Source organism: Ruegeria sp. BHSA118 (assembly GCF_059613405.1).
Window position 1 is genome coordinate 1 of the sequence record NZ_JBXWSM010000011.1, and the last position, 57671, is coordinate 57671.

50 protein-coding genes and 1 tRNA gene (1 of these 51 running past the window's edge) are annotated in these 57671 nt (G+C 56.2%); 22 read left to right on the top strand and 29 right to left on the bottom strand.

Annotated elements, in window-relative coordinates; all coding sequences use genetic code 11:
- From AC2FNN_RS05085 to AC2FNN_RS05120, 8 genes are all read right to left on the bottom strand, one after another.
- Positions 1-1504 (bottom strand): M10 family metallopeptidase C-terminal domain-containing protein (locus AC2FNN_RS05085; RefSeq protein WP_496757027.1); only part of this gene is annotated, 1504 nt, incomplete at its 3' end.
- Between the two features lie 468 nt (positions 1505-1972).
- Entirely contained in the window at positions 1973-3478 is a 1506-nt protein-coding gene (locus tag AC2FNN_RS05090; RefSeq protein WP_496757029.1) for a mannitol dehydrogenase family protein, read from the bottom strand.
- On the bottom strand, positions 3478-4251 hold the full coding sequence (locus AC2FNN_RS05095) for an L-iditol 2-dehydrogenase (RefSeq protein ID WP_496757031.1): 774 nt from the start codon (positions 4249-4251) through the stop codon (positions 3478-3480). Before AC2FNN_RS05095 ends, AC2FNN_RS05090 begins: the two co-directional genes overlap by 1 nt.
- Complete coding sequence (locus AC2FNN_RS05100; protein ID WP_496757033.1) at positions 4248-5252, bottom strand: ABC transporter ATP-binding protein; 1005 nt, start codon at positions 5250-5252, stop codon at positions 4248-4250. The genes AC2FNN_RS05095 and AC2FNN_RS05100 overlap by 4 nt, the downstream gene beginning before the upstream one ends.
- A 12-nt stretch (positions 5253-5264) precedes the next feature.
- Positions 5265-6095, bottom strand: a complete 831-nt coding sequence (locus AC2FNN_RS05105; RefSeq protein WP_496757034.1) for a carbohydrate ABC transporter permease — start codon at positions 6093-6095, stop codon at positions 5265-5267.
- Positions 6096-6107: 12 nt separating this feature from the next.
- Positions 6108-6974: a carbohydrate ABC transporter permease gene (locus tag AC2FNN_RS05110; RefSeq protein ID WP_496757035.1), complete on the bottom strand. Its 867-nt coding sequence runs from the start codon at positions 6972-6974 to the stop codon at positions 6108-6110.
- Between the two features lie 107 nt (positions 6975-7081).
- Positions 7082-8383 (bottom strand): ABC transporter substrate-binding protein, encoded by a 1302-nt coding sequence (locus AC2FNN_RS05115; protein ID WP_496757036.1) that lies wholly within the window; start codon positions 8381-8383, stop codon positions 7082-7084.
- 95 nt (positions 8384-8478) lie between these two features.
- Entirely contained in the window at positions 8479-9504 is a 1026-nt protein-coding gene (locus tag AC2FNN_RS05120; RefSeq protein WP_496757129.1) for a LacI family DNA-binding transcriptional regulator, read from the bottom strand.
- A 340-nt stretch (positions 9505-9844) separates the two neighbouring features.
- Here AC2FNN_RS05120 and AC2FNN_RS05125 point away from each other — a divergent pair, with 340 nt between their 5' ends.
- Together AC2FNN_RS05125 and AC2FNN_RS05130 are read left to right on the top strand one after the other, a co-directional pair.
- On the top strand, positions 9845-11065 hold the full coding sequence (locus AC2FNN_RS05125; protein ID WP_496757038.1) for an adenylate/guanylate cyclase domain-containing protein: 1221 nt from the start codon (positions 9845-9847) through the stop codon (positions 11063-11065).
- A gap of 351 nt (positions 11066-11416) precedes the next feature.
- Positions 11417-12448 (top strand): IS110 family RNA-guided transposase, encoded by a 1032-nt coding sequence (locus AC2FNN_RS05130; RefSeq protein WP_496757040.1) that lies wholly within the window; start codon positions 11417-11419, stop codon positions 12446-12448.
- A gap of 136 nt (positions 12449-12584) precedes the next feature.
- Here AC2FNN_RS05130 and AC2FNN_RS05135 read toward each other — a convergent pair whose 3' ends face one another.
- The 3 genes from AC2FNN_RS05135 to AC2FNN_RS05145 form a co-directional block, all read right to left on the bottom strand.
- On the bottom strand, positions 12585-13565 hold the full coding sequence (locus AC2FNN_RS05135) for a PhzF family phenazine biosynthesis protein (RefSeq protein ID WP_496757041.1): 981 nt from the start codon (positions 13563-13565) through the stop codon (positions 12585-12587).
- A gap of 55 nt (positions 13566-13620) precedes the next feature.
- Positions 13621-14601, bottom strand: coding sequence for an alpha/beta fold hydrolase (locus tag AC2FNN_RS05140; RefSeq protein ID WP_496757042.1), 981 nt, complete (start codon positions 14599-14601; stop codon positions 13621-13623).
- A gap of 67 nt (positions 14602-14668) precedes the next feature.
- Entirely contained in the window at positions 14669-15286 is a 618-nt protein-coding gene (locus tag AC2FNN_RS05145) for a pyridoxamine 5'-phosphate oxidase family protein (protein ID WP_496757043.1), read from the bottom strand.
- A gap of 117 nt (positions 15287-15403) precedes the next feature.
- Between AC2FNN_RS05145 and AC2FNN_RS05150 the strand changes: the two genes are divergently transcribed.
- On the top strand, positions 15404-16327 hold the full coding sequence (locus tag AC2FNN_RS05150; RefSeq protein ID WP_496757045.1) for a LysR family transcriptional regulator: 924 nt from the start codon (positions 15404-15406) through the stop codon (positions 16325-16327).
- A gap of 250 nt (positions 16328-16577) precedes the next feature.
- On the opposite strand, the gene AC2FNN_RS05155 is transcribed toward AC2FNN_RS05150, so the two are convergent.
- The 3 genes from AC2FNN_RS05155 to AC2FNN_RS05165 all read right to left on the bottom strand — a co-directional run bounded on the left by AC2FNN_RS05155 (position 16578) and on the right by AC2FNN_RS05165 (position 19722).
- Entirely contained in the window at positions 16578-17225 is a 648-nt protein-coding gene (locus AC2FNN_RS05155) for a response regulator (protein WP_496757047.1), read from the bottom strand.
- Positions 17222-18364 carry a sensor histidine kinase gene (locus AC2FNN_RS05160; protein WP_496757049.1) on the bottom strand — a complete coding sequence of 381 codons (1143 nt, stop codon included), beginning with the start codon at positions 18362-18364 and terminating at the stop codon, positions 17222-17224. The genes AC2FNN_RS05155 and AC2FNN_RS05160 overlap by 4 nt, the downstream gene beginning before the upstream one ends.
- Before the next feature lie 512 nt (positions 18365-18876).
- Complete coding sequence (locus AC2FNN_RS05165) at positions 18877-19722, bottom strand: LysR family transcriptional regulator (protein WP_496757051.1); 846 nt, start codon at positions 19720-19722, stop codon at positions 18877-18879.
- Positions 19723-19808: 86 nt separating this feature from the next.
- Here AC2FNN_RS05165 and AC2FNN_RS05170 point away from each other — a divergent pair, with 86 nt between their 5' ends.
- The 4 genes from AC2FNN_RS05170 to AC2FNN_RS05185 all read left to right on the top strand — a co-directional run bounded on the left by AC2FNN_RS05170 (position 19809) and on the right by AC2FNN_RS05185 (position 23240).
- On the top strand, positions 19809-20276 hold the full coding sequence (locus AC2FNN_RS05170; protein ID WP_496757053.1) for a c-type cytochrome: 468 nt from the start codon (positions 19809-19811) through the stop codon (positions 20274-20276).
- Positions 20277-20289: 13 nt separating this feature from the next.
- Positions 20290-21198, top strand: a complete 909-nt coding sequence (locus AC2FNN_RS05175) for a c-type cytochrome (protein ID WP_496757054.1) — start codon at positions 20290-20292, stop codon at positions 21196-21198.
- A 164-nt stretch (positions 21199-21362) separates the two neighbouring features.
- On the top strand, positions 21363-22235 hold the full coding sequence (locus AC2FNN_RS05180; RefSeq protein ID WP_496757055.1) for a cation diffusion facilitator family transporter: 873 nt from the start codon (positions 21363-21365) through the stop codon (positions 22233-22235).
- Between the two features lie 174 nt (positions 22236-22409).
- Positions 22410-23240 carry a hypothetical protein gene (locus tag AC2FNN_RS05185; RefSeq protein WP_496757056.1) on the top strand — a complete coding sequence of 277 codons (831 nt, stop codon included), beginning with the start codon at positions 22410-22412 and terminating at the stop codon, positions 23238-23240.
- Between the two features lie 255 nt (positions 23241-23495).
- On the opposite strand, the gene AC2FNN_RS05190 is transcribed toward AC2FNN_RS05185, so the two are convergent.
- The 6 genes from AC2FNN_RS05190 to AC2FNN_RS05215 are packed head-to-tail and all read right to left on the bottom strand — an operon-like array spanning position 23496 to position 30683.
- On the bottom strand, positions 23496-24437 hold the full coding sequence (locus tag AC2FNN_RS05190; protein WP_496757057.1) for an ABC transporter permease: 942 nt from the start codon (positions 24435-24437) through the stop codon (positions 23496-23498).
- On the bottom strand, positions 24434-25477 hold the full coding sequence (locus AC2FNN_RS05195; RefSeq protein ID WP_496757058.1) for an ABC transporter permease: 1044 nt from the start codon (positions 25475-25477) through the stop codon (positions 24434-24436). Before AC2FNN_RS05195 ends, AC2FNN_RS05190 begins: the two co-directional genes overlap by 4 nt.
- Positions 25467-26987, bottom strand: a complete 1521-nt coding sequence (locus AC2FNN_RS05200; RefSeq protein WP_496757059.1) for an ABC transporter ATP-binding protein — start codon at positions 26985-26987, stop codon at positions 25467-25469. Before AC2FNN_RS05200 ends, AC2FNN_RS05195 begins: the two co-directional genes overlap by 11 nt.
- Positions 26984-28342, bottom strand: a complete 1359-nt coding sequence (locus tag AC2FNN_RS05205) for an amidase (protein ID WP_496757060.1) — start codon at positions 28340-28342, stop codon at positions 26984-26986. Before AC2FNN_RS05205 ends, AC2FNN_RS05200 begins: the two co-directional genes overlap by 4 nt.
- A 16-nt stretch (positions 28343-28358) precedes the next feature.
- Positions 28359-29342: a BMP family protein gene (locus tag AC2FNN_RS05210; RefSeq protein ID WP_496757062.1), complete on the bottom strand. Its 984-nt coding sequence runs from the start codon at positions 29340-29342 to the stop codon at positions 28359-28361.
- Positions 29343-29369: 27 nt separating this feature from the next.
- Positions 29370-30683, bottom strand: coding sequence for an amidohydrolase family protein (locus AC2FNN_RS05215; RefSeq protein WP_496757064.1), 1314 nt, complete (start codon positions 30681-30683; stop codon positions 29370-29372).
- A 397-nt stretch (positions 30684-31080) separates the two neighbouring features.
- Between AC2FNN_RS05215 and AC2FNN_RS05220 the strand changes: the two genes are divergently transcribed.
- Positions 31081-32100 carry an AraC family transcriptional regulator gene (locus tag AC2FNN_RS05220; protein WP_496757131.1) on the top strand — a complete coding sequence of 340 codons (1020 nt, stop codon included), beginning with the start codon at positions 31081-31083 and terminating at the stop codon, positions 32098-32100.
- 193 nt (positions 32101-32293) lie between these two features.
- The gene (locus tag AC2FNN_RS05225; protein WP_496757066.1) at positions 32294-33472 is read left to right on the top strand and encodes an acyl-CoA dehydrogenase family protein; all 1179 of its coding nucleotides are present in this window, start codon (positions 32294-32296) and stop codon (positions 33470-33472) included.
- A gap of 404 nt (positions 33473-33876) precedes the next feature.
- Here the strand turns inward: AC2FNN_RS05225 and AC2FNN_RS05230 are convergent, their stop codons facing one another.
- The 6 genes from AC2FNN_RS05230 to AC2FNN_RS05255 are packed head-to-tail and all read right to left on the bottom strand — an operon-like array spanning position 33877 to position 39103.
- A complete protein-coding gene (locus AC2FNN_RS05230) occupies positions 33877-34815 on the bottom strand; it encodes an HAD-IIA family hydrolase (protein WP_496757067.1) in 939 nt (312 codons plus the stop codon).
- Positions 34779-35594 carry a phosphonate ABC transporter, permease protein PhnE gene (gene phnE, locus AC2FNN_RS05235; protein ID WP_496757069.1) on the bottom strand — a complete coding sequence of 272 codons (816 nt, stop codon included), beginning with the start codon at positions 35592-35594 and terminating at the stop codon, positions 34779-34781. Before phnE (AC2FNN_RS05235) ends, AC2FNN_RS05230 begins: the two co-directional genes overlap by 37 nt.
- Complete coding sequence (gene phnE, locus AC2FNN_RS05240) at positions 35594-36409, bottom strand: phosphonate ABC transporter, permease protein PhnE (protein ID WP_496757071.1); 816 nt, start codon at positions 36407-36409, stop codon at positions 35594-35596. Before phnE (AC2FNN_RS05240) ends, phnE (AC2FNN_RS05235) begins: the two co-directional genes overlap by 1 nt.
- Entirely contained in the window at positions 36406-37200 is a 795-nt protein-coding gene (gene phnC, locus AC2FNN_RS05245; protein ID WP_496757073.1) for a phosphonate ABC transporter ATP-binding protein, read from the bottom strand. Before phnC ends, phnE (AC2FNN_RS05240) begins: the two co-directional genes overlap by 4 nt.
- Before the next feature lie 60 nt (positions 37201-37260).
- The gene (phnD, locus tag AC2FNN_RS05250) at positions 37261-38235 is read right to left on the bottom strand and encodes a phosphate/phosphite/phosphonate ABC transporter substrate-binding protein (protein WP_496757075.1); all 975 of its coding nucleotides are present in this window, start codon (positions 38233-38235) and stop codon (positions 37261-37263) included.
- A gap of 58 nt (positions 38236-38293) precedes the next feature.
- Positions 38294-39103: a DeoR/GlpR family DNA-binding transcription regulator gene (locus AC2FNN_RS05255; RefSeq protein WP_496757076.1), complete on the bottom strand. Its 810-nt coding sequence runs from the start codon at positions 39101-39103 to the stop codon at positions 38294-38296.
- A gap of 244 nt (positions 39104-39347) precedes the next feature.
- Here AC2FNN_RS05255 and AC2FNN_RS05260 point away from each other — a divergent pair, with 244 nt between their 5' ends.
- From AC2FNN_RS05260 to AC2FNN_RS05280, 5 genes are read left to right on the top strand one after another with little or no spacing between them, the layout of a single operon-like run.
- A complete protein-coding gene (locus AC2FNN_RS05260) occupies positions 39348-39812 on the top strand; it encodes an NUDIX hydrolase (RefSeq protein WP_496757077.1) in 465 nt (154 codons plus the stop codon).
- A gap of 58 nt (positions 39813-39870) precedes the next feature.
- The gene (locus AC2FNN_RS05265) at positions 39871-40896 is read left to right on the top strand and encodes an ABC transporter substrate-binding protein (protein WP_496757079.1); all 1026 of its coding nucleotides are present in this window, start codon (positions 39871-39873) and stop codon (positions 40894-40896) included.
- Positions 40897-43113 (top strand): ABC transporter permease, encoded by a 2217-nt coding sequence (locus AC2FNN_RS05270; protein ID WP_496757080.1) that lies wholly within the window; start codon positions 40897-40899, stop codon positions 43111-43113.
- A complete protein-coding gene (locus tag AC2FNN_RS05275) occupies positions 43110-44180 on the top strand; it encodes an ABC transporter ATP-binding protein (RefSeq protein WP_496757082.1) in 1071 nt (356 codons plus the stop codon). Before AC2FNN_RS05270 ends, AC2FNN_RS05275 begins: the two co-directional genes overlap by 4 nt.
- Positions 44181-44747 carry a histidine phosphatase family protein gene (locus tag AC2FNN_RS05280; RefSeq protein WP_496757083.1) on the top strand — a complete coding sequence of 189 codons (567 nt, stop codon included), beginning with the start codon at positions 44181-44183 and terminating at the stop codon, positions 44745-44747.
- A 3-nt stretch (positions 44748-44750) separates the two neighbouring features.
- Here the strand turns inward: AC2FNN_RS05280 and AC2FNN_RS05285 are convergent, their stop codons facing one another.
- From AC2FNN_RS05285 to AC2FNN_RS05295, 3 genes are all read right to left on the bottom strand, one after another.
- The gene (locus AC2FNN_RS05285) at positions 44751-45542 is read right to left on the bottom strand and encodes an inositol monophosphatase family protein (protein ID WP_496757085.1); all 792 of its coding nucleotides are present in this window, start codon (positions 45540-45542) and stop codon (positions 44751-44753) included.
- Between the two features lie 408 nt (positions 45543-45950).
- On the bottom strand, positions 45951-46943 hold the full coding sequence (locus tag AC2FNN_RS05290; RefSeq protein WP_496757087.1) for an IS30 family transposase: 993 nt from the start codon (positions 46941-46943) through the stop codon (positions 45951-45953).
- A gap of 110 nt (positions 46944-47053) precedes the next feature.
- Positions 47054-47138 (bottom strand) — tRNA-Leu (locus AC2FNN_RS05295).
- A 662-nt stretch (positions 47139-47800) separates the two neighbouring features.
- Between AC2FNN_RS05295 and AC2FNN_RS05300 the strand changes: the two genes are divergently transcribed.
- The 8 genes from AC2FNN_RS05300 to AC2FNN_RS05335 all read left to right on the top strand — a co-directional run.
- Positions 47801-48394: a hypothetical protein gene (locus tag AC2FNN_RS05300; RefSeq protein WP_496757089.1), complete on the top strand. Its 594-nt coding sequence runs from the start codon at positions 47801-47803 to the stop codon at positions 48392-48394.
- A 2-nt stretch (positions 48395-48396) separates the two neighbouring features.
- The gene (locus tag AC2FNN_RS05305) at positions 48397-50409 is read left to right on the top strand and encodes a dynamin family protein (protein WP_496757091.1); all 2013 of its coding nucleotides are present in this window, start codon (positions 48397-48399) and stop codon (positions 50407-50409) included.
- Between the two features lie 8 nt (positions 50410-50417).
- Positions 50418-52169, top strand: coding sequence for a dynamin family protein (locus AC2FNN_RS05310; protein WP_496757092.1), 1752 nt, complete (start codon positions 50418-50420; stop codon positions 52167-52169).
- Between the two features lie 52 nt (positions 52170-52221).
- Complete coding sequence (locus tag AC2FNN_RS05315; protein WP_496757093.1) at positions 52222-52623, top strand: hypothetical protein; 402 nt, start codon at positions 52222-52224, stop codon at positions 52621-52623.
- Positions 52624-52646: 23 nt separating this feature from the next.
- Positions 52647-53519, top strand: a complete 873-nt coding sequence (locus tag AC2FNN_RS05320) for a hypothetical protein (protein WP_496757095.1) — start codon at positions 52647-52649, stop codon at positions 53517-53519.
- Positions 53520-53587: 68 nt separating this feature from the next.
- On the top strand, positions 53588-55630 hold the full coding sequence (locus AC2FNN_RS05325) for a dynamin family protein (RefSeq protein WP_496757096.1): 2043 nt from the start codon (positions 53588-53590) through the stop codon (positions 55628-55630).
- Positions 55627-56913: a dynamin family protein gene (locus tag AC2FNN_RS05330; RefSeq protein ID WP_496757098.1), complete on the top strand. Its 1287-nt coding sequence runs from the start codon at positions 55627-55629 to the stop codon at positions 56911-56913. Before AC2FNN_RS05325 ends, AC2FNN_RS05330 begins: the two co-directional genes overlap by 4 nt.
- Positions 56914-57255: 342 nt before the next feature.
- On the top strand, positions 57256-57671 hold the 5' portion of the coding sequence (locus AC2FNN_RS05335; RefSeq protein WP_496757099.1) for a serine/threonine protein kinase. It continues 1771 nt past the right edge of the window; the window shows 416 of its 2187 coding nt (coding positions 1-416); the start codon lies at positions 57256-57258; its stop codon lies off the right edge, out of view.

A 57671-nucleotide genomic window follows, 5' to 3' on the forward strand; every position in this document is an offset into this window, starting at 1 on the left:
CGCCCGAAGCCTCGGCCTGAATGGCCTGCCAGCCGGCAATCGTGTTTTGACCAACCGCCTGGCCATTATATACCAGCGTCACGTTCGAGCTGCCTGCATCCAGAACGTAAATGCCCTGACTTGCGTGTTTCAGTGTGGTGCCGGTCGTCTCGATATCCGAAAGCTGCATGGCAGCTTCGATATTCGAGCGAGTATACGTCTGTGACCCATTCAGGAACTGAATGGCCTCGACATCATCTTCCACCGTAAAGGTGATGCGCGACACGGCATCGATAAATTCGTATTTCGTGCCGTTTTTAATGAACAGATAGTTGCTGATGGCGCTGACAAATCGGACTGTGTCAGCACCGCTTCCTCCGGAAAACAAGCCGCCATTGTTGGTCACAATGGCCCAATCGTCGCCTTCGCCGCCGAAAACCTGGTCAGCGCCGGAACCGTTCGCCAGATAAATGGTGTCGTTCCCCAAGCCGCCATAAACGGTGTTGTTGTTGGTTCCGTCGGACACTGAATAGATTTTGTCGTGACCATAATTGCCATTCAGAACGTTCTGAGCGGTATTCCCGACGATCACATCGTCACCGGTCCCACCGATCGCGTTTTCAATCACAACGCCATGAGCGATTGTAAAGCCGCCCTTTATGCCCTCTGAGTAAGACACTACGCCGCCGCCGGTCTCGGAATAATCCAGTGTTGCCGCCCGCAAGTCGATCCGCGCCTTGGAACTGCCGACATGCTGGATGGTATCGTTTCCACCAGTATCCCAAATAGACTGATAGCCGGTACCCGCAACGTTTGCCCAAGGAAGCGTGTAGGTATTGTTGGCTGAGTTGTGGCTGGTATTGGCGCCATACATCGCCTGCAACGCAGCAATGTCCAAAGCGCCAAGACCTGTTGAACCACCATACGTCGCGTTGACAGAGAGAATTCCGTTCTTTTCGGTCCAGCCATCATTATACGACATCACCGTGTAGACACCCTGATTCAGGCTGCCGGCCCCGAAAGAGTCAAATGGCGATGTGACGCCATTCATCACGGTTGTACCCAAGCCGGTGTCGTGGGGGTGACCCAACCCAAGCGCGTGGCCCAGTTCATGGAGCAATGTAGTAAAGAAAAACCCGCCCGGATCGCCGTTTCCATTTGTTCCGGCGGTCCAGTAAGCTGTGTTGAAAGCGCCTACGGAGGGACCACTTGATGGCGTATAGTGGTAGCCAAGCGTTCTGGGATTTGAAAAAAAGCTGGTGGGCGCAATAACTTCCACCAAGTCGGCTGAAGCGCTGGCGGATTCGACAAACCTCACATTTGCGACGGCTTCAATCGCAGAGAGAGCGGCTCGGAATTCCGCCTTGTATTCCGCAGTCCACGCTTGTGTGCCCGCGTATTGTTCGAAGTGATAAGAAATTGTGGTGGTGGTCGCAGGATTGCCGTCACCGTAGGCAACATAACCTTGTATTGGACTGAGCGGCGAAGAAGCGGAAGGTCTTGGTATTATAGTCGTAGTTGCCATTGCTCAGCCCTGTACCTCGGAAGATTAGATTGCACTCGGATGCACGCTCAAATTGTTCTTTTTATGACAAACTACTATGCACCGATCTTTTTGAAACAGCAGGTGCACCATGTTTCAAATGACACTTTCTTTCAACGGCAGAACCGTCACATAAGTGCAACAGAAACCCGCGATCCTTGGCTGAACCGGGCATCTGCGGCCGAATATGGTTTGGGCGTTCTACCCAGTTTTGCTTCGTTTTTTGTCCGTTCTCGAAGCTTTTGATCCGGTGGCAAACTTTCGCTTGTTCCATGGACTCTGTAGTGGAGGTATGCCCAAAGCGGTGAACCGTTCAGAATCGCCGAGGGTGACATCCACGGCACTTTCGGCAGATAGCAGGCCCCATTTGCGCTGACATCAGACAAAGCTCCAAGGGCCAGATACCGCGCCGCATGGGCCCCGATCGAACCGAGCGCCGTGAATGATTTGTTACGTTGAACCGTTGGCGACAAACTCAGCAATGGCCGCCCGGCTGCCACGCTGCCATATCAGGGTCAGCCAGCGGGCGAAGGCGTTGGAAAACTGTGTACTGATCCCAAAGTCACCGCAGTAGAACCCCTGTTCCAGCCAAAGCTCAGGCTCAGCTTTGGACGCCCGCGCAGTGCTGTTCAGGCTTTCCCACTGGGGATCATTGGGGGTGATCTCGGAGCCGTCCTCACGAATACCCGCACACATCCGGCACCAGAACGCTTCGGCAAGGGCGAGCCCGTTTGCAGAAGACCCTGATGCAAGTGCATCGCGCAGCGACGGCAGCAAAAATCCGGGATGTCTTGCCGATCCGTCGAATGCAACCCTGCGTGTGGTGTCGTGAATCGCCGTGTTTGCAAATCGGCTCTCGATCAACTCAAGGTACTCATTTGCAGTGGTTTCGGGAACCGCTTCGACATGCGGAAGGATTTCTTCGACCTGCACTTTTCGAAAAAACGCCACGATGTCCGGGTCCTTCATACAGTCGGCAATCGTCGGAACACTCAGTATTTCTCCGACATTTGCCAGCAGTTGATGGCCGCCGTTCAAAATACGCAACTTCATGGTCTCGTAACCATGGACGTTGTTGGTCAGTATTGCTCCGACGTTTTCGAGGGGCGGGCGCCCGGCACAGAAGACATCCTCGATGACCCATTGGCGAAAGTTCTCATGCGAGACGGGCGCTCTGTCATCGACGCCAAGGGCGTGGCATTGCGATACCAATTGGTCGGTTGTTGCAGGTACGATGCAATCCACCATCGAGTTCGGAAATGCGCCATGCCTGTCGATCCAGCTGGCCAGTTCCGGGTCGGACATCCGCGCCAATCCCACAACACAGTTTCGCAAAATCGTTCCGTTGCCCTGAAGATTGTCGCAGCTGAGTGCCGTGAACGGGGTCAGCCCCTCGGCGCGCCGTCGTCTGAGCGCCGCAACCATCGCGCCGAAGGCCGTACGGGGCTGATTGGGATTTTCTGCATCATGACGGATATCTGCGTGATCGGAATCGAATGCACCGCTGTTGGCATCCAGAAAATATCCTCCTTCGGTAACAGTCAGCGAAACGATCCGGGTGGCCGGATCGGCCATCGCGTGGATGAGGGCGACGTTGTTTTCTTCGATCGGAAGGTAATCGATCATCGGACCAATCACCTCAGCGGACATTCCGTTCGGTCCCAGCTCGATCAGCGTTGTCAGGCAATCCTGCGCCAGCAATCGTTCTCGCATGACGGCGTCATAGCTTCGCACACCCGCTCCGACGATTGCCCAGTCTTGGGCCAGCCCCTGCTGCATGAGCTGGTGAACATACCAGGCCTGATGCGCGCGATGGAAATTACCCAATCCAATATGAACGATGCCCGGCGTCAGATCCGAACGTTCGTACATCGGGGTCTTCACGGTGGTTGGCAGCTTGGACAGGCTCTCTTGCCGCAGCCGTGCAGGGGTTTTTGCGTTCGCCACAGGGTCCATCAGCTCATCCAATTTCCGCCGTCGACGTTGTAAGTCTGCGCGACGATGTACCTGGCCTCGTCAGAGGCCAGAAAAACCGCCATGCCTGTCAGGTCTTCCGCGCGCCCCATGCGGCCATATGGAACAGCTGCCGCCACTTCATGCTTCTTCTGGCCAAGGGGCTTGCCTTCGTGTTTTGCAAAAAACGCGTCCACGCCATCCCAGTGTTCGCCATCGACGACACCGGGGGCAATCGCATTTACGTTGATCCCATGAGAAATCAGGTTCAGCCCCGCCGATTGGGTCAGGGATATGATCGCCGCCTTGCTGGCGCAGTAGACAGCGACCAAAGGTTCACCCCTTCGCCCGGCCTGCGAGGCCATATTGATAATTCGGCCTTTGGTTCCGTGCACGATCATATGTTTGGCGACGGCCTGCATCGTAAACAGCGCGCCCGCGACGTTGATGTCAAAAACGCGATTGTAGTCGGCGCGCTCGATCTCGACGATTGGTGCGGCGGTGAAGATGGCCGCGTTATTGATCAGAATGTCGATTGGGCCGAATTGCGCCGCGGTTTTGACTATGGCCTGCTCGATGCTCTGCTGGTTGGTCACGTCCATTTCGACAGCGAAAGCTGCCGCGCCAATTCCAGCGACTGCGTCCTGCGCACGTTGGATGTCGATGTCGGCGACGGCGACCCGCGCGCCCTCTGCCACATAGGCCTTGGCAAATGCCAATCCAATGCCCCGCGCAGCCCCGGTGATCAGGGCGGTTTTGCCCGTCAGACGTTTCATTCGATCCGCAGACCATCTGCGTCAAATCTGTGGATCACATCGGCGCGTGGGGTCAGATGAATGCGATCCCCATGGCGGAAACCAACCTCGCCATCGGCACGAACAGTGATTGTCTCGGCCAGTCCGGTGTCGTGGACGTGGAAAAACGTGTCCGAACCAAGATGTTCAGAGACGCTGACACGCCCGGACCATTCTCCTTCGGAGTCCGACACCGCGATGTGTTCCGGTCGAATGCCGATCGTTTGTGCGTCGTGCTTTGCCGCTTCGGGCCCTTCGATAAAGTTCATCTTGGGCGAACCAATGAATCCCGCGACAAACAGGTTGCGTGGCGTTCGGTACAGTTCCAGCGGGCTGCCAACCTGTTCGATCACGCCAGCCTGAAGCACAACGATCTTGTCCGCCATCGTCATGGCTTCGACCTGATCGTGGGTGACGTAGATCATCGTTGTCGCGAGGCGTTCATGCAGCTCGCTGATCTCCAACCGCATGCCAACCCGCAACGCAGCATCGAGGTTTGAAAGCGGTTCATCGAACAGGAACGCGGCCGGTTCACGAACGATTGCCCGACCAATGGCGACGCGCTGTCGCTGACCGCCGGACAACTGGCCCGGGCGGCGATCCAGGTAATCGGTCAGGTTCAGGACACTGGCCGCGCCCTCAACCCGCTTGTCGATTTCAGCCTGATCCAGTTTCGCCATGCGCAGCGGAAATGCGATGTTCTTGCGAACGGTCATATGCGGGTAAAGCGCATAAGACTGGAACACCATTGCCAGCCCTCGCTTGGCGGGCGGCACTTCTGTTGCGTCTGCTCCATCGATTTCTATGTGGCCACTGGTGATATCCTCCAGCCCCGCGATCAGGCGCAGCAGCGTGGATTTACCACAGCCCGAAGGGCCGACGAAAACGGTGAACTCGCCATCTTCAATGGTCAGGTCCAGCGGAGGGATGACCTGAACGTCGCCGAAGCTTTTGGTCACGGACTTGAGTTGTATGCGTCCCATGAGGAATGCTCCTTATTTCACAGCGCCGAAGGTCAGGCCGCGGACAAGTTGTTTCTGGCTGAACCAGCCAAGGATCAGGATGGGTGCTATTGCCATGGTCGAGGCTGCGCTGAGCTTGGCAAAGAACAGGCCCTCGGGGCTGGAATAGCTGGCGATGAAGGCCGTGAGCGGCGCCGCGTCGACGGCTGTCAGATTGAGGGTCCAGAATGCCTCGTTCCACGCAAGGATAAAGTTCAGCAGAACAGTCGAAGCGATGCCGGGAATGGCCATGGGGGTAAGGACATAGAGGATTTCCTCTTTCAGCGTCGCGCCATCCATACGTGCGGCTTCCAGAATTTCCCCCGGAATTTCGCGGAAATAGGTGTAGAGCATCCAGACGATGATCGGCAGGTTGATCAGCATCAGGACAACGACCAGCCCACCGCGCGTGTCCAGCAGACCCAGACGGATGAACAGCAGGTAGATCGGGTAAAGAACGCCAACCGCAGGCAGCATCTTAGTGGACAGCATCCACAGCAGGATGTCCTTGGTGCGCTTGGACGGCACGAAAGCCATGCCCCATGCGGCGGGGACAGCGATGATCACACCCAGTATGGTCGAACCGCCTGCGATGATGACCGAGTTCCACAGGAAACGCATGTAGTTCGAGCGTTCTTGTACGACAGCATAGTTCTCAAGCGTCCAGTCGAAGTTCAGGAACAGTGGCGGGCTTGCGATGGCCTGAGCTTCGGTTTTGAAGCTGGTCAGGATGGTCCAGAGGATCGGGAAAAAGATCAGCAGACCGACGGCCCAGGCCAGGGCAGTGTTCAGCGACTTACGTTGGATTGTGACGGTGCGGGCCATGGTTTTACCTCCTCACGCGTCCAGGTTCTTGCCGACGATGCGCATCAGGAAGATCGCAACGATATTGGCAAGAATGATGGCGTAGACACCTCCGGCTGATCCAAGGCCGACATTCTGGCTTTCCAACACGCGCTGGAAGATCAGGTAGGTGAGTGTACGGGTGCCGAATGCGCCGCCGGTGGTCACGAAGATCTCGGCGAAGATCGACAAAAGAAAGATTGTCTGGATCAGGATCACGATGGTAATCGCGCGGCTTAGGTGCGGCAGAATGATGTGGTAGAACCGCTTCAGGACCGGCGCGCCGTCCATCTCTGCCGCTTCCAACTGCTCGCTGTCCAGCGACTGGATCGCGGTCAACAGGATTAACGTTGCAAAGGGCAGCCATTGCCACGAAACGATCATGATGATCGAGGTCATCGACGCTTCGGACAACCACGAGATCGGCTCGGCCCCGAAAAAACGCCACAGATGGGCCAGCAACCCGTTAACCGGGTCCATGAACATGTTTTTCCAGACCAACGCAGACACGGTGGGCATGACGAAGAACGGCGCGATGACAAGGATGCGGACAATGCCTTGCCCCCACATCGGCTGATCCAGCAGCATAGCGAGCAGGATGCCCAGTAGGACCGTAATCGCCAACACGCCGACAACAATGACAAGCGTTGCCTGTACGGCGGGCCAGAACGAACTGGATGAAACAAATCGGATGTAGTTGTCGAAGCCCACCCATCCGAGATCACCGCCCCGCAAGGGAAGGTATTTCTTGAAGGAAAAATACAGGGTCATCGTCAGCGGCACGAGCATCCAGCCAAGCAGCAGCACCACTGCGGGTGCCATCATCAGGCGTGCAACTGATCTGGAATGTTGAGTTGCCATTGTGCAAGACCTCTCTGTTCAGGCGTAAGGCAGCCTGCGAGAAAAACACGAATTGTGGAAGTGAAGAGCAGGGGACAAATCACCTGTCCCCCGCTGGGAAGGTTGCCTCAGTACCCTGCGGCTTCCATCTCTTCGGCTGTAAAGGCCTGCGCTTTGGCAAGCGCCTCATCCACCGTTTGCTGTCCGGCATAGACGGCCGAGAACTCCTGGCTGACTTGCGTGGCGATACCGGCAAATTCCGGGATAGCCGCAAATTGAATGCCAACATAAGGCACCGGCTTCACTGTCGGGTTGCTTGGATCGGCAGACAGGATCGAGTTCAACGTCATCTGAGCGAATGGAACTTCCTGATAGTTGGGGTTTTCGTACAGCGATTTGCGTGCACCCGGCGGCACGTTCGCCCAACCTTCGGCTGCGGCAACCAATTCAATATAGTCCTTGGACGTTGCCCACTCGATGAATTGCTTGGCTGCATCCTGTTTCTGTGTGCCCGCTGGAATGGCCAGCGCCCAGGCCCAGAGCCAGTTGGACCGCTTGCCCAGACCGGTGTCCGGCGCCAGTGCAAAGCCAACGTGATCCGCCACTGTCGAGTCGTTGGGGTTGGTCACGAAAGAGGCTGCAACTGTCGCATCGATCCACATGCCGCACTTGCCCTGCTGGAACAGCGACAGGTTTTCATTGAAGCCGTTGGTGGCATATCCGGCCGGGCCGGATTCCGACATCATTCCAACGTAGAAATTCAGCGTTTCCGCCCATTCGGGCTGGTCGAATTGCGGCTTCCAGTCTTCGTCAAACCAACGTGCACCAAACGAGTTGGACATGGCCGTAATGAACGCGCCACCTTCACCCCAACCCGCCTTGCCACGCAGGCAGATGCCGTTGATGTCGTTGTCGCGATCGGTCATGGCAGCCGCCGCCTCGCGGATGAACTGCCACGTCGGCGCCTCAGGCATCTCCATCCCGGCCTTTTCCATCAGGTCGGTGCGATACATGATCATCGAGCTTTCGCCATAGAACGGTGCTGCATAAAGCGTGCCGTCATGGCTCAGGCCACCCGCCATCGCAGGAAGCAGGTCGCCGACATCATATTCCTCAGACAGTCCATCCAAAGGAACCAACCAGCCATTTGCGCCCCAGATCGGCGTTTCGTACATGCCGATGGTCATGATATCGAACTGACCGCCCTTGGTGGTGATGTCGGTGGTAACACGCTGACGCAGGACATTTTCCTCCAGCGTCACCCATTCCACGTCGATACCAGTCGCCTCGGTGAAGTTGTCGGTATAGCCCTGCATCCGGATCATGTCGCCATTATTGACGGTTGCGATCGTGATCGTTTCCGCATGGGCCGCGGCCGTTGCGACAAAGGTCAATGCCGTCGCCGCACGAAGTGCGTTCTTCAAATACATCCTTGTCCTCCCTGAGCTTGGATGTCGTACTCGGAAAGTAGTGTGTAATTTGTCGCGGCGTCAATAAAAACTTTACGCGCGTTAAAAAATAGAAGCTACGCAGAATCCCTCAATATCAATCTTGCGGGGAACAGCGTTTCCGATCGCTCCTGAAATTTCCCCCCACTTTCAATGAGTTGGAATAGGGTTTCGACACTGCGCGCCGCTACATTGTCATAGTCATGCGCTGCCGTTGTCAGGGAAGGACATGTAAATTTTGCGAACGGGTGCCCATCATTCGAAGCTACACGCAACGTACAATCCTCTTTCCGACCGACCCGAATCCCCTGTTCGTAGCAAGCGGCAAGAAAGCCGATGGCGAGCCGGTCGTTGCTACACAGAACCGAGTTCGTTCTCAATTGACCTTCCTCCAAGATCTTCATCGTGCCTCTGTGTCCAATTTCTTCAAACGCCCAACCTTTGCCATCAACCTTGAGAATATGCGGCTCATGTCCGAGGCGCTCCATGATTTCGACATACGCCTTGCGCCGTTTGTTGGCATTGGGGTTCGCGGGTGTTCGCATTTCGAAAAAGGACGGGGGTTCACCAGTGCGGGTCATGTATTCGACGGTTTGCGACACAAAGCTAAAGTTATCCGATCCGACAAAGGCTGCTCCCAGACCATCAAGATTGCTGTCGAACAGAACGGTCGGCACATTGGCACAGAATTTCTCGATCGCAGATCTGTCTGAAATTCGGCCCAAAGGGGCCAAAAGAACACCGGCGGGTTTCATCGATTGCAAGCCGTCCAGAATTTCGTTCTCCAGCTTCTGCTCGCCATAAGAGCTGAACAGGGACGGCCGATAACCTGCCGCAATGCAACTTTGTTCCAGATAGCGTGCAATCTCGACAAAGAACGGATCGGCCAGATAGGGCACGACAATGCCGATATTCTTGGTCAGCTTCCGGTTCTGGTTCACGGCATAGATGTTCGGGCGATAGTCGAACCGTTCAAGCGCCTCTTCGATGCGGGCCCGTGTCGTGGGGCGTACGCTGTCAGGATCGTGGAAGTATTTGGATACCGTGGGGCGCGAGATGCCGCTGAGCGCTGCAAACTCTTCCATGTTCTTTATCTTGGTCATGCCAGTCTGCCTGCCGGTTTTGTTCGCCATGAACTTATCATAGATTTACATATTCTTTGCGCGCGCTAATAAATCAATAGCCAGAGCGGCCTCGTGCAATCAGCGTGCGACAAGACGTTCAAAAGGATTTCGAGAGCGACGCCGCCCTTTTGGTGAGGTTCATTCAAATTGCGCAAAGACCGTATCCAGGAAGGTCTGCGTGTGGCTGGGCCGGCGCTTGTGGCCAATAACTGTCAACCGAACAGCAGGCTTGGATGGGGTAAGAAAAAGGCTAGAATAATATGATCGAACACTGAACCCAAGTTCTTGGTGACCTTGTCTAAGCGATTGGTTTTAAACAATGGATGCTATTGCCCAACTGACCAATTGGATGATTGCCGAGGGGCGTCGTTCGGATGACCCGGAAAAAGTGGTGTCATATCTTTGTTCGTCTCTGATCGAGGCGGGTGTGCCGCTCTGGCGGGTCAATATAGGTCAGCGTTTCGCCAATCCGCTGCTCATCGCATGGGGAATCGTTTGGACACCGGATGGCACCGAAAGCTATGACGTGACACATGAGACCATGCTGACGGATGGGTATGTCGGCAGCTCGTTCGAATACATTCTTGAACACCGGAAGCCACTTCACAAAAGTCTGCGGCAATTGGACCCCGGGACCGAGCACTCGTCATATCTTGATTTCGCCGGGCTGGGTGGCACCGATTACTATGCCACGCTGCTTTATTACGGAGACGGTTCGCTGCACGGCTGTACTTTTGTCACCCGGTCGCCAGAAGGCTTCTCGCCCCGGCATCTGGAAATGATTGAGGATGCGTTGCCCGCTCTGTCCTCTGCTCTTGAACCTGTAACCATGCGCAAGTCGTCCAAAGGTCTTCTGAGAACCTATCTTGGCGATGGGCCCTCTGATGCTGTGTGGAACGGGCGGATCAAGCGAGGGGAACGCACAACCCTTGACGCAGTTGTCATGTTCTCTGACCTGCGCGGTTTCACCGCTCTTTCGGACAGGGCATCGGAAGAAGACGTTTTCGACATGTTGAGTGGATACTTCGATCTGGTCGTACAGTCCGTCGAAGAGAATGGCGGCGACATTCTCAAGTTCATGGGGGACGGCATTCTGTCGATATTCACTGTCGCGACACAGCAAGATTTGAACGCCCAATGCAAAAGGGCAGCACGGGCCGCTCAAAGTGTATTGACCGGTTTGGCCGCACTCAACCATCGCCGCGAAGAGGCTCAGAAGCCGCCGTTGGACATAGGCATCGGGATCAATGTCGGGCAGGTGAGCTATGGCAATATCGGCAGTCCCGGCAGGCTGGATTTCACTGTTCTGGGCAGAGCGGTCAACCTCGCAAGCCGTATCGAGGGGTTGACGAAATCCCTGGGCCACCGAGTTCTGGCGACGTCAGCCGTTGCTGCTGCGTCGCCTGGACTGTTCTCAGCTTGTGGGTTTCACGAAGTTCGAGGGCTTGCCGGATCCATCGAGTTGTATTCTCTCGTCGAGAAGGAGCATCAAGGCAGCCCTATACCGGATCGCCGCATTGATCCGGACAACACGGATTGAGAACCGTAAGCTTCTAAGTTGTCCGCAATGCCCGATTTCGATTTGGGCTGCGGGCGGCCAGGCCTCGCACTGCGTTGACTAAGCTGCCGTCGCAAGACACTTGGACGAGACGTATTCGCGCTCAAAGACCTGGGCGCATCCGAAGCTGGTGCTGCGGACACACCTGGCATTTTCGCGTCACAAAGCAATCCGGGCCGAGGTCATGGCTTTTCCGTAACCACCCGCCATGAGGCCCGTGATTGCACCATTCTCGATATCAAGATTGATGGGGTGGATGCTCCCTCCCGCAACGGCATCGCAATGTGCCAGACTGGCTTTGTGAGAAGTCAGTTCAAAGGAAAGGAAGCATCCATGTCAGAGATTAGCATTCTGGCCGTCGACCTTGCAAAGCACTCGTTTCAAGTCTGCGCGACCACGGCAGAAGGCGCTGTCGTCTTCAATCGCAAATTCACCCGTGGCAAGTTAGAGCAGCTGCTCACCGAACATCCGATTTGTCTGGTTGCCATGGAAGCTTGCGCGACCAGCCACCATTGGGGCCGTTTCGCCACAGAGCTTGGTCACGACGTGAGGCTGATCCCGCCGATCTATGTGAAACCGTTCGTCAAACGGTCTGCCAAAAACGACGCCAATGACGCTGCCGCGATCGCGACGGCAGTGCGTCAGCCGGGCATGAGGTTTGTAAAGGTCAAAAGCCAAGAGCAGCAGAGCCATGCCGTGCTGTTCCGCACCCATCAAACTCTTACGCGTCAGAGGGCACAGCTCATCATCACATTGCGCGGCCACCTGGCCGAGCACGGGGTCATTGTCGCCAAAGGGAATGCTGCCTTGCTCGACTTCGAGAACACTTTGGAAAGTGAGAAGGAACTCGTACCAGTTTTGGTTCTGGAGGCGGCGCGGCTGTACTACCATCACATCGAACAGCTGGCGCAGTCCATCGCCACGCTTGAACGGCAGATGGCCGAAGCAACGAAATGCGACGAAGACATGCGACGCCTGCGAACAATGCCCGGCATCGGACCAATCAACGCGGCGGCGTTTATGGCATTTGCACCGCCGATGGAAAGCTTCCGTCGCGGGCGTGATTTCGCCGCTTGGCTTGGGTTGGTTCCGAGACAGCTTTCAACGGGTGGCAAAACCCGATTGGGCCGTGTCAGCAAAATGGGTCAATCCGATCTCAGGCGATTACTGATCACCGGCGCGACGGTCTGCATTCGATGGGCGCGATGGAAAGGGATCAGGCCAGACAGCTGGCTCGGGCGACTACTCGAACGCAAACAAGGAACGCTCGCAGCCGTCGCATTGGCAAACAAGATGGCACGAATTCTTTGGGCCATGGTCACGAAGAAACAGGATTATCGCGGAGGACTGGTGGAATATGCCTGATAACGCGCAAAGATTCGGGCTGGTCAACTCAAGCTGACCAATTCCGGAGAGTGAGGAGATCTACGACGATTATGGGAACCAGGATCGGCTGATCCACTAAGGGAAAACCATCTAAAGGTCAGGGACGAAGTGAGTCCTAAAGATCGATTTGGACCCTCGGTGATCGAACACCATAACGGCCCGTGGCAGTTCTGAGCCACATCTCATGAGGCCTGACACACGACCGATACCGATAACTGAGACCCAGAAATCCGTCCGAAATCGCCTTGCGAAACCGGGAGCATCCACACACGACCTTTATCAAGCTTGGGCTTGCCGGGTTCATAAACACCCCTTGTTCGATTTCAAAAGATCGCTGAGACGTGCCGCCGAAATCATGCAACACGCATGCAAGTGGCCCGGCCGCCATCCCCGTGGCGGCTTCTTCATCTATCGCGTATCTGGGTGCGAACATACGGGTTGTGGCGTCCCGGCTGGTGATTGAAGGGTCTTTCGTGAATACGTAATAGCCAATCAGATCCAGTTGCTCGCTGATTTGCTTGATTTTGGCCAATTCTGGTCTGATTTTGGCAAGGGTTGCTGCATCCGATAGACCGACGACGATAAAGCTGTTGCCGGTATTGACCAAAACCGGAGCAAACCTCTGATCCAGGTCAGTTTTGTCGACCCCGAGAGAGCTCAGCATATCGTCGAGTTTCACGCCCTTTTCGATCCATTCCCGTGCACCCGAATAGCGTGGGGCCAGTTGTTCCATATAGGCGGCGCCGTCTTTCATGAGTATGCGCCTGGGGCCATCAACAGTTTCCTTGGACGTATCGGGTTTGTGAATCCGGCCCAGCGCATCGAGGTGAGAGAAGGCGGCGATTGTTGCATGACCGCAATGAGCGATGCGTCGGTTCGGTGTGAAGAAATCCAGCTTGAAGCCTTCCGTCTCGGACCGGGAGACAAACGCCGTCTCGGACAATCCAACCCTTGCCGCCACGGTTTGCATATCTTGCGCGCTCAATTCATCAGCGTCCAGAACGACGCCTGCGGGATTTCCTCCGGCGCCACCGTCGACAAACCCGTGCACGATTTCAACCGTTACTTCCTTGCCTGTGTTTGCTTGCGTGCTCATTGATCATCTCCAAACGTGAGGCCGCGCCCTTGATCGAGGCGCGGCCAGTCGCGCATCAGTTGCCGGCGGCGGTAATGCGACTCAGGAATGCAGTCATCTGTTCCGCAATTTCCGGCCCATATTCTTCCAGCGCGAAGTGTCCGGTATCAAGCAGATGAAACTCAATATCCTTCAGGTCGCGTTGATAGGGCAGGGCGCCTTCGGCCGGAAAGATGTGATCGTTCTTACCCCACATCAGCAGCGCAGGTGGTTGATGCTCGCGAAACAACGCCTGCCATTTTGGGTACTCGGCAACGTTGGTGCCGTAATCCAGGAAAAGTTCAAGCTGCACCTCCTGATTGCCTTCGCGGTCAAGCAGGTATTGGACGTGCCAATAGTTGTCCGGGCTGATCAGTTCCGGCCTCTGTACACCGTGGGTGAATTGCCACTTGGTCGCATCCAGAGTAAGAAACCCACGAAGCTGGTCGCCATTCTCTTTCGAGGGGTCGGCCCAATAGGTTTTGATCGGGTCCCAGAATTCGCGCAGACCTTCCTCGTACGCATTGCCGTTCTGAATGACGAAGCCGGTGACCCGTTCGGGATGTTCCGCAAACATCCGGAATCCAACCGGGGCACCATAGTCCATCAGATAGACCGCGTATTGATCGACACCCTTCCGATCCAGCAGAGACGTCATGATTTCGGCGATATTCGCAAAGGAATACTCGAAGTCTTCGGCTTGCGGCATGTCCGACGCCCCAAATCCGGGGAAATCGGGCGCGATCACGTGATAGTGCTTGGCCAGTTCGGGGATAAGGTTGCGGAACATATGTGACGAGGTCGGAAACCCATGGAGCAACAGAACGGTTGGCCTGTTCGGGTCTCCGGCCTCACGATAGGCGATATTGACCTCGCCGATTTTTTCGGCGCGGAAATTGACCGCTTGGGTGGCTTCAATGCCGCTCTCATTGGCGATTGCAGGGGCCGGAGTTAATGGCACCGCGATAGTAAGCGCGAGAAGACTGGCGCTCAGGATGGATTTCAGATTGCGCGACAAGGGAATTTCCTTTCTTGGGGTTTTGGGGCGCGTCTGGACGCGCGGGGTTCAGCATCGGTCACCTTTTTTAGCCGGGCTTTTCTTTGTGCTCTGCGTTTTGAGCTTTCAGTTCCGCCAGTTCATCGCGAAGCGGCGCCATTTGCATTTCAAACTCTTCCAGGGTCAGGCGTTGGGGGATGTGCTGCGGGCAGTTCCAGTCCATCGCGTCAAGCTTGATCACAATGGCCCGATCCGGGTGGCCCCTGTAATTCGGGTCACTCAAACGTTGCATCAGGGTCGGATCATCCGCGCCATCAACAAGTTTCGCCCGGCCCCAGATCTTGAGGCGCCTCCGGTTGGGGTAGTCCATCAGGATCAGAGAAATGCGGTCGTTGTTCAGCAGGTTACCTGCGCTCAGATATTGCCGGTTGCCTCGAAAATCCGCGTAGGCCAGCGTCCGTTCATCCAGCACTTTCAGAAAGCCTGCCGGTCCGCCGCGGAATTGAACATAAGGCCAGCCGGTTTCAGAGACAGTCGCCTGATAAAAGCTGTCCCTTTGTGCGATGAAGCTGGCCTCGACCGGGCTGATGAGGTCTTCCTGATCGGCGCCGGCCAGAAGCTTTGCATATCCTTCAGCCGATCCGTTCTTGGCCTGTGTTGCACGTACGGAAGGCGTAAAACTGATTTCTGCAAAAGGACGTGACATTGAATTCTCCATCTCAGCCGGGCAGAGCCCTGGGGTTGAGGTGAAGCTAGTCAAAGCTTTGGTGTTGCAGAATATCCCTATCTGGCAATACATTATTCCAAAATATGGAATAGTCGTTTGGATAGATTTCACGCTCTGGGCGTTTTTGTGAAGGTGGCCGAGCTGAATGGCTTCGCTGCCGCTGCGCGCCACCTCAATATGTCGCCACCAACGGTAACCCGACTGGTCTCCATGCTGGAGGACAGCCTGGGGCTTCGTCTTTTTGTGCGCACCACGCGATCAGTCATGCTGACAGACAGCGGGCGAAGGTTCTTTGAAGATGCCAGACGCATTCTGATGGATCTCGAGGAGGCAGAGCGTGCTGCCGTCGGATCCTATGCCGAACCGACCGGGGAACTCAGCGTGACCGCATCGGTGTTGTTCGGCCGTATGTTTGTCACTCCGATTCTGGGTGAATTTCTGGAACTGCATCCAAAGCTCTCCGCGCGCACTCTCTATGTGGACCGCGTGGTCAATCTGATTGATGAGGGCCTCGACGTCGGCATCAGGATTGGAAACCTTGCAGATTCAAGCCTGATGGCCGTGAGATGCGGAGCAGTGAGGCAGGTCATGTTTGCCGCTCCGGCATATCTCGATACGCGCGGCGAACCAGACACACCCGACGATTTAGACAATCACGCCATCATAAACTCAACCGCCCTGCACGCATCGGCCCAATGGCATTTTCAAAAAAGCGAAACGGTCGTGACAAAACGCGTAAACCCGCGCATCAGCATGAACACCAATGACGCGGTGATCGAGCTGGCGCTGCAAGGGCATGGCATTGGGCGGCTTTTGTCCTATCAGGTGGCACCCTACATTGCAGCCGGGCGGCTCAGGACCGTTCTGAATTCGTATGAGCCACCCGAGGTCCCGATCCATCTTGTGCACCAAGAGGGCCGCACTGTATCTGCAAAAGTGCGCGCCTTTGTCGATTTTGCGGCCAAGCGTCTCAAGTCTGACCCCTATTTGGATGGATTCCAACACATGCCAAAGAGTTAGGCCAAAAGATCCGCCGAACCACGCCATCCGGTCGCGGCCAGGGTCGCGTCACGGTCCTGACCGATAGATTACTCTGGGCATGCCCTTTGAGGTGATTACGCGCGAAGCCTGTCCACATGCGAACATGTTCAACAAAGCTTGCCACCAACCGGATTTGCCGACTCGGAATCGAAATCTCAGATCCCGGGTGCACACGCTTTTCGAAGCGATAGGGCCAGCATTGAGCATGCAATCACGTTTGACCCACGGCTTAGTCTGTTTTCCCCCACGCATCGTGTGCAATCAGCGCGGCCTCGACCCGGTTTCGGGCGTGGAGCTTGGACAGGATTGCCGTCATGTAGTGCTTTACGGTTTTTTCCTGAAGATCCAGTTGATCTGCGATCTCCCGATTGCTCATCCCCTTCGCCACACGTCGAAGTATTTCTTCCTCGCGATGCGTGAGATCGTCCAGAACATCACTGTCTTTGGAAGCTTCCGCCTCTCTGTTGATCTGAAGCAGCACGCGCGAGGCCAGCCCGGGCGACACGAATCCTTCACCTGCGGCGATGCTGCGCAGCGAGGCCGTCAATTCGCTGGCTGTCACACCTTTGACGATGTAGCCGATTGCCCCTGCCTCCAAAGCATCTGCAACGTCACTGTTGTTTTCCGAGACCGTCAATATCGCGATGGCTGGCGGGTTTTCCATAGCCGCGATTTTTCGCGTCGCATTTATGCCGCCCCCGGGCATCGAAAGATCCAGGATGGCGATGTCAGGTTGATGAATGCCGACAAGTGAAACTGCCTCGTCCGCGCTCGAGCCGGCAGCGAGAACTTCGAAACCATCGGCTTCGTCCAATGTCCGGTGCAAACCATCCCTGAAAATCGGATGATCATCCGCTATTACGACAGATGTTGTCATGACGTACTCATCTTTCTGGGAAATAGTGTCATTGTGACAGAGGTACCTTTGCCAGGGCTTGACCAGACTTCGAACTTGCCGCCGATACTCTCGACCCGATCTCGCAAACCCAACAGCCCCTGGCCTCCATCGTCACGCAGTACTTTTCCGTCCGAGGGGTCAAATCCGGGCCCATCATCGTTGACATGAATGACGACCCGATCGTTATGCGCCTCGCAAATGACGGTGCATCGAGCATTCGGAGCATACCTGGCGGCGTTGGACAGCGTTTCCTGAAGGAACCGGAAAACACACAACTTGTCGGACACGGACAACTCGATCGCCTGACTTCCCTGAAGTGAAACATCCGGCCGCAACGGGCTGTGTTCCGAGTGATCTTCTATCGCTCTTTTCACCACATCAATCAGTGCCAGATTGTCGATGTCCGGAGCGGACAATCCCCGCGACAAGGCTCGAATTTCGGCCAAGGACTTCTGCAAAGACTGTTGAATCTCCTCGGCCTCTGCGGGCTTTTCAGGCCTGTCCGAGAATGCCGCCTCCAACCTGAGGGCCGCGAGGGACAGATATTGAGCGGGACCGTCGTGAAGCTCGGAACCGAGTTTCTTAAGAAAGCGATCTGTTTGCGTGGCATAACGTTCCGACGCTTCGACCACGCGCGACCTAAGCCTGGCGTTCTGCTCTGCCATCTGCTCACTCTCTTTCAGACGCCGCTCCAGCAGCCGCCCCTGACGTCGAATGGTGTTGTCACCGATTGCCACGATGGAAAACAGCACGATTGTGCTTGCCGCAAATGCTGACCCGACGACCAGCCAGCTTGTCCGGCGGGCTTTGGCCATATCAACTTCCAGCTGTTCGGCTTTCTCGTAAAACTCTGCAACTGCAATAATTTCGCCCGACCAGAGTTCGCGGATCGGGCTGTACACTTCAAGCAGCGGTATCCCAAGTGCTGCTTCTGCGGCGCTTTCGGCATGGTCGAGATCTTCGAAAGAACCCGAAATCTCTCCGCTCCAGGCTCGGCTCAGATCGTCAGTCGGATCGAAACGGCTGCCAATGATGGTTGGATCCGACGCGTGCGCGATCACGCCGCCTTGTTTCCAAAACTTGAAAGACACGATGCGGTCCCGCATTGGCTGGGTCATGAATATTTCGTCCAGTGCCCGCCTTGCTTGATCGGAAAGACGATCCCCGTATGCAAGTTCCTGACTGAGAGGGGATACGATGCTCTCCATATACAGCGCCGCGGAGTTGGCGGAATTTTGGACAACTGCATTCTCGATTCGATTTGACACCCATACGCCAACTATCGCGGTGGCCGTTCCCATCACGACAATGCAGGCCGCAAGGAAAACGCGCGACAACGACCAATTGCGAACTGACAGATCGGAAATCTCGGGTCTCATTTCGTGTTCAACTATGAACGACAATCCCTGACCGCGCCACCGACCTTGGTCTGAACTCATCAGCGTTCGGATTCGGAACTCGGATCATGTCAGAACCCTTGTCCGCGCAATCGCGCGGGCGGCAGACAGAAAGCACGCGTGGCCTTGCAGGAAGTACACGGAGTTCGCTCAAAACTCCGTCCAGGCAATCAGCGCCTCGACCAAGAGCCTTTCTCGAAGGAGCCACACCTGCTGGCAAGTTTTTTGATTTGTCACCCCGGCAGAGCAATGGACAGGCGTTCAACCAAGGCTCTTTGCACGATGGCAAATCTGGGAGTGCGCGCTATCTCGTCCAGAGTCGCCACCCACAGCGGGACATCTATTCCGGGATCAATTTCTGACGACCGATGAAGCCTAGGATCCGCGTTCCCAATAAACGAGGGCAGGATCGTTTTGCCCACCCCGGATGCCGCCATCTGCTGAAGCACCAAAAAGCTGTCTGCCCCGTTGGTCATATCATCGGCGCTGACATGTTCGGCCATCCATTTGGCGGGAAGGGAGCGGCTCAACGCCCCATCAAGCCTCATCCATTTTCGGTTTGGGGAACCGTCGTCAAAAACGCCGAATGACAATGTTCCCGCACGTTCGCTGACAAGCCCTTCTTCAAGTTTGATCGAGGGTCGCACTGCGATGTCCGCGGTCAACCTCGACAGATCATGATGGCTGTTGCCGCTTAACAAAGTCAGTTCCAAATCGGGATAAAGCCGCGATATCTCAGTCAGAATTTGAGGCAATACAAGCTGGCAAAGGCTGTCCGTGGACGCAATGCGGACCTGACCCGCAGGGGACCGGTTTGCACCCACAATTGCCCGCTCTACGGAAAGTATGGCCTCTTCAACGCTTTCCATCGCCGAAAGAATTGCTCTGGTCTCGGGCAGGGCGGTGTACCCTGACGGGTGTTTTTGAAAGATCACGCATCCAAAACGGTCTTCAAGCGCGGCGACTCTGCGCAGCACGGTTGCATGAGTAACACCCAGTGCCCCGGCAGCCGCATTCAGTGATCCGTGTTTCCTTACGGCCAGCGCGTATCGAAAGTCATCCCAGTTTTGGTTGTTCATAAATTAACAAGGAACGACGAATAACAAACAATTACAAGAAAAATTGTTCAGGCTAGTATTCGACGCATTGAACAGGGAGACGCACAATGATTAAGAGAATCTCGGCCGTTGCGGCAGGTTTGTTGTCGGTAGCCGTCATTGGATCAGCCATCGCCCATGAAAGCGAAAATCCCGCGGTGAAGGCTCGGACCTCAATCATGCAGCTCTATGCCTTCAATCTTGGCACATTGGGCGGCATGGCCAAGGGAGAGATTGAATATGATTCCGAGGCAGCAAAACGGGCTGCGAATAACCTGGTAGTTCTGACGCAGATCGATCAATCCGTGATGTGGCCTGCCGGATCCGATAATGCATCCGATCCGTCCACTCGGGCCTTGCCAGCCATCTGGGAGAACTTCCCGGATGTAAGTGCAAAAGGTCAGGCCATGGCCGAAGCCGCCGTTGCGATGCAGGCGGCGGCAGGCCAGGATGTCGATGCCCTGAAGGCGGCGATGGGTGATCTGGGCGGATCGTGCTCGGCATGTCACAAAGCTTACAGGGCACCGAAAGACTAAAGGAGCGCTGGCCATGCGGCGTTTGTTCATTTTCGCCGCAGGTATTGCTGTAGTGGTCGGGCTGGTCGGTTTGGTGCTGACCCGCCCGAATAGAGTTGATCAGACACGATTGAACGGTGTTGTCCCTGATCTCAGTCGAGGTGAGGAAGTGTTTTATGCGGCTGGGTGCGCGTCCTGCCATTCTGCACCGAACGCAACGGGAGAGGAAAAGCTGGTACTCGCTGGCGGCCGTCGGTTTGAGACGGATTTCGGCACCTTCATAGCCCCGAACATATCCAGTGATCCGGTTGCCGGCATCGGATCGTGGTCCGCATTGGATCTGGCCAATGCCCTGCTTCACGGGACCGGGCCAGAAGGACAACACTATTTTCCCGCATTTCCCTATACGTCCTACGCCAACATGTCAGCCGAGGACGTTGTTTCGCTGCATGCCTTCCTCGGCACTCTGCCGGCGGTTCCAACCCAAAGCGCGGCGCACGAGGTTGGCTTTCCCTTCAACATTCGACGCGGGCTGGGCGGGTGGAAGCTGTTGTTTTTGAAATCGGGCTGGGTTGTGGAAGGCGATCTGACTGACCAGCAAATTCAAGGCCGATACCTGGTAGAGGCGTTGGGACATTGCGCAGAATGCCACACGCCGCGCAACGGGCTAGGGGGCCTGAAACGCGATCTCTGGTTGACAGGTGCACCAAACCCCAACGGAAAGGGACGCATCCCCGGGCTGACCTCTGCCCAGCTGGATTGGTCCGAGGCTGATATTGCCGAGTATCTGAAATCCGGCTTCACGCCGGATTATGACAGCGCGGGTGGCGAGATGGTGGAAGTCATCGAAAACACATCCCGCCTTACGGATGACGACCGTCTGGCGATTGCGGCCTATCTCAAGGCCGTGCCCGCGTCTCCGACAGGCTCGCCGTCTGAGTAACCCTTGTTGGTGCCATGCTGCCGATGCCAGATGTCCTTGCCAGCCGCCAGCACGAAGCCGTAAGGCCTATTCCCTTTTCGCCAAACTCCTGTTTTACGTTCTGGGCACCGGAGCGCAGCACTCCCCCGCGTTTCTGTTCATGATTGATTGAGGGTCGTGGCCAAATGACACAAAAGATCGCGCTTTGGTCCATTCCGATATCCCTGGCGGTACTGGCCCTGAAGCTGCTGGCCTGGTGGCTGACAGGTTCGGTGGCGTTGTTGTCGGACGCGATGGAATCCACCGTCAACGTCGCAGCGGCCCTGCTGGCTTACTTTGCGGTTCGGGTTGCAAACAAGCCCCCTGACGAAAACCACCCCTTTGGTCACAAGAAAGCTGAGTATCTTTCCGCTGTTGTCGAAGGCGCATTGATTGTGTTGGCGGCGTTCTTGATCATCAGAGAGGCCGTGCAGGCACTTCCCAATCCGCATCTTGAGGATGCGCCTTTTCTTGGAATCACCGTCAATGTCATTGCAACGGGTGTGAATGGCGCTTGGGCCTACTTGTTGCTCAAAAGCGGCAGGCGCGAGGGTTCGCCTGCATTGGAGGCAAGCGCGCGGCACATTTTTACAGATGTCATGACGTCAGTTGGTGTTATCGCGGGGCTCATGCTTGCACTTGTCACCGGCTGGCTGATCCTTGACCCGATCCTTGCCATTCTGGTCGCGCTGAACATCCTGTGGGAAGGTTGGAAAGTCATTCGTGCGTCCGTTGACGGCCTGATGGATGTAAGCCTTTCTGACCATGACTTGCAGGTTGTTTCCAGCACCATTGAAAACAATCTGGGCGCTGCGCTGGAATATCACGACCTCAAGGGGCGCAGATCCGCGAATGTCATCTTCGTCGAGTTTCACCTTGTTGTGGAAGGCGCAATGCCGGTCAGCGCAGCCCATGACATCTGCAATGAAATCGAACACGCATTGGAACGGCTTTATCCGGGCTCTGTCTTTTTCATTCATCTCGAACCCGATGACGAACTGAAGGGCAACGGAGCATAACCGAGCCAGGTTTCTTAAACCATTCGGTGCAATCGACTACGACCGAAGTCGTGGTTTTGGCCGGGACGTTCGGCCTGCAATTCATCAGACCTAAGCCCGATGTCGGGAAGCAAAGCCCCGGATAACCTGTCACCGACACCATGAGTTGGGTCGAACAGAACTGGAGGCGAAAATATGAAACTTCAAGGAAAACTGGGCCAGCTTCTTAGCACCGCAGCACTGGCTTCGTTGATTGCCGCGACGCCTTACGTGCCGAAGTTTGACGCGGAAGGTCGCCTACACCTTGAACCAGCCTATGCCTTTGCCAAAAGCGGCAGCGGAAAAGACGGGGATGGAGGCGATGACGATCGGGGGGATGATCGTGGCGGCGAACGGGACGACAACTCGGGGTCGGGCAACAGTGGTCGCGGTGGTGATCGCGACGATGATCGCGACGACGACAGGGACGATGACCGCGACGACGATCGGGACGACAATTCCGGATCCGGCAAAGGTGGCCGCGACGATGATGACGATGAAGATGATGACGACGATTCGGCGCGTTCAAATCGAGGCAGCGGCAAAAAGGATCAATCCCGGTCAGGGGGCGGGTCATCGCGCTCTGCCGGCATAACGAAGGTTGAGACGAACGCCAACGGCATCGAAGTGCGCTATGCCGATGGAACCAAGGAAGAAATCGAAAACGGTCGGTATGAAAGGAAGAATGCTCAGAACCGGACTGTGGAAGAACGGCTGGCGACAGGCGCCGATGTCTCAAGGCTCCGGTCATTGGCAGACGGTATCTCGATCGACAACGTGCGCTCGTCCGGCCAAGGAGGTTCTGCGGGAAGCCGCCCGACGAAAGTTGAACGTCAGGGCAACAATATCGAAGTGAACTATGCCAATGGCTGGAAAGAAGAGATCGAGTTTGGCCGTTACGAATTGAAGGACCCGTTCAACCGGACCGTTGTCGAGAGAAATGCAACCGCCGCTGACCGTCGGAGATTGCAGGCGGCAGCCAACTAGGCAACTACGTCAGAACGAAAGACAAAAGGCGGCTTCTCATCGTCAGAGGCCGCCTTTTCTTATCGTCTTTGCCAGCGGTTATTGGCGTGTTGCATTGCGATCGATGGCTTCTTGCCCAAGGTGCTGACGCAAAATCCCGCCAACACGAAAGGCACAGGCACCAATGTCGCAACCCGCTATGAGCGATGTCTCATGTATGTCCTGCCCCTTTCGCGCTTGCAACGATCAGTCATCCACTGGCTGTGAAACCTGATCCTAACGTTCACCGCGCCTATAGGGTGCCATCAGCGCAGCAGGGACTTCGGCCCTGCGGGCAACGAGAACGAGTGCGACGATGGAAAGCACATAGGGTGCCATCAGGAAGAGTTGGTATGGCACGCCTTCAATCGCCGTTTGCAGCCGCAGCTGGTATGCATCGAAAAATGCAAACAGCACGGCACCGATCAATGCCTTGCCCGGACGCCAACTTGCGAACACAACCAGCGCGATGCAGATCCAGCCGCGTCCTTGAACCATGCCCGGGAAAAAACTGTTGAACGCCGTTGTCGTCAGGAACGCGCCACCCACTGCCATCAACGCTGATCCGACAACCACTGCACCTATGCGAATGCGAATGGGGTTCAGCCCCTGCGCCTCAACCGCGTGCGGGTTTTCACCGGTCATGCGAATGGCCAGCCCCAGCGGTGTCCGGGCAAGGACGTAGGCCATCACAGCCACCGCAAACAGCGCGAGGTAGGTCGGCAGAGCCTGGGAGAACAGGATCGGACCCAGAATGGGAATATCGGAAATACCCGGAACATCGACTGGCTGGAAGGGTTCTATCGTCGGGGGCAGATCGCCCACTTCAACAAGCAACCGGTAAAGGTAGTAGGCCAGCGCGGATGCAAACAGCGTGATGCCAAGCCCCGAGACATGTTGAGACAATCCAAGCGGGACCGTCAGCATGGCGTGCAGCAATCCCAACATTGCGCCGCAAAGTGCCGCGAACATCAGGCCCACCAGCAAAGGCGCGCCCATGTAGACGGCAAGCCAACCGCTCATCGCGCCCATGGTCATGATCCCCTCGATCCCCAGATTGAGCACACCCGAACGTTCACACAGCAACGCGCCGAGGACTCCGAAAATAAGCGGCGTTGCAATGCGCAGCACGGACGCCCAGAGGCTGGTGTTCAGCAGCAGATCAATTGCATCACTCATCGGCGCACCCGGTACGTTGTGAAAAGAAGGGCCACGATCATTGTGAGCAGGCAGAGCGCCACGATCACGTCGGCAATGAAGCTGGGAACGCCGGTTGCGCGGCTCATGGCGTCGGCCCCGACAAAAACGGTGGCGACGAAAACCGCGGCGGTGACCACACCGGCCGGATGCAATGCGGCCAGCATTGCGACGACGATACCGGCATAGCCGAATCCGGGGCTCATGGTTGTGGTGACCCCGGCTGTGACGCCCATGACTTCGACGGAACCTGCCAGCCCCGCCAAAGCGCCTGAAAGCAGGGCCACACCCATAATCGTTTTGGGAAGGGAGATTCCGGCAAAGGCGGCGGCACTGGCGTTCAAGCCTGCGGCGCGGGTTTCGGCCCCAAAAACCGTGCGGGCCAGGATCAGCCAAACAACACCTGCTGCCGCGATGGCAAAAAGCAACCCGATATGAAGGCGCGTGCGGGGGATAAGATCCGGCAGGCGGTACTCTGCGCCCACGGGCACTGAGGAAGGCCAGCCAAAAGCCATCGGATCGCGCATCGGACCTTCGATCATGAGGCCGACGAAAAGGATCACAATGAAGTTGAGCAGCAGGGTAGTCACCACCTCATCCACCCCGAAACGCAGGCGCAAATAAGCGGGGCCCGCCAACAGGGCCGCGCCCCCCGCCATGCCCGCCACCATCAAAATCGGAATACCGATCCATCCGGAAACCCCGAGAGAATGCCCTATCCACGCGGTAATCAGCGCGCCGACAAAGAACTGCCCTTCGCCGCCGATGTTCCAAAGCCGGGCCCGAAAAGCGACGGCAGCAGCAAGCCCGGTGAAGATCAGTGGCGTGGCGCGGGTCAGCATTTCGGTGATCGAAAGGCGCGAACCAAGCGCACCGGTCAGCATTTCACCATAGGCAGTCAGCGGGTTCACACCTGCCGCTGCAATTAGACCCGCAGCCAATAACAACGCGGTAAAGATTGCGACCAGCGGCGCAATGACCACAAGGTACAGCGGTACATATGTGCGTCGTTCAAGCCGCATCATCATCTTCCTTCCAGACACCTGCCATCATCAGGCCAAGGCGTTGCGGGTCAGCTTCATCAGCGGATATCGGTTTCGACAATCGACCCTTTACGATCGCCTGTATCCGGTCTGAAAGAGCTACGGCTTCTTCCAGTTCCTCTGAAATTAGCAGGATCGCGGCACCCTCGGCCCGTGCGGCCAAAAGCTCGGCATGAACCGCGGCAATCGCCCCTTCATCAAGGCCCCGCGTCGGCTGGTTGGCGAGCACGAAACGCGGTCCGTTGGTCAGGACTCGCCCCAGGATCAGCTTTTGCATGTTGCCACCAGACAGCAGCCGTGTGCGCGTGTCGGGACTGGCCCCTCGGATGTCAAATCGTTCGATAAGCCCCGCGGTGTATTCTCGGGCGGCGCGTTGTCGGACAAAGCCTCGCCGCGAAAACTCCGGTGTGCGCAGACGTTCAAGAACTGCATTTTCCCACAGGCTCAATTCACCCACGACACCTTCTGCATGGCGGTCTTCCGGTACCCTGCCAGCGCCTGCCCGGATCATGCCACGCGGGCCCAGATGGCCGATATCCTGGTTCAGGAGTGTCAACTGCCCGGCGCTAGGGTGAACCAATCCAGACAACAGCCCGCCAAGCGAGGCCTGACCATTGCCTGATACGCCGACGATACCAAGGATCTCGCCAGCGTGGACGGTGAATGACACGTCATCCAGCCGCAATTCACCGTCGTCTTCCACGCGCACATCGTTTGCGATCAGGACTGGCGCGCCAATCTCGTGGTCTTGACGAACGGGTCGTTCCACTTTGCGGCCAACCATCAGTTCCGCCAACTCTCCGGTTGTGGTTTCCGAGGTCCTGCGTTCCGCGACCAACTTGCCGCCACGAAGAACGGCCACACGGTCAGAGGCCGCCATGACCTCATGCAGTTTGTGACTGATGAAGATAAGCGACAGACCCTCTTTCGTCATGTCGCGCAGCGTCTCGAACAGGCGCATTGCCTCGGGCCGGGCCAGAACGGCCGTGGGTTCATCCAGGATCAGTATGCGCGCGTCTCGGTACAGTGCTTTCAGAATTTCGACACGTTGACGTTCGCCCACGGACAGGGACTTAATCCTGTCGTCGGGGTTCACGGGCAGACCGAACCGATCCGCGATCTGCAACAACTTTGCGCGCGCCTCGCCACGTGCGGACCGGGCGTGTGTCAGGGGTTCTGAACCAAGCATGACGTTTTCAAGAACCGTGAGGTTGCCCGCAAGCGTAAAGTGTTGGTGAACCATTCCCACACCCACCTCGATCGCTGCGCGGGGCAGACCCGGAGGCAACGCTTTGCCGAACACCCTGACAGAGCCTTCGTCGGCTGCGTAATGGCCGAACAGGATGTTCATCAGCGTCGTCTTACCTGCGCCGTTTTCACCCAACAATGCAAGGATTTCACCCTCGGCCAGTGTCAGGGTCACATCATCATTGGCGGTAAGCGTTCCAAAACGCTTTGTTATGCCGTGAAGTTCCAGAACCTTGTTCATGTGGGCAGGCCTGCGATTGGAGACGGAAAGGTAAGTTCGGGCGCGCGCGACTCGATCAAAGCGCCAAGTTTCAGCAGCGCAAGATCCGAGCCGGGTGGTCCCATCAGTTGCACACCGATCGGCAGGTCATTTGCCATGCCAACAGGCAATGCCAAAGCCGGCAAGCCTGCGACATTGGCAAGGGCCGCGTTTGGGGCAAAGGCCTCCAGCCGCGCCATGTGTTCATCTGCGGAAGCGCCAGACAGGTCCAAAGTGCCAATACCGGGCGGCGCAGACGATAGGACAGGCATCAGCACAGCATCGGCAGAATCGAAAAGCTTGCGAGCACGATATGTCAGACGAGCAAGCTGTCTTGAGGCCGCAAAAAGCGCGGTGGCAGATGTGGCGCGGCCCTCGGCAGCCATGGCGGCGGCAAGTGGTGGAACCTGGTCATCACATATCCTGAGTGCAATGAGCCACTCGGCCAGCGAAACAGCCAGTATCGTGCGGGCGATTGCATGAGCCTCCGCCCCCATCTTGTCCGGGGCGCAAATGTCATGCACTTCGCAACCTGCGTCTCGCAGAGCGTCAGCCGCATCCTTGGTGGCTTTGCACTGGTCAGTTCCGCAACGCTCGGGCAGTGCCAATGCGATGCGGGCGCGGTCTGCCGGAAATACCGGGGCCATGGGCTGAGCTACGGCTTGAAAGGCAGTTTTCACATCGCGAACGGACCGCGCCAGAACCAGTTCTGACGCTATCCCCATCAGGTGATTGGCAAAATCAGGACCTCCGGGCACCGCACCACGAGACGGCTTGAGCCCGGTCAAGCCGCAACACGCGGCAGGGACTCTGATAGATCCGGCAGCATCCGTGGCATGAGCAATGGCGACGATGCCGCTTGTAACCGCAGCCGCGGCGCCGCCAGATGAGCCACCGGGCGTCAACGCAGGATTCCATGGATTGCGGGCCGCGGCCATGCCATCTGGTTCACATGTCAGGGAAAGGCCGAATGGCGGTGTTGCCGACACACCAAAAGGGATCAGGCCGGTCTGGCGCAAGTCATGTAGCAGGCAGCTGTCAGTTTCGGATTTTTGCCCGCGCGCGCGGATTGCCGCAGACCCGGCAGCCGCGGGCAACCCTTGGGCGGAACCGCCGAGGTCTTTGACCAGGAACGGCACCCCGTGAAAAGGCCCGCGTCGGTCTGATGGCGCTGCATCTGCCGCCTCCGCACCGGCGCGGGCCATGTCTTCGTCCCGAAACACCACGGCGCCCAGATCCGCATGCGCGTGGCAGGCGGAAAGGCTTGCTTCCATCGCGTCGGTGGCAGTGACCTGCCCCGCCGAAACGGCAGCTGCAAGAGCCGTGGCATCGGTCACGTCAAAGCCCCCGGGATCAGGAGGGCTCGCTTTCGTCGATCGGAACGTCCCATTCGCCGGATCGGATCGCGGCCTGTTTGGCCTCCATCGCAGGGATGGCGTCGGCAGGCACTTCGTCGGCGACATAGATCAACTCATTGCCGCCATGGGCCATGAAGGAATATTCGGTATAGTTGCGCCCGGTGGGATTGCCGGCCTGAACATCCGCCACGATGGCTTCGATGGTTGGCCCATAGTTCCATATCGCGTTGGCAAAAACCGTACCGGGATAGCGCGGCGTATAGTCTATCAGGGAACCGATGGCCTTCACGCCGCGCGCCTGAGCGGCATCTGCGGTGCCAATGCGTTCACCAAACAGGATGTCCGCGCCTGCATCGATCTGGGCAATCGCGGCTTCCTGTGCGCGGGCCGGATCAAACCATGCTCCGATGAAACCGTTGAGGAAGGTGGCGTCAGGGTTCACTTCACTGACGCCCATCCGGAAAGCATTGATCAGCAGGTTCACCTCGGGGATCGGATAACCGCCGACGGAACCAAAAACATTGCTTTCCGACATTTGGCCGGCAAGCATTCCGGCCAGATAGGCCGCTTCGTGGTTGCGGGTGCCGAAGACACCGAAATTGTCGCCCTCCGGTCCGCCGGAGGACCCCATCAGAAACGCGGTATCGGGGTAGTCACCCGCCACTTCGCGTGCTTCGCGTTCCACCGCGTAGGACTCGCCCCAAATGATTTGCGCGCCGCCTTCGGCGTATTCGCGCATCGCACGGGGATAGTCGGTCGGAGCTACACCCTCTGAAAACTCATATTCGATCAGACCAGCCTCGGCGGCTTCCTGCATCGCCACGTGGATCCGGCTGTTCCACGCATTTTCGACCGGAGACATATGCACGCCAGCGACGCGGGTCGCAGATTGTGCATTGGCGCGGCGGATATAAGCCGGCAGGGCCAGCGTGGCCGCAGCGCCGACCATCAGTTGACGACGTGTAGTGGTGAGTTTCATCGGAGTATCCTCTTCTGTTGGTGGCAACTATTCTTGTTTTTGGGCTTCCTGAATATTGGGCCTGGGCGCGTAATCCGCGGGATCCAGGGTCGAGGGGCGGCCGGGCAAGGAAAGCGCGGCCAGTTTTGGTTCGGTACGCGCCAGCACCTGGCCGTTTTTGATGACGGCAAGACGTGTGGCTTTCATGCGAACAGCTTCAATCGGGTCACGCGCTTGCAGCATAACCATGTTGGCTGGGCCGCCTTTGCGAATTGTCGGGTCGGGCAGACCCATGGTCTTGGCACCGTTCTGGGTAACGGATGTGAAAGCCCATTCCATCGCTTCGCGGGATGTCATCGGCACCGCATGCACGCCCATATGGGCCACTTCCAGCATGTCGGCGGACCCAAGAGAATACCATGGATCCATGGTGCAATCCTGCCCGAAGGAAACGTTCACACCCGCTGCCCGCAATTCTGGTACGCGGGTCAGGCCACGGCGGCGCGGATACGTGTCCGAGCGGCCTTGCAGCGTGATATTGATAAGCGGGTTTGGCACGACGTTCATGCCACTTTCCGCGATCAGCGGAATAAGCTTCGAAGCATAGTAGTTGTCGTATGAATGCATCGCGGTAACGTGGCTTGCAGTCACTCGACCCCCGAGCCCGAGGCGCGTGGTCTCATAGGCGAGGGTTTCCACATGGCGCGACATCGGATCGTCGCTTTCATCACAGTGCAGGTCCAGCATCAGGTCGCGATCTGCGGCAATCTCGGCCAGCCTCGTGACAGATCGGGCGCCTTCCGACATCGTGCGTTCAAAATGCGGGATGCCGCCCACCACATCGACCCCCATATCGAGCGCCCGGATCAGGTTCTTTTCGGCATGTTCCGATCGATAGAGGCCATCTTGCGGGAATGCCACCAATTGCAAATCAATATAAGGGGCAACCTGCTTGCGCACTTCCAGCAAAGCTTCGACACCCACCAACGGAGTTGACGAAACATCCACATGCGAACGGATGGCCAGCAATCCCTGCGACACGGCCAAATCGCAATATCGCATGGCCCGCTCAATCACCGCTTCGGGCGTCAGAAGGGGCTTCAGTTCTCCCCAAAGCGCGATGCCCTCCAAAAGTGTGCCCGAGACATTCATACGTGGCGACCCGAGGCTCAGGGTGGCGTCCATATGGAAGTGCGGGTCGACGAACGGAGGTGAAACCAGGCGGCCCGTTGCGTCAATTTCTTCACGCGCCTCACCCGTGATGTCAGCGGCAATTTCTGCAACACGGTCGCCCTTGATCGCAATATCCACCGGTTCGCGGCCATCCGGCAAGCTGGCCTTTCTGATGATGATGTCAAACATTCATCTGCCCCCTAATTTGACCACATGGTAAAAGTATTCAAAAAAATTGCTATTTATTTTTGCGATGTTTCGGAATTGGTGCCTGTGACAGCCTCTCAGCTGCTCATTATCAAAGCCTGACTGATTAAATTTTGGCCGTCTACAGCCCGGGATTTGGGGCATTGGACGGCCCGAGCAAAAAGAGCGCCCAGTTCATTCGCAAGATTGCTTGCCGTTGCAAACAAATGCTCTGCCCGCCGCCGCGCAGCAATATTCGATGACCGGTGCGGCGAACTGGGGCGCTGGCCCACTGAATTGAGTTCAAGCAGAGCGTTGTTTGGTGAAGACATTGCCAATCCGCAACCTACATTCGCCGTGTTTCATCTCGACCGGAATTGGTGATACCTCCTTGCACGTCATGACCAATGCCGCACCAACGATCCTGTCCACGGTTTCCAGCCAGTTTATCGATGACTGGTTGGCGGCATTGCGTACGCTATGCCCCGAGGCGCAGATGTCATCGCTTCTCGGCCGGTCGGGTTTGGTCGCGGATACGCGTCACCCTCATGGCCGCGTCACGCTGGATCAGATCGTATGTCTCTATCAACTTGCCGCAGTTGAGACCGGTGACGAGATGATGGGGCTTTGGAGCCGCCCGATCCGGCCTAGAGCCCTGCAACACCTTTTGACGACAATCCGGGAAGCCACGTCTCTTTCATCGGCACTATATCGCTTTTCGACCTTCTGGAACTTGTTGCTGGATGACTATCGGTTTGATCTGGATGACGCCGATAACATGTTGGTGCTTACCCTGAAGCCACATGGCGCAGCTCAAGTTCAGCGGTTCGGGCACATGCTGATACTCAAACTTGCCCATGGGCTCATGTCCTGGCTGGCGGGGCACGAAGTTCCGGTCAAGGCTGTCGATTTCGTGTTTGAGCGCCCCGGCTTTGATCAGGATTACGCGATCATCTTTCCGGCACCGCTACGGTTCAGTCAAGGCGCCACCGCGATTTCGTTCGATCCGAATGCACTGGGTCCAGTGCAGGCGCGCAGCACAAATGACCTTGACAGGTTTTTGCAAAACGCACCCCGAGACTGGATCTTCACCAGTTCGCGAGAGCACACCCAATCGCTGCGGGTGCGCACCTATCTGGTCCAATCGGGATGGGACGCGGCAACCCTGACCCGGACAGCATCCGCGATGCACATGACCCCCCGCACCCTGATCCGCAGGCTGCATGCGGATGGAACATCATTTCAGGCCATCAAGGACGCCTTGCGGCGTGACATCGCTATCCGTGATCTTCAAGCGGGGCGCAAAAGCGTTGAAGCCATCGCACATGATGTCGGATTTTCGTCGGCAGCCAATTTCCACCGGGCCTTTCAACGCTGGACCGGAAGCACGCCCAGCTCATATCGCAGGGTGCAAATGTAGGGTGCCCGTTTTGTCACTTTTGGACAATGATCTGTCATTGCACGAGATGGTCCCCAGCGGGCTGGATCGCTAGATCTTGCTGTAGAAAAACGTTCTTATCAGAAGTTTCGCCCTCAAAACTCATCATCCCGCTCATCCATGGCTTCCAGATTGTGGCGCCATCTGAGAATGACTGTCGTGAAAGGATCCGCCAATGTCAGACAAACTCGACACCATACTCCAAGCCGCACACGACCACGCCGAGCAGGTGATCCTGCCCAATGTGGATGCCTGGAACGCCGCGAAGAAGTGGCCGCGCGATGCTTCGGACAAGGCCGGGGCCGTTGGCTTGGCGGGGCTCTACGCCCCCGAAGAGTTCGGCGGGCAGGCCCTGCCGCTGTCCGAGGGCATTCAGGTTTATGAACAACTGGGACGGGGCGATGGCGCATATGCCTTTGCGCTGTCGATGCACAACATCTGTACCTTCGCGGGCTGCGGCTATGGCACAGATGCCTTCAAGGAAAAGTGGGCGCGGGACCTGACATCTGGACGCAAGCTGGCGAACTTTGCACTGACCGAACCACAATCCGGATCGGACGCAACAAACATGTATTCGCGCGCCGTGATCAATGACGACGGCACATGGACGATCAGCGGCGCGAAGGCATGGGTCAGCCTGGCGACCGAGGCGGATATCTATTTCACCGTGGTCAAGACCAGCGACGCACCCGGCCACAAGGACATGGCGATGATCGCCATTCCCGCCGACGCACCGGGCCTCAGTTTTGGGCCGCTTTATGATACCCCGTCCTACAACTTCTTGCCCTTGGCCGAAATGTACATGGACAAGGTCGTGGTCGATGAAACCAACATCATCCTGCCCATTGGTCAGGGCCTTCAAGGCGCGCTCATGGCCATCGACATTGCTCGTGTTTCGATTGCCTCAGGATGTTGTGGATTGATGCAATCTGCGCTGGATACGGCGTTGTCCTATTCCAAGAACCGAAAGATGTTTGGCGGCAGGAACCTTGATCTGGACGGGATCCAGTGGATGCTGGGCGAGGTTGCAACCGACCTTGAAGCCTCAAAGCTTCTCTACCGAAAGGCGGCAGACTCCCTTGGCACGCCCGAAGGCCCCTTGATGGCGGCCCATGCGAAAAGGTTCGTGCCCGATGCCGCCGTGAAAGCTGCGAACACCTGTACGCAGGTCCTGGGTGGTGCGGGGCTGTTGCAGCCCTACGGTCTGGATCGTTTGTCCCGCCTTGCGCAAATGCTGCGGATCGTGGACGGGACGACGGAAATCAGCCGTGTGGTCATCGGGCGGGCCTTGCAAAAACGTGCGGCAACTCTGCCTGATCTGCCGGTACCGAAAGGTTTTGGCGAGACCGACTGAATGTCCCGCAAATCGTAAGAAGATTTGCTTTCTGACGACACTGACATGTGGGGCGGTGAAAGGTGGGGGCAGGGGGGTCGGGCGCATCAATAATCCCGACCACTCCATCCAACCCGAAACATGCCAATCGCATTTACGGAACATTGCAATCTGACGAACCCAGAGCCTTCCAAGGCAGACATGCTCCGTAAAGCCGGCGACGGCCATGCGCAGAAAACGGGCTTTGCAAAGGTCGGAATGCGGCCCAAGCCGGACATGAGCCCAGAGTTCAGTTGTTGCGGATGGGTTTTCCAAAGCGGCCGTTCACACGCGGCGCTTCATCCATTTGGGCGGCATGTTCGCAACGCAGAGTCACCCGATGTTCGAGTTGACAGGAAAACATATCCAAGCGGAACGCCCTGACATCAAGGCCGGTTTAAAACAAAGTTCGGTGCTATCCCGGCCTTCATGATTGCTGCTTCAACATCATGCCCTGCGAAGAAACCGTATCCCGAGATGAGTGCGGAAGGTATGCCTGCTTCTCGTGCGCCCAGTATGTCGGTGTGAAGACTGTCGCCAACCATCAGAACCCGGGACTTGTCGATGTGCCCGAGACGTTGGAAAGCAATATCATAGATATTGGCGAAAGGCTTCCCAAAGAACCGGGGGGCGACGCCTGTCCGGTCTGCCAGCCGGTGCGCGTAAAGACCGGGTTCCTTGGAAAAACCGTACTCGCGCGGAGCGACGATGTCAGGGTTGCCGACCAATACCGGGCGGGGACGCTCTTGCAAAGTGGCCTCCAACATGGCTTGTCGCGCTTCAGTCCAAACCGCTGACCCGATCAACAAGAACCCGTCGACGGTTTCGTAAGGCTTCGGATCATCCTCCAGATAGGACAGTTTCAGCCCCTCCAGATCGCGAAGGCCGGCACTGGGGGTCGCCATCAATCCCCAATGCAAATCACTTTGGCCGTTCAGTTCAGACAACAACGTGGCCCGGCTGGTGATCACGTCTTGTGGTGCGAAATCGTAACCAAGCCTCGTGTACTTCTCCATAAGGGTTGCGTGGGGAAACCCAGCGGCATTCGACACGACCAGAACACGTTTGCCGGCGGCTTTCAGCGTCCTGACCCGATCTGGCGTATCCGGTATCGCCGTTTCACCAATATTGAGAACCCCGAATGCATCGAGGAGGAACACGTCAAACTCATGAGCTATGTCCTCCAGCGTGTCCGCCTGGCGATAGCTCAATTCAGTAGATCTGGTTTGCGGCAGGCGATGTCGTACAGCCTCGTAGGCGTCAAAAGCCTCTTGCGCAGAGAACCCGGTCAAATGATGGCCCCTCGTACTTTCGCCGAAACCCATTCGCTGATCATAACCGCGACGAGAATGACAATCAGGATCAGGCTGACTTGTGGCCAAGCCAGAACGTTGAGCGAAGCTGAGAGTTGCAACCCGATACCCCCGGCTCCAACCAGCCCGAGCACTGTGGACTCGCGGATGTTGATATCCCAACGGAAGACGGCAATGCCCGCGAAAGCTGGTAGGATTTGCGGTACGATCCCATAGGCCATGACCTGCCAGCGTGAAGCACCGGTTGCCGTAATTGCTTCGACCTGAGAGTGATCGATTTCCTCAATCGCTTCGTAAAGAAGCTTTGCGCAAAACCCGATTGAACGAATGGCGATTGCTATGACACCGGCGAACACTCCGGGACCAATAATCGCGATCAGAAGAAGCGCCCAGATCAACGAGTTGATAGAGCGGGTCGAGACAATGACCAACAGGGCAATCGGGCGGATGAACAAGGCCGATGGCGTGGTGTTGCGGGCCGCCAAAAAGGCGACGGGCACTGCCATGCATAGGGCGATGATTGTTCCCAGGGTGGCAATGTTTAGCGTGTCCCAAATCGGACGGCCCAACTGGGTGATGTACTCCCATTTGGGGGGCGTCGCACGGGTCCAGATATCATTGGCGATGCGGGGTGCGTCCCAGACGAAAAACCAAGTCGTCGACTCTGAGATCAGCTGCCAGCAGTAAACAAAGATCGCCACGCCCAACAGCCAGCCGAACCAACGGACCAAGCTCTGACCGGTTGTCCGGCGACGCCAGATTTGCGCATCGTCGCGTTCAAGTATCGGCATTACTGAACCCTCGCTCGAATAATTCCCGAAAGGTATTCAAGTGCCATCACGATGCCGATGATCAGAATGAGAATGGCCGCCGCAGTGTCGTATTCATAGCGGTCGAATGCGGTGTTCAAAGTCGCACCAATTCCACCAGCCCCCACAAGCCCGAGGATCGCGCTTTCCCGGAAGTTGATGTCGATCCGATACATGGAAAGGCCCACAAGTCGCGGCATCACTTGCGGCTGGACACCATAGTTGATCCATTGTGGCCAACGCGCTCCAGAGGCCTTGATAGCCTCGGCCTGAACCTTGTCCATGGCTTCGATGTCTTCGGCCAGAAGTTTCGAGAGAAACCCGATGGTGGCGAAGGAAAGCGTCAGAAATCCGGCCAATGGACCAAAACCGAAGATAGCCACCAGCAAAATGGCGACAATGATCTCCTGCAATGCCCGACTTATCGCGACGATGCCCCGGCAAATCATATAGATGGGCAATGGCGCGATATTGCGTGCAGCCCCCAGCCCTATCGGGATCGATATCAGAATGCCCATGACCGACGCGGCCACGGTCATCACGATACTTTCCAGAAGGCCGCTCCAAATATCTGACCATCGTGAAATGAAGTCCGGGCTGGTGAACGCAAGTACAAATGCCCAACCTCGATCCAGTCCTTCATAGACCCGGCCCCAATCGACTTCGATGGTCATAAAGGCTGCGATCAGGTAGGCGAAAAAGCCAAGGAACAATGCCCAGCGGAGCATTGGGTTCTTGACAAAGGCAGGCTTACGCCAGCCTTTTCCCAGCATGTCGTCAAGTTCTCGATGGCTCATTCTGCAGCCTCGACATCGTCATCTTCGTCAACTTTTTCGATGGTGGCTTCCCAGTCCTCTTCCCCATAGATCTCGGTCAGCTTCTCAGGGGTAAGACCTGTGGGAAGCCCATCATACACAATTTCGCCAAAGCGGAGTCCCACGACGCGGGGAACAAACATCTGAGCAAGCGCCACATCATGGATATTGATAATGGCTGCCAATCCGCGTTCCCGACATAACTCGGTGATTAGACGCATAATCTGACGGCTGGTCTTTGGGTCCAGCGATGCAGTTGGTTCATCGACCAACAGCAGTTTTGGGTTCTGTATCAGTGCCCGGCAGATGCCGACCCTTTGGCGCTGACCACCAGAGAGTTCGTCCGCCCGTTTATCTGCCATGTGCAACAGCCCCACCCGATCGAGCAGCCGGAAGGCTTCGTCCACATCCGACTGCGGATACCGCCGCAGGAAACTGCGCCAGAATCCCACGTATCCCAGCCTGCCGGACAATACGTTTTCCATCACCGTGAGGCGTTCGACCAAAGCATATTCCTGAAAGATCATGCCCATTTGGCGGCGTGCTTTCCGCAGCGCACCCGAGCCGAGTTTGGTCACGTCAACGTCATCCAGAAGGACACCGCCGCTTGTCGGTTCAACCAACCGGTTGACACAGCGGATCATGGTCGATTTGCCCGCGCCCGAGGGCCCGATCAACGCAAGAACCTGTCCTTTTGGAACCTCAAGATCAATCGCCTTCAGCGCCTGATCTCCGGTCTTGTATGTTTTCGTCAGCTTTTGAAGACGCAGCATGAAATGCCCCAGATTAGGGTGAACAGCGGGCCCTTTCAGGCCCGCCGGATGAGCCAAAAATTACTGGCAGGCGTAAGAGACGCCATTTGCCGCGTCAATTTTACGAATAACGTCCCAGAATTCCTGATAGGTCATCTCGAGGAATTGGCCTTCGTTCGATTTCGAGAACTCCGCCTCCAGTGTCGTGCCGTCCCAGTCGAAGTTGAAGAAAGCATTGCGGATTTTCTCCTGCAACTCGGGCGTCAGGTTGTAAACGGTCCCAAACCCTGTGGTCGGGAAGGTCTGCGACTTGTAGATCGTAACGACATCATCTTCCTTGATCACATCGCGCAAGATCATCCGCGATTTTACCGAGTTCGCGATCGAAGCCGCCAGGTAATCCTTGTTGGCGACACCCAGGATCGAGTTGTCGTGCTTGCCCGAGTAGACTGGTTCGAAATCGCGTTCGGGCAGAAGATCAAAATCGCTTTTCAGGATCGCCGAGGGCGCTTTGAACCCCGAGTTGGATGTGGGCGATGTAAAAGCCAGTTGCTTTCCCTTGATGTCTTCGACCTTTTCGATGCCCGAACCCGGATAGGTGATAATCTCCATCTCGTAACCAAAATTTCCGTCTTTTGAGGCCATAATCGTGAACGGACGGAACCCAGCGCAGTTTACCGCAAGTGGGTTGGAACCCGTGTTGAAGCCTGCAATATGCAAACGCCCCGAACGCATCGCCTCGATCTGGGCCGCGTTGTTCTGGACTGGAAAAAAGACGACGTCCTTGCCAGTTTCTGCTTTCAAATGGTCAAGAAAGTCAGACCACGCGGTTTTGTAAACGGCAGGGTCTTCAACCGGAGTATAGGCAAAAATCAAAGTGTCAGGATCTATCTGCTCGGAAGGATCTGTGGGGATATCCGCGATCAAGTCCCCGTCGGCATCACAAAAACGCTCGTCCAAGTCACCACGTGGACAATCCTGCGCTGACGCCGCTCCACTTATCGACATGAGTACGATTGCAGACGCCCCAAGCAATAGTTTGATATCGATCTTCATGTTTTCCTCCCAGTCAAGTGCGGTGCTTTTTGTCCGCTGTTAATCAGCCATTTAACATCTACCCGGCGACGAGAACGTTGACCCCGGCGCCTTCAATCGCGTTATGCAATTCTTCTGTTGGTTTTTTGTCGGTGATTATCGAATCCAGGTCGTCAAGGTCTCCTACCTGAGACAGGCCTTTCCGGCCGAATTTCCCGGAATCAACAAGAAGGTGCCGTTTTTCGGCTCGTGTCAGCATCACCCTCTTTACTGCCGCAAAGCCGCGCACCGTTTCTGAAGGGCCATCCGTCGAAATCCCCGAGGAACCGATCATGCATCTGTCGACGTTGAAACGGGACAGAAACTCCAGCGTCTCGGTTCCGATCGTTGCGGACTCAATTGCCAAATATTCCCCCGGGCATAACAGCACTTGTGCAGCCCCATGACCAAGGGTCATAGCTACGGGAATGGAATTGGTGATTACCGTGCAAGGGGTACCAATATAAGCCAGTGCACGTGCCATTTCGATTGTGGTCGAGCCGGAATCGATCATGACCGTTTCACCGCTCTGGATCAGTCCTGCCGCTGTGGCACCTATCCGTTCGCGTTCCTCGACCTGAGCGTTTGTCCGTTCATCCAAACCCGGATAGTGGCCTTGCGCGGCGGCCGATGCCCCCCCGTGTGCCCGCGCTATCAAGCCGTCATTCGATAAAGCATCGAAATCTCTGCGTACAGTCTCGGTGGAGACGTTGAACCGCTGCGCCAGTTCGTTGATCCGAACGTGCGGGCGCAGCTTCAGTTCCAACAATATCTGTTGGCGCCGGTCGGATTTCTTTACCCGGCTGTGGTTCTTTTCAGACATTTTGCCGCGCGTTTTAGTTTTGGACATCCGACGACCCGACTAGGCTTCGACACTTACTTTTGTGGGCTTTCGGTCATAATGCAATATTTTTTGTTGCATAACCCTCGGAAGATTGTGAGAATTCGAGCGAACACAAATATTACCAAGCGCAAAGCAAAGATGCTCAGGCTGATCAAATTCAGAATACGAGCCAAGGCAAAGCGTTGACCGGCCAACTTGCCAATAAGACAGCTTCCTTTTGGTTCTTGATCGTGTGGCATTGAGGAGCAGCATGGGCGACAGCGAAACGGCAGATCAGATTGCGGCGCTTCCGATGCGCTGGGACAAGACTGGCGAGTTGCGCGTTCTTATGGTCACTTCGCGGGATACCGGCAGGTGGGTTATCCCGAAAGGATGGCTAATGGACGGTAAAAAACCATGGCATGCCGCCGAAATAGAAGCGCAAGAAGAAGCAGGCGCTATCGGCACCATATCGAAACGGCCAATCGGTCATTTTTTCTATGACAAACGATACGAGGGGCGAAGCAGCGTTCGCTGCCGTGTTACCCTTTACCCTATGGTCGTCGAAAAGCTGAAGCGACGCTGGAAAGAAAAAGGTGAACGTACGCGTCACTGGTTTTCACCGGCAAAAGCCGCAAAGTTGGTACAAGAAAGCGATCTGTCAGATTTGCTGAACAATCTGACAGACGATCCAGAAGTCAAAATTGTCATAAAGAAACTTCGACAGGCCGCATGAGGAAGGGCATGAAAGAACCGGGAAACCCGGACGCATCAAGCTCAAAGGGAGGAAAAAAATGAGGAAATTGATATCCACCACGGTTGGATCGGTGATCGCCCTGGCCGCGTCACTGTCGGCGGCACAGGCCGACAAACTGACATTTTATTGTTCGGCGCAAGAAGATTGGTGCCAACTGATGGCGCGCAGCTTTGAAGATGCAACAGGCATCGACGTCAACATGACGCGAAAATCGTCAGGTGAAACCTTTGCACAAATCCGCGCCGAAAGCTCGAACCCGAAAGGAGACGTTTGGTGGGGCGGTACGGGTGATCCGCATTTGCAGGCCGCCGAAGAGGGCCTGACGATGGAATACATTTCGCCAATGCGCGATCAGCTTCATGATTGGGCGATATCCCAGGCAGAAAGTGCGGGTAACAGAACGATCGGCATCTATTCGGGCGCACTGGGCTACGGCTACAATTCCGATCTTATCGCAGCCAACAACCTGCCCGAACCGGCCTGTTGGAAAGACCTGTTGAAGCCCGAATACAAGGGCCACGTTCAGATGGCGAACCCGAACTCATCAGGTACGGCCTATACCACGCTGGCGTCGATGGTGCAGATCTTTGGCGAGGATGAAGGTTTTGAGTTCATGAAAGGCCTGCATTCGAACATCAACCAATATACCAAGTCTGGGTCCGCGCCGATCAAGGCCGCCGGTCGTGGTGAGAACACCATTGGTATCGTCTTCATGCATGACGCCGTGAAACAGGCCGTTTCAGGATTCCCGATTAAGGTCGTCGCACCATGCGAAGGCACAGGATACGAAATCGGTTCGATGTCGATTATTGAAGGAGCCCGCAACGAAGAAGAGGCGAAAAAGTTCTATGACTGGGCCCTCTCGCCCGAAGCTCAGAACCTTGCCCTTCAAGTCAACGCGTTTCAGGTGCCATCGAACAAAGGCGCGGAAACTTCGGAAAGCGCACCTGACATGAGCCAGATCAAGCTGATTGACTATGACTTCAAAAAGTATGGGTCCTCAGACGAACGGAAGCGTTTGTTGCAGAAATGGGACGAAGAGGTTTCGACTCTGCCGCAGTAAATGACTGACCGGACTTCAAAAACGACCCATCCGGTCCTGATCTTCTGGATCACGGCCGGGTGGGTCGGATTCTGCCTGTTGCCTTGGTATATGGTCGACGGCGGCCTTTGGTCGTTCGAGTGGATTTTGGACGGCTATCCATTCGATGAGGGTTACGCCCCCGCTGCATTTCTGATCGGGCAGGGCGAAAAACTTTGGCTCGCGCCGCTTTTGATCGCACTCGCCCTGCCGCTTCTGGTGTTGAAGCGCGCCAAATCTGATCCAGTTTTCGCCCGCATACTGATCCTGTCAGGGGCGCTTGGCTTTGGCTGGCTGATCGCCCAAGGGTTCAGCATTGGCATCAGAGGTTTCAACTTCAATTGGTTGGAGGCGATGTTTGGCGAACTTGGCGACCGTCAGTTCGGCATGGGCTATGGCGCGATGATATGCGCCTCAAGCTTTCTGTTCCTGCTTACTCAGGGGATTGCAGCAAGGGGTGCCATTAACGGTGACGTCTTTGTCGTAAGCGCTATCGGAGGCGTTATTACAATTGTCACCGCGTTTGTCTTTTTTCCGATCGCGAAGATGCTTTTCGCTGCCTTCATCACCGAAGACGGCGCGTATTCCATCGCGGTCTTCTTCTCGAAGTTTTTCGATGATCGACTGTGGGGTCTGGGGTGTTTTCAGGGCGCGCGTTGTGGCGCAGCCTGGAATTCACTGTTCCTTGCCATCCTTGTCGGTGTCATCACCACGGTCCTGGGTCTTTGCTTTGCACTTGTCGTGACGCGCTCAGGCTTCCGCTACAAGCGCGCGCTGCGGGCTCTGACCGTTCTGCCAATAATCACCCCGCCATTCGTTATCGGCCTGGCGCTGATCCTGCTATTTGGCCTGTCCGGGTCTGTCACCCGGGTCTTTGCCGAACTGTTCGGCACGCAACCGACACGCTGGCTTTACGGAATGCCGGGCATCCTGATCGCCCAGACACTCGCGTTTACGCCAATCGCGTTTCTTGTTCTGATCGGGGTGGTTGAAGGTGTCTCTCCGTCGATGGAAGAAGCGGCGCAAACGCTCCGCGCCAGCAGATGGCAGACATTCAAGACGGTTTCCTTGCCCCTGATGCGGCCTGGTCTTGCGAACGCATTTCTTCTGGGCTTCATCGAAAGCATGGCCGATTTCGGCAATCCGCTTGTATTGGGCGGGAATTTCGACGTGCTTTCGACCGAGATATTCTTTGCCATCGTCGGCGCTCAATACGATCAGGGCAGGGCCGCGGTTCTGGCCATGGTGCTGCTGTTCTTTACTCTTTCCGCCTTTTACGCGCAGCGTGTCTGGCTGGGGAAGAAAAGCTATACAACCGTCACCGGCAAAGGGGATGCCGGCGTTCATCCACTGATGCCGACTGGCCTTTCTGTCCCGGTACTGCTCATCGCTCTGGGCTGGGCGCTGTTCACAATTGTTGTTTACGCGATGATCATTTACGGCAGTGTTGTCGAGTTGTGGGGCGTCGATAACTCGCTAACGATCAAGCACTACATCACCGCATTCTCGGTCCGCTTCGAAGACGAGGGTATTCGCTGGACCGGGGCAGCTTGGGACAGTTTCTGGACCACCATAACCATCGCGGCCATTGCTGCCCCATTGACTGCCGCCGTTGGTCTGGTGACCGCTTATCTGCTGACAAGACAAAGTTTTGCAGGCAAGAACGCTTTCGAATTTGGAACAATGTTGTCCTTCGCTATCCCCGGGACAGTGATCGGCGTCAGCTACATCCTGGCCTTCAACGTTCCGCCAATTGAAATCACGGGTACGGGTGTCATTCTCGTTGTCAGCTTCATCTTCCGCAATATGCCGGTTGGCGTTCGTGCAGGGATCGCGAGCATGTCGCAGCTTGACCGCAGCCTTGATGAATCCTCGCTGACCCTTGGTGCAAACTCGTGGCAGACGTTCCGAAACGTCATCCTGCCGCTGTTGCGCCCTGCGATTCTTGCTGCGCTTGTATACAGCTTTGTTCGCGCCATGACGGCGATTTCGGCCGTCATCTTTCTGGTCAGTGCAGAGTATGACATGGCGACCAGCTACATCATTGGTCGGGTCGAGAATAACGACTATGGCCTTGCGATCGCCTATTCGACGACGCTGATCTTCGTGATGCTCGCGGCGGTCGGCTTATTGCAACTTCTCGTCGGCCGGGTCCAGATTGGCCGACGCACGCAGCACGGATCGGAGACATCGCCATGACCGACACCAAAATCGGTTCCAAGGCCGCCCCGGTACGCTTTGAGAACGTGTCGAAAGTGTTCGGCAAGGATGTCGTTGCCGTCGACAACATCAACCTGAACGTCGAGGCTGGGAAACTCGTCACACTGCTTGGCCCGTCAGGCTGTGGGAAAACAACGACTCTGCGCATGATTGCCGGGTTGGAAATGGCAAGCTCGGGCAAGATCCTGATCGGAGATCGGGACGTGACCAAATTGCCTGCCACCGACCGTGACGTATCCATGGTGTTCCAGTCATATGCGCTTTTCCCTCACATGAGCGTGCTGGAAAACGTGATGTATGGCCTCACATTCTCGGGCTTTGCAAAGGATGAAGCCCGCAGTCGCGCTCTGAATGGATTGGAACTTGTTGGTCTTCAGGGGTTCGACAACCGTCTTCCCTCTGAACTGTCGGGGGGTCAACAACAGCGTGTTGCCGTTGCCCGTGCACTAGTTCTTGAGCCGCAGGTACTGCTGTTCGATGAGCCGCTGTCAAACCTCGATGCCAAGCTTCGCCGTCAGGTGCGAGAGGATATTCGGGCAATCCAGCAAGATCTTGGTTTGACAGTTGTCTACGTGACCCACGATCAGGAGGAGGCACTGGCGGTCTCGGATGAGATTGTCGTCATGCGCAACGCAGCAATCGCCCAAATGGGCACACCCCGCCAGCTTTACGATGCCCCGAACGACCGGTTTGTCGCCGATTTCATAGGCGAAGCAAACCTTTTGGAATGCCAAATCGTCGAAATCAACGGCGACGCGGCAACAATAGAAATAGAAGGCTATCACCACACGCTACCACGCCGCGGATTGTCCGAAGGACCCGCGACCATCGCCGTGCGACCCTCACGTCTGGTCATCGGTTCAGACCAAGGCATACCAGCCACGGTGGCCAAGGCGACCTATGTCGGCGTTCGGATGGAATACACGCTGACCGGTGAATTCGGCCAGGTTTTTGCCGTACACGATGACGTCGACGCGCCGCTTGATCCCGGCACCAAAATCAAAATGGGCTTTGCTGACAAAGGCCCCGTTCTTTTGCCGGATTAAATGCCGAAACTCATTATCATCTCGCACCCCGAGGTCTCTGTCGATCCGGCCGTCCCGATAACTGAGTGGGGCTTGAATGCTGTGGGCCGCAAACGCGCTACTGAATTTGCATCCAGTGAAGTCTTGTCCAACGTGACGCAGATATGGACCAGTGGCGAGCGGAAGGCCCGCGAAACAGGTGAGATTCTTGCTGCACCACGAGCGCTACCCGTGAATTGCAACTTGGGTCTTGGTGAGAACGACCGCAGCGCAACCGGTTACTTGCCTCGGGACGATTTCGAGGCCGCGGCCGATGCTTTCTTTGCTCAGCCGGATACGAGCTATCGCGGTTGGGAAACAGCTGTCGAGGCGCAGAGGCGCATTCATCGAGCAGTAACAGAGATAATCCAGACGCATGGTGCCGGGGATCTTGCAATCGCGACACATGGGGCAGTGGGCACATTGCTTTGGTGCGCACTTTCGGATCGTTCGATCGACCGCAAGTATGACCAGCCCTCACAAGGCCATTTCTGGCAGGCTGATCAAGCGACACTCAAACCTGATTCAGGTTGGGTCTCTTTGACATAGACGTCAAACGTTCCATGCGTTCTCTGCGATCTCGCGCAATGTCTCGAACACATCTGGCGTGCCTGCGATCACGCGCCCGCCGTTTCGGATCATCGCATCGGCGTTCTGATCCTCGACAACGCCACCCGCTTCTGCGACCAGCAATTGCCCAGCCAGGCAATCCCAAGCATTCATGTGCTCCTCGACATAGCCCAGAAGGCGCCCGGCAGCGACGTAAGCCAACGAAAGCGCTCCGCTGGCGTTTCTGTGAAACATTGCCCCGTGCTCGATCAGATCCTCGATCACTGGTAAAACATTACGGCTTTCAATCCGGTTCGAGTATCCTACGGCCACAGTTCCGTCGCACATGGGCACTCCTGAAGCGACGCGTATCGGTGATCCGTTAAGTGTTGCTGTTTCTCCGCGCGTTGCGACAAAAGTTTCATCCACGTTTGGATCATGGATCACGCCAATCTCCGTTTGGCCGTTGGTGACACCAGCCAGAACAATGGTCCATGCCGGAATACCGTTCACGAAATTCGTGGTTCCATCAATTGGGTCAATAACCCAGTCAAAGCCACTCTCTCCCGCTACCGCGCAATGTTCTTCACCGTAAATGCCATCTTTGGGCCAAGCCTCCGAGATCTTTTGACGAATGAAGGTCTCGACGCTCCTGTCCGCCTCGCTGACCCAATCCTGAGCGCCTTTTTGATCGACGACAAGATTGGCCCGATCTGCAAAGAACTTTTTGGCCATTACCCCAGCCTGCTTGCAGACTTCGGTGGCAAAGTCTCTGCGTTCTGAAGGTCGAGACATAGGTGCTCCTTTTTCGGTTGGAGAGTTGCCCAGCAACATTGCAGGCCAAGCCAAGACCAGGCAAGACAGATAGTCTTTTTGTTTACTTCAGGGGCATTATTGAGTCTGCAAACTTTCAGTTGCTTGTGAATTCGATCACCTTCGCGCCCAGAGTTCCGGGGCAGGGGATTCTACCGATCAACTATGCTCAAGTAAGACACTCTGCGTCGGTTTCCCGGTCGCGAAGAGGCTCGCTGGCTTTCCGCTTGACGTAGGCTTTAAGCACTTGGACCGTCGAAACATTCAAAAAAGGCAAAAATCTTGAGGCGTTGAATTCAATGGGGGTGAGATTCAATATTTCGATCCCAATATTTACGTACTCCGACATCCGAAGACATGGTGACTCAAGGGTCGTTGCGACGGTTTCCGCTATCTCAGTTTCATGAGTTCATCTCTGAATGCCTCGGCGGGTGTCTTCCAACCCAGGCATTTTCTGGGGGTTCCGTTCAAGCGGTCGCGAATCGCCGTCATTTTGCGATTTGAGAGCGCCGCCACGAGCGTGTCGCGAGGAAGGTATCGGCGCGCACGCTTGTTCAGGTTCTCGACCGATCCCTTTTGCCAGGGCGCTTGAGGATCGCAAAACCAGCTCTCTGTTCCAATGCCGGATTTGAGTCTGCGCCATTCCCGGAATTCAAAACCCCGGTCAAATGTAATCGAGCGTCGTGCTGGTTGGGGCAGGGGTTCCTTCACATCCATCTGTCTGTTCATGAAGTGCGTCGAACTGCGGTCGTTGTTGCGAAATAGCACGGCAAACCGGGTCTTCCGCTCGACCAGTGATGCGACGTTCGTATTACCTGTATGGCGCTCGAAAATCATCAGATTGCCTTCCCAATCGCCGAATTCTTCGCGTGTTTTTATGCATTCCGGGCGCTGGTGAATGGACCGATCCGGCGGAAAAACCTGGCCTCTGGGGCGTCTGCCATAACGCGGTCGGCGTTTCTTACGTCTGCTCGGCAAGTGCCGCGCCAGTTGTTCGGATTGGCCTTCAGCGCTGTAGACATAGGCGTAGATCGTCTCGTGGCTGACCCGGACAGGCTGATCGTTGTAACCGAGGCGGCCCGCGATCTGTTCTGCTGTCCAACCTGCAATCAAACGGTCGATGACATGTGCGCGCAGGTTCTCCAAGCGGATCAGCTTGCGCCGCCGAGCGCGTCTGGACTGCGCTGTTCGTTGTGCTTTGACGCCATAGTAGCCACTCAGATGCGACAACTCGGAGTCTTCGAAACGGTTCCGGTTGATCTCTCGATAAACCGTGGATCGATGCCTGCCGATCTCCACCGCAATCTTGCTGACGGGTATCTTTGCGTTCAACATATTCTCAATGGCGCGCCGCTCGTGCAGATCCAGTTCTGTGTGTGCCAATTTCCGTTCTCCTTGCTTTTCAGCAAGATAGGGGATTTGTCGCAAGCCAGTTTAGAATGTGCCCTGGCTGCACGCGCTATTCGTATAATGATGATTATGGTAAATTCATATGGTGCGGGTGGAGGGACTTGAACCCCCACGCCTTGCGGCGCCAGAACCTAAATCTGGTGCGTCTACCAATTTCGCCACACCCGCAACCAAGCGCGTTTGCGCTGGAATGAAGCGGTCAATAACAAAGCTTGCATCGGAGTGCGAGAGGGAAAATTCGAGGAATACAAAGTTTGTGACTTGCCAGGCTGCCTGGTTGAAAACTGCAAGCTGTCTTCGACCGTGCCGCTACCGCAAGCAACGCAACGGTCGCGAAACCAGAGGCGTCTGAAATCCCACCTGCAACCGGTTTGCAAGCAGCTATATGACGTTGCTTTTTCCGCTTTTGGGTCACTGGTTGACGCCCGGCACAATCAAGCCGATCAAAAACGCGCTAACGTTGAATAAATGCCAGAACTACAGGCCGGAATTTGTGCCGCCAAACGTGGTCGAGAATCAAAGCGAAACGGACCAGATTTGGTGCAGTCTGATCCTGAAAGCTGTCGCAGACTGTGTTGCTGGATCTGCCTTGGCATTTGATTCCATCCTCAAGGTTCGGTGTTCTCAGAAAAGCAAAAAAACATAAGTGTTTGTTTTTAATAGAAAGTAAGAAGCCAATGTGTTTCAACCTTCAAATCATTCGAATGCACCTGAAAAGACGTCACCTCTGCCCCAATTGACTGCGCCCACTATGCATGTATACAAGCTTGCCGGATTTTTCTCGGTCTGATCTGCCGCTTTGGAATACTCGCGTCGGTTGAGGCATTCTTATGAGAGATCGACCACATTGCCGCCACAATTCAACCGCTAAAAAATCTTATTCGCGCCAAAATAACACCGCCTTGAAGGTACTTGTTGTTTATCAGGAGTTAATGAGTCTTTTTGCCACTTTGGCGCCGGTACGAGTTTTTTTGCTCAACTCCAATACAAGGCTTTCTGCTGTGACCGATTTGAATCCCTCCGCTGCCGCCGAGCAAGAAGCCGTCTTCTTCGCTCGTGAGAGTTTCCTTGGTGAGCTCAAGACTCTGAATCGCGACCATCCGAATACAGGCTTTGGCATTTCGCTTCGAACGCATTCCGGTGAACATTACCTGCTTGCGAACGCACGCATGCCGTTGCCCGCCGCAAAATCCGAAGGTTTCCCGACCGGGCGCCGCGTTGCGTGCCTCGAGAACGGCGACCGCTTCAGCTCGATCGAAGTTCTGGCCGATTCCAAATCGTACGAGACCATTACACCTCGGGCCGAAGCCGAAATTCTGGGCAATGCATTGGACCTGATCGCGCGGATCGACACTCTGACAAGCGTTCCGGCGGGGCGTGTTGCGCACGAACCCCAAATTGCCGCAACGGGAACCGGAGGTTAAGTATGGCGCGCAACGATCACCTATTGTCTGTGGGCAACGAAGCACTGGCACCTATGACGGCGACCATGGCTTCACTGACGGCTCAGATTGATCAACTGACTGAGGTGGCTGATGCGCGCTCCTCGGCGCGGCTGGCGACCCTCAAGACCCGGATGGAGAATTTTACTGCCAGCGTCACGATGGTGGGTCAGGTCAAGGCCGGAAAATCCTCGATCGTAAATATTCTTGCCGGGCGCCCTGCCCTGCTTCCGTCAGACGTCAATCCGTGGACGTCGGTGGTTACGACCCTGAACATCAACACGCGCCCGCCCGGTGATACAAAGGCCAAGTTCACGTTTTTCGAGCAGGAAGAATGGGACAACCTGATGGTCGGCGGCGGTCGTCTTGGCGAATTGGCCAATCGCGCCGGTGCAGATGACGAGATGGAAGACATCCGCCGCCAGATCGGTGAGATGAAGGCCAAGTCAGAGGAACGTCTTGGCAAACATTTCGACCTGATCCTGGGGCAAAGCCATCAGTATGATCATTTCGATGAAGAACTGATTCAGCGCTATGTCTGTCTGGGCGATGAAGATGATCCCGATATTGATCCCAAAACGGGCCGGTTTGCTGATGTTACCAAATCAGCCGAGCTGTATATGGACATTCCGCAATACCCCATCGCGCTGAAACTGTGCGACACGCCGGGTGTGAACGATACGTTCATGGTGCGCGAACAAATCACTCTGCGCAGCCTGCGCGGATCCGAAGTCTGCGTTGTGGTGTTGGCGGCAAGCCAGGCCCTGACGACAATGGACATGGCCCTGATGCGCATTATCGCGCAGTTCGAGAACCGGCAGATCATCCTGTTCGTCAACCGGATCGACGAGCTGTCCGATCCTGTGAACCAGGTGCCAGAGATCCGTGACCGCATTCAGGACACGCTGAAACAGAACAATATCGACACAAATACCAGCGTCGTTTTTGGCAGTGCGCTGTGGGCCGAAGCGGCGTTGACCGGGAACCCGGATATTCTGACAGACGAGTCGCGCCAGGCTTTGAATACGTTCTACCTGGCCGCCGGTTTCGGTGATCAGGCGGCCTCGCTCGATAAAATCTGGGCGCTGTCCGGTCTGCCCGATCTGCTGCTGGCCATGAATGAGCGCATTGCAGAAGGTGCCGGAGCGCGACTGATGGACCGCGTCCGCCATCGGGCGCGAAATATTGCCAGTCAGATCCGCGCGACTGCGGTTGCCAGGAATCTGTCCGAAGGTGAAGGCGTTGCACGGGATCTTGACGGCGTATCGCCCGAAGAGGCGATAAACACGGTGTCGGCCGAATACGAAAAGAAAGCCGCCGAGTTGACAAATGCGCTGCGCGACAAGGTGTTGGAGCGTCTGAAGTCAGCCGAGGACAATTTCGTCAAACGCGCAACGGACTCTCTGATCGCGCATCTTGAAAAAAATGGCGAACAAGGCACATGGCAATACGATCCAGCGGGTTTGCGGACGTTGCAAAAAGCTGCCTATTTCAGTTTTGCCCGCGCCATGCGAAAGGATGCCGGGGCGTTGTACGCAACCGCAACTGCGGATGTAGAGGCGCTTTATCATAAGATACTTGGCAACCATCTGGGCGAATTCAGCATCGAAGCGCCCATTGTTCCCCGTGTTCCGCCACCTCTGGGTATCGGCCGGACGATCGCACTGGACTTGCAAAGCACGTGGTGGCGACGTTGGTGGCAACGCCGAAAGGGGTTTGAAGCATATGCGGCGGATTACACGCGGCTGATCGCGTCCGAGGCAAATTCGATCACCAAGGATATCGAGGAAAACCAGATTGCAGCGGTGCTGGAAAACGTCCGTGCGATCCTAACGGATTTCCTGCGTGAGCAGAAGGAAACCCTGCTGAGCATCTCGTCTTCCGCCGACAAGAACCCGGGTCAGACCGCGGCGGCGATGGCGGGCTTGCAGCCACAGAAATCCAAGGACGAGATTCTGGGTGACATACTGAAAGATCTAAGCAACGAAGCGGCATAAGTAGAAAAATGGCAAAAGATACACAAACACGCTTTGTTTCTCCGAAGGCATGGGAACGCATCGAGCAGTGGTCCCGCCGCAAGCCGGTTTTCGCCCTGATGGGCGAGTTCAGCGCCGGCAAATCCACGTTGATGAACTTTTTGCTGCGAACGCAGACCTTGCCGACGCAAGTGACAGCAACCCAGTTGCCGCCAGTCTGGTTTAGCTGGGGCAATCAAGCGCCCTATATCAAACGTCACGATGGAAGTATCGAACTGATCGAACTGGATCAGCTTGAAACCGTTGGCGTTAATGACGCACAGTTCATCCGCATCTTTCTTGAGGCCGATATTCTGGAAGCTGTCGACCTGATCGACACCCCCGGCATTTCGGATCCCAAGATCTCGACGGATGTATGGCAACGCGCGGTGGGTCAGGCCAACGGCGTGTTGTGGTGTACCCACGCGACACAAGCCTGGCGCGAAACCGAACGCGCGACATGGGTTTCCTTGCCCGAAAGGTTGCAAAACAACTCTTTACTTTTGGTGACGCGGGCAGATGCCCTGAGCCTCAAAGACCGTCAAAAAGTACTGCGCCGCGTTAACCGCGAGGCGGGACATCTGTTCAATCGGTCCATTCTGTTCTCGGCCCGCGACGCGATCACGGCCCGGGACAAGACAGGCGATGCCGAGATGTGGTCGCGCAGCGGCGGAGGCAAGATGATCGACAGCTTTCTGGAGATCACGGAACAGATTATGGACAACCGCGCCGATCAGCTGGCTCGATACCAGATCGACAAGAGCCAGGCCGACGCACCCAAAGTCAAACCTTTGCGCCCTGCCCGTTCATCGAACGAGCCGAAAGCCAAAGACGAAGCCACACCCTTGCGGTTGGTGAACCCGCTGGAGGACGCCGGGCAGTCGAACACTGAAGGCGCTACAGTTGTAACCAGCTTTCCGGTACGGCCTGCCCGGGTCGAGCGGCGCTCTGATGAGGCCGAGCGGGTTCGGATCGATGCGGAAGAGGCTGAACGGCTGCGCGCAGAGATGACGTCAGAACCGGTACCGCTGCCCGTTGAACCCGACACAAGTGATGATCTGCGTTCCTTTTTCAAGGACACCTCGAACGACCCGCTGGAATTGGCGAATGTCGCGGGCCTTGAGGATAACGAAGACGAATTCGATTTGTCCGTTGACGCCGATCTGGACGACGCATTGGATGACGACCCGGGCGCATTGGATGATGCTGAAATCAGCCCCGCGCCTCTTGCGGCTGTTGACAATTCCGATGATGTGCTTGCTTCGCTGAACACTTCGATGCAAGAGAACCCGATCGTGCCCGATATGGACGAAGAGGAACCCAACCAAGACGATTTGGCGGAAGATCGCGGCATAGAAGTTTCTGTATCCTCGATTACAGCATTGATGGCCGCGCAAACCGGCAACAATGCAGATGAATACGAGCCGGAACCCGAAACCAGCGGTTTGATTGAAGCTGCCACCACCGAACAGGTTGATGCAGTTGAAAGAAGCCTTGCCACGCTGGGTGGCCTGCCCGAAGTTGCGGTTGGATCACCTCTCAGCGCGTCAGATATGTGGCAGGAGGTTTCAAGAAATGAAGACCTGCCGCAGGATGCAGAAGGGCTGAAGAACGTATTCATGGCTTTTCTGGCCGAATTTGATCAGATCGCCATTGAACACAACGAAAAGCAGACCAAAGATGCACTTCGAACCATTCCGAAAGCCAAAGAAAACAGCAGCGCTGAATGGCATGTGTTGTAAGGGTGTCCGAATCGAAGTAATGAGAAACTCATAAATGAAAACAACGGCTTAAATGTCTATTCAAACCGCACTGAACTCTGCCATGGAAACGATACCCGACTGTATAGCAGCCGGGTATATCGACATGGAGACAGGGATGCTTTTGGGCAGCTCTGTTTCAGATTCCGACTGCGCGGATTCGTTGGATATTTTGGCGGTGGCTGTGGCCAATCTGTTTCAGGGGCAAGGGGTTGCAGCGTTTGAAGCGCTCTTGCGTCAGGCTGGCAGTGCGGACGAAGAAAACGCTGGCTTCGGGGAAGTCGCCGTTTTTTCCAAGGACAAGCTGAACATCTTTTTGCGGACCAAGGAATATCCTGATCATGTGGTCTGCTATATCTGTCGCAACAGTGCGAATGTCGGACTGGCGCTTACCAAATCACATCTCAGTCTGGGGCCGGTCGCGGCTGCGGTTTGAACGGGACCAGAGGGGGTCACGGCATGATGGACACGGACATTCTCGACCTGCTTGAAGATATCAGGCGGACCTCGGTCGCACGGCTGTCTCCGACCGTGCGGATCGCAGGGGAAACAGCGGCCGCGCGCCGGTCTGCGGTATTGCGGGCAATCCGCGGCACAGTATTGCCGCGCCGGTTGGAATTTATCGCCGCAAACGGGGATTGTCTGGCAATCGAGGTGAACAGCTCCCGGATCACGGATGTTTTCAAGGTTCCGGCAGGTGAGGTTCCGGACTTTGAAACGGAATCACGCGCCGAACTGATCGAGAAACTGGCTGGATTGGTCTCCGGCATCTCCGCTTCGCCTGCTCCGCTTGAGCTGACGTCGGGCAGACCGGACACTGCGCTTGAAGTGGATGACGTGGGTATCACCTTCAGTGAAATCGATAAAGCTTGCGCCGCCATCGAGCTTCCGTCCGAGCAGATTGTTTCCGTCGTCCCGAGTGCTGAGAAACCTGTTGATGACCTTCCACCCGCCGAGGCAACTGCCGGTGTAGCGGAAACACTTCCCCAACGTTTTTTTGAAGCGTCGAGTCGCTTCGCCTCGGGTCGTGTGTTCGTGGACAGTTCGGACAAAGCCGGACCTCTTTTGGAAGGCGTGTGCAAGCCATCTGAACCGATGTATCCCGACCAGGACAAGCTGGCCCGTTTTGTGGCTGATCTTGCCGGCTGGGATGGCGACTCTCAGCATGAGAGTGAAGACCCGCAACTGATTGTCATGCGGCCGTCGGGCGGGAAAGGGGCCGGTCTGGCCGTCTTGAGTGACCAAGGTCAGATCGCGGTCGCCATCCACGAAGCCCGCAAACTGGGGGCAGTCGTCAACCTGTGGACCTCTTTGCAGGAGGCCGAGAAATGATTGCCTCCGTTGAATTCAAATTTTCGACTACTTCAATCTGTTTTTTATTGTAATCAGGGTAATGAGTAATGAGTGAAACACATCGCCGCGAACTTATTCGCATAGCAGAGGAAATGAACGGGGCAAGCAATGATGAAACGCGCCAATTCATTTCGCGCATCATTGGTGATCTTAGCAATCTGAAACCGTCAATTGCGTTTGTCGGGCAAATCAAGGCTGGAAAATCGCGTCTGATCAATGGCTTCACCGGTCAGGCAGAGTATTTGCCTTCGGATGTAAACCCCTGGACAACAGTTATAACCGACATGCATTTCGGGCACCCTTCCGGCAGGACCCAAGGTGCCGAATTCCACTTCTTCGACAATTACCAATGGCAATCACTGATCGCCGAAGGTGAAGAACTGCGCAACATGTTTCCCGATGACGAGGACAGCTATAAGCGCGAGATGATCGAGGAACAGGTCGAGGCCATGAAGGTCCGGGCGCGCCGGCGTCTGGGTGACAGCTATGAACAGCTGTTGGGCCAACAGCACGATCTGGACGAACTGACGTCAGATGACCTGGCCAGATATGTCTGTGCCGGGGATGATCCGTCCGAGGACGGGGCTTTGGATCCGGGCAGTGATCGCGGGCTTTACAGCGACATCACCCGCAAGGCCGAGGTCTATTTTGACTTGGGCCATTTTCCGTTTCCGCTGACGGTCACCGACACGCCCGGTGTGAATGACCCCCTGCTGATCCGTGAAGAAATTTCACGACAGTATCTAAAGGAATCCGATTTCTTTGTGGTGGTTCTGTCCGCGCATCAGGCGTTGTCGCGCGCGGATCTGAAACTGTTCCGGTTGATGCAAGCACTGGAACTTGGGCAGATTGTCGTCTTCATCAACCGTGTGGATGAACTGGGCGGCGGGGCCGAAGACGCGGCCAAGGTTCGTCTGGATGTAATGGAGGGGCTGGAAAAGGCGCTCGGCAACTCGAACATCGATGTCCTGATGGGCAGCGCGCAATGGGCGCACTATGCTCTGACCGGTGATGAAACCGGAGTGAACCACGACCACGTTCTGGCGTGGCTGCGCGCCCACCCGGAACAGATGCAGCAATATCTAAACGGTGTGGCCGAGATCAAACAAGGCCCGGGACCGATCAGCCGCGAAGCGGTTCTGCGCTTTGCCGCAATGATCGCGTCCGGCCTGCCCGATCTGCGCCGTCATGTTACTCAGGCTTTGACGGACGGACCGATCAACGAACAGTTGCGGATGGCCTGGCAACATCTCGACAGCTTCGCACGCGGTGAGCTTGAGCGCTCTCAGGTTCGTTTGCGGGCGCTGCAAGATGAAGACGGCCTGGATGTCCGAAATGCCGATGAAAGTGACAAGACACTTGGCGACCTGCGCAAGCTGATTGCTGAAAAAACGCAGGAAATCACGCGTGACATGGATGATGTCCTGTCGAATCTGCGTGGGGTCATGGATGACACTGTTTCTGAATCGGTGGCTATCGTTGTGCGCGGGCCGGACGGCCAGTCGCCTTTGCTGGCAAAAGGTGGAGAGACCGAGCTCAATTTTACGCCATTGCGCGAGCGTATGCGTGAACTGGTACAGGGGGCATCGCAAGTTGTTCGGCAGCGCATGCTCAGCGAGCTTTACGCGATCGACATGCATTGCAATGCCGCCTTGCGGGCATTGCCGGGATGGCAAGAGCCGGTCGACAATCGCATGAACACCAGTGCAGTACGTTGGTTCCGGCCGGACACCACCGCTCTGACCCGTGGCATTACCGTTGAATTGCGTGTAAACTGGTTGTCGCGTCTGATCTCGCGCAATAGCGTTGTGGCGCGTGCAGAACGGCTGATCGTGAAGGAATTTGAGCTGATCGGGGATGACCTGATCGACACGACCCGCGACGATCTGTTGGAACGGCTGAATACGGTTCTGGACCACTATATGGCCCTTCTGGCCGGTCATCTTGAGCACCGTTCCAACTCAGGAGAACTGAACGCCCAGGCGGAAGCGCAAGGTGCATTCGACAAAGCGCGTCGCATTGCAGCCGAGCTGGAGACGGTTTTTGGAACACCCGATGCGGATGAAAGACAAGCAGAGGCTGCGGAATGATTGAATTTCCCGGAACTGAAAAGGAAGTACGCCAACTGGAGCGCTTCCTGACCGCAACTGAAAACCTGACGCCTGACGAGGCGTTGGAGGATATGCGTGCGCGGGCTCTGAACCACGCTGAACGTCTGTCAAACGCGGTCAATATCGGTTTCGCCGGGGAATTCGGCGCAGGCAAGTCAAGTCTGGCGAACATGCTGGCTGGCGCGGACATACTGCCAACCGGCCCGCAGCATCTGAAATTGCCGCTGGTGATCGTCGCATACGCGGATGCGCCTGAAACGACTGTCGGTTGGTGGAACAGGGAACCAAAGACATATTCCGGTATAGTGCTGGAAAAAGCGGCCGAGGAAGAGCCCGATTTCATATCGGTCGGTATCAATACTCCGGCTCTCAAGGAAATATCGCTGTTTGATCTTCCGGGCTCGGGTGCTCTGGATGATACCTACAAGCCGACTTTGGATCTGCTGAAATTCGTCGATTGTGCCATCTGGTGCACAAATGGAACCAATGCCTGGCGCGAGACCGAGCGCCACCTGTGGTCTCAGGTACCCCCCGAATTGCGGGCCAACAGCCTGCTGGCCGTAACACATGCTGATCTGCCCCCGGTGCAGGGTGCCCTGGACCGCGTCCTTGCGCGTCTGAACAAGGAAAAAGAAGGAATGTTCCGCGCCGTTGTCCCAATTGGTACGCCGGTTGCGGTACGTGCCATGGCGCAAGAGCCCGAGCCCGACTTTGCGCTTTGGGAAACCTGCGGCGGACAGAACCTTGCGGAACACGTGCTGGAAGCGGCATCCGAACGGCGCCGCGGCGATCTCGAGGCCGCGCGGAAGGATTTGCAGCAGGACTTCCTCCCCTATCTTGAGGCGTTGAAGGGCGCAGTGCCAGAGGCTGTTTCGAATGACACCACATCGATGCAATCAACGCTTGGGTCTGCCCTGCCCCCGTTGAACAACCCCATTCTCGAGGACTGGCTGGCCGCAATAGCAAGCATCTATGAAGATCTACGTGAAACCTCTGACATCGAACCGGCCGCGTTTCTGAACAGCTGTCAGGAGATCGTCGAAGATTTTGCGGAACGGCTGGAACAAGGTGGCGAAATCGACCCCGAAGCTGATTGGATTCCCGCAGAATTTGAAAAGGCGACAGATTTGCTTTTGTTGCTGCAATTCGAAAGCGGGGACGCACCATTGAAGGACGCAATCAGCATTCTGGCGCAGCTGGGTGACAACCTTGCCTGGGCTGGCAGCACAGTCGCCGAGGCGCAGCCGAAAACCGGAACCTGACGCCTTCCCGTCCAGATTGAGCTGCATTGCAGCGATTCGAAGGGCCGAGGAATCGGCCCTTTATTGTTTCGAATTCGTGGACCAACACGCTTGATTTCGGGTTTAAGTTTTCAATCAGCCCATACACAATGTCTATATATTGCCTATTTGAGACATTTAGACACAACATATGCCATTATGTGAAAAACGATCCATAGTGAAGCCATCAGGCGGCCCCAATAAAGTCAAATTTGAAACGTCTAACCGTTCTCAAGTGTCCTGCGGTTGTTTTTGGTTGTGAGTTCGTGGGCTGTAGGCCCGGTTTTTTCTAAGCCGCAAAATGAATAGAACGGGCGGATTGAAATGAGCCACAACCAGGCTGTCGGCGCGACGCACGACGAACCGAAAATTGAAGGATTGCAGCCAGGCGCAAAGCTGTTGCGCGGGCAGTATGAAATCCTCCGCTATCTCAGCAACGGCGGATTTGGAATCACTTACCTGGCGCGCGACAGCCTGGAGCGCGATGTCGTGATCAAAGAGTGCTTCCCCGGAGCGCTATGCCGCCGCAACGGTGATCTGGTCGAACCAAATGACCCGTCCTTCAAGGACGACCTACGCGCGATCATTGACCTCTTTATTCAGGAGGCGCGCAATCATGCGCGTCTGGTACATCCCAATATCGTAGATGTGCACCAGGTGTTCGAAGACAATGACACCGCATATATCGCAATGGACCTGATCCGTGGGTGCGACCTGCTGGATTACGTGGAAAACCCGGA

What these genes read in the sequence shown, in the direction of transcription:
- AC2FNN_RS05130 (WP_496757040.1), top strand. Translation starts at nt 11,417, where the DNA reads ATGTCAGAGATTAGCATTCTGGCCGTCGACCTTGCAAAGCACTCGTTT.
- AC2FNN_RS05285 (WP_496757085.1), bottom strand. Translation starts at nt 45,542, where the DNA reads ATGTCTCGACCTTCAGAACGCAGAGACTTTGCCACCGAAGTCTGCAAG.
- phnC (WP_496757073.1), bottom strand. Translation starts at nt 37,200, where the DNA reads ATGCTGCGTCTTCAAAAGCTGACGAAAACATACAAGACCGGAGATCAG.
- AC2FNN_RS05275 (WP_496757082.1), top strand. Translation starts at nt 43,110, where the DNA reads ATGACCGACACCAAAATCGGTTCCAAGGCCGCCCCGGTACGCTTTGAG.
- AC2FNN_RS05165 (WP_496757051.1), bottom strand. Translation starts at nt 19,722, where the DNA reads ATGAACAACCAAAACTGGGATGACTTTCGATACGCGCTGGCCGTAAGG.
- AC2FNN_RS05310 (WP_496757092.1), top strand. Translation starts at nt 50,418, where the DNA reads ATGGCAAAAGATACACAAACACGCTTTGTTTCTCCGAAGGCATGGGAA.
- AC2FNN_RS05305 (WP_496757091.1), top strand. Translation starts at nt 48,397, where the DNA reads ATGGCGCGCAACGATCACCTATTGTCTGTGGGCAACGAAGCACTGGCA.
- AC2FNN_RS05200 (WP_496757059.1), bottom strand. Translation starts at nt 26,987, where the DNA reads ATGAACAAGGTTCTGGAACTTCACGGCATAACAAAGCGTTTTGGAACG.
- phnD (WP_496757075.1), bottom strand. Translation starts at nt 38,235, where the DNA reads ATGAAGATCGATATCAAACTATTGCTTGGGGCGTCTGCAATCGTACTC.
- phnE (WP_496757069.1), bottom strand. Translation starts at nt 35,594, where the DNA reads ATGCCGATACTTGAACGCGACGATGCGCAAATCTGGCGTCGCCGGACA.
- AC2FNN_RS05330 (WP_496757098.1), top strand. Translation starts at nt 55,627, where the DNA reads ATGATTGAATTTCCCGGAACTGAAAAGGAAGTACGCCAACTGGAGCGC.
- AC2FNN_RS05135 (WP_496757041.1), bottom strand. Translation starts at nt 13,565, where the DNA reads ATGAGCACGCAAGCAAACACAGGCAAGGAAGTAACGGTTGAAATCGTG.
- AC2FNN_RS05300 (WP_496757089.1), top strand. Translation starts at nt 47,801, where the DNA reads ATGAGAGATCGACCACATTGCCGCCACAATTCAACCGCTAAAAAATCT.
- phnE (WP_496757071.1), bottom strand. Translation starts at nt 36,409, where the DNA reads ATGAGCCATCGAGAACTTGACGACATGCTGGGAAAAGGCTGGCGTAAG.
- AC2FNN_RS05145 (WP_496757043.1), bottom strand. Translation starts at nt 15,286, where the DNA reads ATGTCACGTCCTTTTGCAGAAATCAGTTTTACGCCTTCCGTACGTGCA.
- AC2FNN_RS05195 (WP_496757058.1), bottom strand. Translation starts at nt 25,477, where the DNA reads ATGCGGCTTGAACGACGCACATATGTACCGCTGTACCTTGTGGTCATT.
- AC2FNN_RS05090 (WP_496757029.1), bottom strand. Translation starts at nt 3,478, where the DNA reads ATGGACCCTGTGGCGAACGCAAAAACCCCTGCACGGCTGCGGCAAGAG.
- AC2FNN_RS05215 (WP_496757064.1), bottom strand. Translation starts at nt 30,683, where the DNA reads ATGTTTGACATCATCATCAGAAAGGCCAGCTTGCCGGATGGCCGCGAA.
- AC2FNN_RS05315 (WP_496757093.1), top strand. Translation starts at nt 52,222, where the DNA reads ATGTCTATTCAAACCGCACTGAACTCTGCCATGGAAACGATACCCGAC.
- AC2FNN_RS05160 (WP_496757049.1), bottom strand. Translation starts at nt 18,364, where the DNA reads ATGACCCAGCCAATGCGGGACCGCATCGTGTCTTTCAAGTTTTGGAAA.
- AC2FNN_RS05260 (WP_496757077.1), top strand. Translation starts at nt 39,348, where the DNA reads ATGGGCGACAGCGAAACGGCAGATCAGATTGCGGCGCTTCCGATGCGC.
- AC2FNN_RS05115 (WP_496757036.1), bottom strand. Translation starts at nt 8,383, where the DNA reads ATGTATTTGAAGAACGCACTTCGTGCGGCGACGGCATTGACCTTTGTC.
- AC2FNN_RS05120 (WP_496757129.1), bottom strand. Translation starts at nt 9,504, where the DNA reads ATGACCAAGATAAAGAACATGGAAGAGTTTGCAGCGCTCAGCGGCATC.
- AC2FNN_RS05270 (WP_496757080.1), top strand. Translation starts at nt 40,897, where the DNA reads ATGACTGACCGGACTTCAAAAACGACCCATCCGGTCCTGATCTTCTGG.
- AC2FNN_RS05320 (WP_496757095.1), top strand. Translation starts at nt 52,647, where the DNA reads ATGATGGACACGGACATTCTCGACCTGCTTGAAGATATCAGGCGGACC.
- AC2FNN_RS05265 (WP_496757079.1), top strand. Translation starts at nt 39,871, where the DNA reads ATGAGGAAATTGATATCCACCACGGTTGGATCGGTGATCGCCCTGGCC.
- AC2FNN_RS05190 (WP_496757057.1), bottom strand. Translation starts at nt 24,437, where the DNA reads ATGAGTGATGCAATTGATCTGCTGCTGAACACCAGCCTCTGGGCGTCC.
- AC2FNN_RS05180 (WP_496757055.1), top strand. Translation starts at nt 21,363, where the DNA reads ATGACACAAAAGATCGCGCTTTGGTCCATTCCGATATCCCTGGCGGTA.
- AC2FNN_RS05125 (WP_496757038.1), top strand. Translation starts at nt 9,845, where the DNA reads ATGGATGCTATTGCCCAACTGACCAATTGGATGATTGCCGAGGGGCGT.
- AC2FNN_RS05280 (WP_496757083.1), top strand. Translation starts at nt 44,181, where the DNA reads ATGCCGAAACTCATTATCATCTCGCACCCCGAGGTCTCTGTCGATCCG.
- AC2FNN_RS05110 (WP_496757035.1), bottom strand. Translation starts at nt 6,974, where the DNA reads ATGGCAACTCAACATTCCAGATCAGTTGCACGCCTGATGATGGCACCC.
- AC2FNN_RS05170 (WP_496757053.1), top strand. Translation starts at nt 19,809, where the DNA reads ATGATTAAGAGAATCTCGGCCGTTGCGGCAGGTTTGTTGTCGGTAGCC.
- AC2FNN_RS05230 (WP_496757067.1), bottom strand. Translation starts at nt 34,815, where the DNA reads ATGGGTTTCGGCGAAAGTACGAGGGGCCATCATTTGACCGGGTTCTCT.
- AC2FNN_RS05175 (WP_496757054.1), top strand. Translation starts at nt 20,290, where the DNA reads ATGCGGCGTTTGTTCATTTTCGCCGCAGGTATTGCTGTAGTGGTCGGG.
- AC2FNN_RS05210 (WP_496757062.1), bottom strand. Translation starts at nt 29,342, where the DNA reads ATGAAACTCACCACTACACGTCGTCAACTGATGGTCGGCGCTGCGGCC.
- AC2FNN_RS05225 (WP_496757066.1), top strand. Translation starts at nt 32,294, where the DNA reads ATGTCAGACAAACTCGACACCATACTCCAAGCCGCACACGACCACGCC.
- AC2FNN_RS05095 (WP_496757031.1), bottom strand. Translation starts at nt 4,251, where the DNA reads ATGAAACGTCTGACGGGCAAAACCGCCCTGATCACCGGGGCTGCGCGG.
- AC2FNN_RS05100 (WP_496757033.1), bottom strand. Translation starts at nt 5,252, where the DNA reads ATGGGACGCATACAACTCAAGTCCGTGACCAAAAGCTTCGGCGACGTT.
- AC2FNN_RS05105 (WP_496757034.1), bottom strand. Translation starts at nt 6,095, where the DNA reads ATGGCCCGCACCGTCACAATCCAACGTAAGTCGCTGAACACTGCCCTG.
- AC2FNN_RS05155 (WP_496757047.1), bottom strand. Translation starts at nt 17,225, where the DNA reads ATGACAACATCTGTCGTAATAGCGGATGATCATCCGATTTTCAGGGAT.
- AC2FNN_RS05255 (WP_496757076.1), bottom strand. Translation starts at nt 39,103, where the DNA reads ATGTCCAAAACTAAAACGCGCGGCAAAATGTCTGAAAAGAACCACAGC.
- AC2FNN_RS05220 (WP_496757131.1), top strand. Translation starts at nt 31,081, where the DNA reads ATGACCAATGCCGCACCAACGATCCTGTCCACGGTTTCCAGCCAGTTT.
- AC2FNN_RS05185 (WP_496757056.1), top strand. Translation starts at nt 22,410, where the DNA reads ATGAAACTTCAAGGAAAACTGGGCCAGCTTCTTAGCACCGCAGCACTG.
- AC2FNN_RS05325 (WP_496757096.1), top strand. Translation starts at nt 53,588, where the DNA reads ATGAGTGAAACACATCGCCGCGAACTTATTCGCATAGCAGAGGAAATG.